Consider the following 54,693-nt stretch of genomic DNA (forward strand, 5'->3'; position numbering starts at 1 on the left):
CTGGAGCTGCCCGGGCTCCGCGTCGAGGTGGCGGATTTCGACCGCGGCTCCTCGCAGTTCGACCTCACCGTCGACCTGCGCGAACACGCGGACGGGCTGACCGGCGTGCTCACCTACGCCACCGACCTCTTCGACGAGCCGACGGCGCGTACCCTGATCCGCCGCTGGCAGCGCATCCTGACCGCGGTCACCGCCGCGCCTGATACTCGCATCGGCGATATCGACCTGCTCGACGCGGCCGAGCGCGCCGAACTGGCCGAGGTCAGCGGCCCCGAAACCGTCGGGACGACAACGCTGCCCGCCATCCTCACCGGCACCGCCGCCCGCTTCCCGGACCGCCCGGCGGTGATCGCCGACGGCGCCACGCTCACCTACCGCGAGCTGGCCGAGCGCGGCACCCGGCTGGCCCGGCAGCTGCGCGGCGCCGGCACCGGCTCGGTGGTGGCGCTCGGCCTCCCGCGCGGCGCCGCGCTGCTCACCGGGGTGTGGGCGGCCGCGCTGGCGGGCGCCGCCTTCCTGCCGGTGGATCCCAGGCACCCGGCCGAGCGGATCGCGCACATGCTCACCGACTCCGGCGCCCGCACCGGCATCACCCTGGCCGCGTACCGGGATCAGCTGCCCGACACCGTCGACTGGCTGGTCCTGGACGATCTCGGCGAGCGCCCCGAGGCCGCGCTGCCCGCCGTGCACCCCGACGACGCCGCCTGGCTCATCTACACCTCCGGCTCCACCGGCACCCCCAAGGGCGTCGCGGTCGGGCACCGCGGCCTCGCCGACCTGGTCGCGGCCCAGCGCGAGCTGCTCACCCTGGACGAGACCTCGCGGGTTCTGCAGGTGGCCTCGCCGAGCTTCGACGCCTCGATCTTCGAGGCGCTCATGGCCTTCGGCCACGGCGGCGCCGCGGTGGTGTCGCCGCCGGAGGTGTTCGGCGGCGCCGCGCTGGCCGAGCTGATCGCCGCCGAGGAGGTGAGCCATATGGTGATCACGCCGTCGGCCCTGGCCACGCTCGACCCGGCCGCCGTGCCGGGGGTGCGGGTGCTCGCCGTCGCCGGTGAGGCCGTCGGCCCGGAGCTGGTGGCGCGCTGGGCGACCGGGCGCGACCTGGTGAACCTGTACGGCCCGACCGAGAGCACCATCTGGGCGACGGCCTCCGCGCTGCTCGCCACGGGCGAGCCGGTGACCATCGGCGCCCCGATCCGCGGCGCCGCGGTGCTGGTGCTGGACGACCGGCTGCGGCCGGTGCCGGTCGGCGTCGCGGGCGAGCTGTACCTGGCGGGCCCGGCGCTGGCCCGCGGCTACCACGGCCGCCCCGGCCTCACCGCCGCCCGCTTCGTGGCGCACCCCTTCGCGCCGGGGCAGCGCGCGTACCGCACCGGCGACCTGGTGCGCTGGGCCGGGGCAGGCACCGAGCTGCGGCTGGAGTACCTCGGCCGCACCGACTTCCAGGTCAAGGTGCGCGGCCAGCGCATCGAGCTGGGCGAGATCGACGCCGTGCTGGGCCGCCTCGACGGGGTGCGCCAGGCGGTGACGCTCGGCGTGCCCGGCCCCGGCGGCACCGCGCTCGCCGCCTACCTGGTGCGCTCCCCCGGCGCCGAGCTCGACCCGGCACGGGTGCGCGCCGCCGCGGCGGAGACGCTGCCCGGCTACATGGTGCCCGCGGCCTTCGTCGTGCTGGACGAGCTGCCGCTCACCACCGTCGGCAAGCTGGACCGGAACGCGCTGCCCGCGCCGGAGTTCACCGTCGAGCGCGCCGGCTACCGGGAGCCGTCGACGCCGACCGAGAAGATCCTGGCCGAGGTCTTCACCGAGCTGCTCGGGCTGGACCGGGCCGGGGCCGACGACTCCTTCTTCGCGCTCGGCGGCGACAGCATCCTCGCCATCCAGCTGGTCTCCCTGGCCAAGCAGCACGGCGTCACCTGCACGCCGCTGCAGGTCTTCGAGCACCGCACGGTGGCCGCGCTGGCCGCCGCCGCGGACGCGAGCGGCCCGGCGGTGGTGCTCGAGGAGCTGCCCGGCGGCGGGGTCGGCGAGTTCCCGCTGCCGCCGATCGGCCACTACATGCTCGAACGCGGCGGCGACCACCGCCGCTTCGCGCAGACGGCCGTGCTGGACCTGCCCGCCGGCATCGACCGGGCCGGCATCGTGGCCACGCTCGCCGCGGCCATCGACCGGCACGACATGCTGCGCGCCCGGCTGGTCACGCACGGCGAGCCGCGGGTGCTGGTCGCCGAGCCCGGCTCGGTGCCGGTGGACGCCCTGCTGCACCGGGTGCGGTACGCCACCACCGACCCCGTCGAGCTGCGCGAGCACGCCGCGAGCGAGCTGGACGCGGCGCTGGACCGCCTCGACCCGGCCGGCGGCACCGTGCTGCAGTTCGTCTGGCTGGACCCGGAGTCCGGCCCCGGCCGGTTGCTGGTCGTCGCGCACCACCTGGTGATCGACGGCGTCTCCTGGCGCATCCTGATCCCGGACCTGATCGGCGCCTGGGCGCAGGTCTCGGCGGGCGCCACCCCGGTGCTCGCCGCGACCGGCACCTCGATGCGGCGCTGGGCCACCGCGCTCACCGAGGAGGCGCACAGCGCACACCGCACCGCCGAGCTGGCGCACTGGCAGGCGGTCACCGCCACCCCGGACCCGCCACTCGCCAGCCGCCCGCTCGACCCGGCCGTCGACACCACCCGCACCCTGCGGCTGCTCGACCGCGCGGCCTCCGCCGAGGTCACCGCCGCGCTGCTGACCACGCTGCCCGGCATCTTCGGCGGCGGCGTGGAGGACGCGCTGCTCGCCACCCTGGCGCTCGCCCTGCTGCGGCTGCGCGGCGGGGACGACCCGGTGCTGCTCCGGCTGGAGGGGCACGGCAGGCAGGAGGAGGTGATCCCCGGCGCCGACCTCTCCCGCACCATCGGCTGGTTCACCAGCCTCTACCCGGCCCGGCTCGACCTCGCCGGCATCGACCTCGCCGACGCGCTCGCCGGCGGCCCCGCCATGGGCGCCGCCATCCGCGCCACCGCGGAGCAGCTGCGCGAAATCCCGGACAAGGGAATCGGTTTCGGGCTGCTGCGCTACCTGAACCCCGACACCGCCGCCCAGCTCCCGGCCGGGCTGCCCGGCCAGGTCAGCGTGAACTACCTGGGCCGCTACGCCGCCGCCGACATCCCCGCCGGGCTGGACGGGCTCGGCTGGCTGCCCACCGACGCGCTCGGCGAGCTGCCCGCCGCCGAGCACCCCGACGTGCCGCTGCAGTCGGTGATCGACATCAATGCCCTGGTCGTGCGCGACCGGCTGCAGATCACCGTCGGCTACCCCGGCGAGCTGCTGGACGAGCCCTTCGTCGCCCGGCTGGCCGAGCTCTGGCTGGAGACCCTGGCCGCGGCCACCCGCTTCGCCGGCTCCGACGCCGCCCGCGCCTTCACCGCGACCGAGCCGGCCCCGGCCGCCGGTTCCGGGCTCGGCCTGGACGTGGTGCTCCCCATCCGGACCGACGGCGCGGAGCCCGCGCTCTTCTGCGTGCACCCCTCCTCCGGCATGGCCTGGAGCTACCTCGGCCTGGCCGACCTGCTGGCGCCGGGCCGCCCGATCTACGGGCTGCAGGCGCCGGACCTGAGCGGGCGCGAGCCGTCGGTGCGCTCGATCCCCGAGTTCGCCGAGCGCTACGCCCGCGAGATCCGCGCGCTGCAACCCGATGGGCCCTACCACCTGACCGGCTGGTCCTTCGGCGGGCTCATCGCGCACGCCACCGCGGTCGAGCTGCGGCGGCAGGGCGCCGAGGTGGGCGTGGTCGCGCTGCTCGACGCCGACACCGCCGATATCGACGGCGACGCCATCGAGCCGCTCACCGCGGGGTCGTTCGTGAACGCCTTCGGCGCGGTCTTCGGCATCGACGACGTCCCGGCCGACGCCACCGCGCAGCAGGCCGCCGACCGCATCCGGGACCGGCTCGGCGTCGCCCTGATCGATGCCGCGACCCTGGAGCGGATGGCGGGCTCCTACAACGCCTCCGCCCGCACCAGGACCGGTTACCGGCGCCCGGTCTACGACGGCGACATCGTCTACGTCGCCGCCACCGTGGACAGCTCGGAGATCTTCGGCGCCGAGAACTGGCGGCCCTACGTCACCGGCGCCATCACCAACCACGACGTCGCGGTCACCCACGACGAACTCACCGCACCGCACGCGCTGCCGCTCGTGGCGCGCGTGCTCGATCACCACCTGGGAGGCCAGCGATGACCCACGGCGTCGTCGTCACCGGAATCGAGAAGTCGTTCGGTTCCGTGCAAGCACTGCGCGGCATCGACTTCCATGCCGAGCCCGGCGAGGTGCTCGGCATCCTCGGGCCGAACGGCGCGGGCAAGACCACCACCGTGAACATCCTCTCCACGCTGGTCTCCCCTGACCGCGGCCGGGCGCTGGTCGCCGGGCACGACGTGGTCGCCGACCCGGCCGCGGTGCGCCGCTCGATCATGCTCACCGGCCAGTACGCCGCGCTCGACGACATGCTCAGCGGGCACCAGAACCTGGTCATGTTCGGGCGGCTCATGGGGCTGCGCAAGCGCGAGGCGCGGCTGCGCGCGGACGAGCTGATCGGCGAGTTCGGGCTGGAGCGCGCCGCCGGGCGACCGGTCGGCACCTACTCCGGCGGCATGCGCAGGCGCATCGACATCGCCTGCGGGCTGGTGGTGCGGCCGGAGGTGGTGTTCCTGGACGAGCCGACCACCGGGCTCGACCCGCGCAGCAGGCAGGGGGTGTGGGACCTGGTCTCCGGCTTCAAGAAGGCCGGGATCACCACCCTGCTCACCACCCAGTACCTGGAGGAGGCGGATGCGCTCAGCGACCGCATCATCGTCATCGACCAGGGCCGGGTGATCGCCGAGGGCACCGCCGACGAGCTCAAGTCGCGCACCGGCGGCAGCTACTGCGAGATCGTCCCGCTCAGCACCGCGCACCTGCCCGCGGTCGCCCGCGCGCTCGGCTCGCTGCTGCCCGAGGACCGGCACCCCGGGCCGGACGCCGACCGGATCGCCATCCCGGCCCCGGACGGCGCCAAGACGCTGGCCGAGGCGTTGCGCCGGCTGGACGGCGCCGGGGTCGAGCTGGTCGACATCGCGCTCCGCCGCCCCTCGCTCGACGATGTCTTCCTGCAGCTCACCGGCCACCTCGCCACCTCCATCGAGGTGACCGCGTGACCGCCTGGCTGGCCACCGCGGGCGCGGCGCCGCGGCGGGCGCAGCAGTGGTGGGTGCTGACCGCCCGGCTGGTCACCCCGGCGCTGCGCTCCGGCGAGGTGATCACCTCGGTGCTGGCCCCGGTCACCTTCACCGCCAGCTTCTACATCCCGCTGAAGACCATCATGACCTTCGCCGGCACCGGTTTCAGCAGCTACGCGCAGTACATGATGCCGCTGGTGATCCTGCAGGCGGCGGCGTTCACCGCGGTCTCGGCGGCCTTCCGGGCCGCCACCGACGCCGTCTCCGGGCTGAACCGGCGCTGGGGCTCGATGCCGGTCGGGCCGCTGGTGCCCGCCGCGGCGCGCATGTCCGGCAATGTGTTCCGGCTGGTGGTCGCGCTGCTCACCGCGCTGGTCTGCGGGCACGTGATCGGGTTCCGGTTCTACAACACCCCGGCCGACACCGCGGGCTTCCTGCTGTTCTCGCTGCTCATCGGGGTGGCGCTGTGCCTGGGCGCGGATGTCATCGGCACCGCGTCGCGCAGCCCGGAGGCGACCGCGCAGGCGCTGGTGCTGCCCCCGCTCATCTTCGGCATGCTCTCCACCGGGCTGGCCCCGGCCGAGCAGTTCCCCGGCTGGGTGCAGCCCTTCGTGCGCAACCAGCCGGTCTCGCAGTGGGCGGCCGGGCTGCGCGCGCTCGCCGGTGATTCGCTGCCGAACGCGGGCACCGTCTCCTGGTCGCTGCTGGCGCCGCCGCTGGCCTGGGCGCTCGGCATCGTCGCGCTCTGTATCCCCCTTTCCGTCCGGCTGAGCCGCAGGAGGGCCTGATGATGATCCCCGCCGCGACCCGCACCCCCGTCGCCGAGACCTCCCCGCGCGCCTTCGCCGCGCACACCCTGATCCAGACCCAGCGGCTGCTCGTGCGCTGGGTGCGCAACCCGGTGACGCTGCTGGAGACGCTGATCGTGCCGTGCCTGCTGCTGGTCATGCTGGACACCGTGATCGGCGGGCAGATCCGCCGCTTCACCGGCAGCGAGGCGCTCTTCGGCTCGGTGCCGCTGGTGGCCGTGGTCGGCGCGCTCTCCGGCGCGGTGGCAGGCGGCATCCTGCTCGGGCGGGAGCGCGACGCCGGGCTGCTCGCCCGGTTCTGGGTGCTCCCGGTGCACCGCGGCTCCGGGCTCGCCTCGCGCATCCTGGCCGAGGGCTGCCGTATCGTCGTCGGCACGCTGGCCATCGTGGCGGTCGGCTACCTGCTCGGCTTCCGGTTCCAGCAGGGGGTACTGCCGTCGCTGGCCTTCTTCGGCGTGCCGGTGCTGTTCGGGCTCGCCTTCGCCACCCTGGTGACCGCGGTCGCGGTCTTCACCGCGAAATCCACGCTGGTGGAGGGGATCACCATCGTCACCTCGCTGATGATGTTCTTCAGCACCGGCTTCGTCCCGCTCGCCGCCTACCCGCAGTGGATCCAGCCGGTGGTGCGCAACCAGCCGCTCTCCGCCGCGGTGGACACCATGCGCGCGCTCGCCGAGGGCGGTGCGCTGGCCCGCCCGCTCACCCTCACCGTCGCCTGGTCGCTCGGCGCCATCGTGGTCTTCTCGATTCCGGCGGCGATCGGCTATCGGCGGGCCAGCAGGCGCTGAGCCCGGGAAGCCCCACCCCGACCTGCTTTTTCTATGGAATTGCGGGAGCTCGATCCTTGACCCCACCCCGCCGGGCCCCTACCATCCCCCTGACGGCTCGTCCCGCTCCGCTCATGGCAATTCACCTCTCGCCCCTTGATTCGCAAGGTTTAGTGGACAGCGGCCACGGCTAGTTCGTATGGGGCTTCCTGGTTCACCCGATCGAAACCGCTCGACCTCTCGCTGCTGCACTCCTGATCGATGACGGCATCGCGCATGTCAGATCGTTCGCCGAAAGGACTGAGGGCCTGTGCACTACATGAATTCGAGCTCGGCCGCCTTGTCACCCGGGGGCAGGGGGTGACCGGCGCGATGGAAATCCTCGAACTGACCGACGACTTCTACCAGGATCCGCATGCGACCTACCGGGCACTGCGTGCGCGCGGTCCCCTGCACCGAATTCGATCGAACGGGGTACTCGGCTGGTTGGTCGTCGATCACGAGGTAGCCAAACAGGCTTTGACGGAGCCGACCATCAGTAAACGCGTCGGCTCGCCCGAGGGCCAGGCCGTGCTGGCGAAAAACGGTGCGGCCGAGCTGTTCAACACCGCCATCAGCGACAATATGCTGTTCGCCGATCCGCCCCAGCACACCCGGCTGCGCCGGCTCGTGGCCAAGGCCTTCTCCGGTCCCGCCATCCGCGATCTCCAGCCGAGAATCACCGCGATCGCCGACACCCTGCTCGACGACATCGGCGCGCGAACGACCGTCGACCTCATGGACAGCTACGCATTCCAGCTGCCGACCGCGGTGATCTGTGAAGTGCTCGGAGTCCCCGACTCCGACAAGGAGGAGTTCCGCGCCTGGACCGCCGTCGTCGTCAGCGACTCGGCCACGATCGAGGAGCGCACCGCCGCCGGGATCAGCTATTTGACCTACCTGTCGAAGTTGATCGCCGAACGCACCGCCGACCCCCGCGACGACATACTCTCCCAGCTGATCATCGCGAAAGACCACGACGACCGCCTGGACGAGCACGAACTCATCGCCATGCTGCTCCTGCTGTTGATAGCCGGGCACGAGACCACCGTCAATCTCATCGGCAATTCGGTACTGGAGCTACTGCGCGATCCGGCAACGGCCGAGCGGTTGCGCACCCACCCCGACGCGATACCCGCCTACCTCGAGGAGATCCTGCGCTGCCACGGGTCACTGCACGTGGCGACGGCTCGCTACACCACCGCCCCGATCACCCTGGGCGGTACGGATATCGACGCGGGCGAATTCATCCTGATCTCGCTCGCCGCCGCCAACCGCGACCCGGCGCGGTTCACCGACCCCGATCGGATCGACCTCGAAAGGCCCGAAAGCCGGCACATCGCCTTCGGACACGGCATCCATCACTGTCTCGGCGCCACCCTGGCCCGGGTGGAGGCCACCACCGCGATCTCGCGGTTGCTCGCCCGATTCCCGGAGATATCGCTCGACGGGGAATTCAGCGACCTGACGTGGCGGAAAAGCCTGCTGATCCATGGCTTGACCAGCCTGCCGGTCCGGCCGGGCGCACCCACCGAATCCCACCCCGCATCCAACGACGACGCGGACCGCCGCGCTTTGCTGGTCTGAGCGGCCGTCACGGCAGCCTGCACCCGGTGTGCGCGGTGATCGTCATCGATGTCGCGTCGGCGTACACCGAGATTCCCGGCCCGCTCTCCCGCGCGCAATCGAAGGTGACGCTGTAGTTCGGCGGTGTGCCGGTGCCGGGTCGCATGTCGTCGGCGCCGACGGCGGCGGCGAGGTCGCGGGCCTGCTGCTGGAAACCGAACCAGCGGTCGGCCGGGATCGTGCCCTCGGCGATGAAGTGCGCCAGCCCGATGTTCACGCCGCCGGTCGGGCCGTATACCCCGGTGCAGCCGCCCTCGACGCGCGGCCGCTCCGGATCGCGGCGCCACTCGAGCCCGCCCGCCGCGGCGGCGATCCGCTCGACGGCGTCGAGCAGCGCCCGCTCGGACTCGCCGGCCCGCGGTAGCGCCGCGACCTCGGCGGCTGCCGCCTCGTACTCGGCCGGGTCCGGCGGGTCCGGCGGGTAGCCGAGCAGGGTGGCGCAGCCGCTCACCGCGCAGGCCGCGGCGAGCAGGGCGACGAGACGAACCGACATGTTTCCTCCCCGGAACAGTTCACCCGGGTTTTCGCCGATCCGCGCGGCGGCGTTTCGCTCAGCCGACCGGGCCCGGCCGCGGCTCGATCCGGCCCGCCGCGCCGACCGCGAGCGAGATACCGTGCCGGACGCCGGAGTTCGGGTCGTCGACGTCGAGCAGGTAGAACCAGTCCATCTGCGCCTGCCCGGCGTCCACGTGCAGCACGCCGTAGCCGTGCGAGTCCAGCTCCAGGTAGCGCAGGTGGCGGTTCACCTCGCGCACCGCGCCGGCCGCGGCGGCGGTGGGCAGCCCGGCGATATCGCCGGGGCTCTGCGAGGTCACCGACGGCACAACGAACTCGGCGCCCGCCACCGGCCCGGCCGGGTAGGCGGCGGCGTCCAGCGGGAGGTCGGCGGCCCACGAGCTGTGGATGTCGCCGGTGAGGAAGAGCACCCCGCCCACCCCGGCGTCGTGCACCGCGCGGAAGAGCCGTGTCCGGTCGGCGGTGTAGCCGTCCCACTGGTCGGCATTGACCGGGATACCGCCCGCCGGGATGCCGACCACCCGGGCCAGCCCCGCGGTGACCGCGGGGTCGAGCGGCGGGAAGAGCACCGGCGCGATCATGACCGGGTTCCCGACCAGCTTCCACCGGACCGGCGCCGACTCCAGCCCGCCGATCAGCCAGTCCAGCTGCTCCCGGCCGGTGATGCTGCGCTCCGGCGCGTCGATATCGCGCCAGCCCACGCCGGGGCGCGCCTGCCGGTCGCGGTAGCTGCGCAGATCCAGCATGGACAACTCGGCGAGCGCGCCGAAGCGCAGCCGCCGATACAGCCTGCCGTCGGCGCTGTCGCGCACCGGCATCCACTCCCGGTACGCCTGCCGCGCCGCCGCGCGCCGGGCCGCCCAGTCGCCCTCGGTGCCGGGGTCGTGGTTCTCCGCGCCGCCGGACCAGGCGTCGTTGGCGGTCTCGTGGTCGTCCCAGGTGGCGATGAACGGCACCGCCCCGTGCAGCAGCGCCAGATCCGGGTCGGTCTTGTACTGCCCGTGCCGGATCCGGTAGTCGGCGAGTGTGACGATCTCGTGCTCCGGGGCGTGCGCGCGCACCGCGCCGCCGCGGCCGCCGAACTCGCCGCGCTCGTACTCGTACAGGTAGTCGCCGAGGTGCAGCACGGCGTCGAGGTCGCCGCGGGCCGCGAGGTGCCGGTAGGCACCGAAGTACCCGGCCTCCCAGTTCGAGCAGGAGACCACGCCGAAGCGGAGCCGCTCGGGGTTGTCGGTGTCGGCCGGTGCGGTCCTGGTGCGGCCGATCGCTGAGGTGACGCCCAGCGCGGTGAACCGATAGCGGTAGTCGGTGCCCGAGGCGAGCCCGCCCGCGTCGACCTTGACGGTGTGGTCGGAAGCCGCTGTGGCCGTCGCGGTTCCGGCAGCGACCACAGTGGCGAAGGAGTCGTCGCGCGCCACCTCCCAGCGCACGGCGACGTCCGGGCCGCGGGTCGAGCCGGGGGTCGCGTCCGGGGCGGGCGTCACCCGGGTCCAGAGGATCACCCCGGTCGGCAGCGGATCACCCGAGGCGACGCCGTGCCCGAATACCGGGCTCGCCGCACCGGCGCGCGCGGCCCCCGCGAAGACGGCCGCCGCCGCGACCGCACCACCCTTCATCACGGTCCGGCGGCCGACCGGCGGCCCCGCGCTCAGTGCTCCCACGGCTCGCCATCCTGGACGCTCCGGCGCGGAAAAGCCACCCGCGTCCGCCGGTGTTCACCGAGGCTTCGATCGAAGACCGCGGCCTGGCGGCGCAGCGCGGCATCGATCCGGGCCAGGTCGCCGGTGGCGAGCAGGTCGAGCAGCGCGCCGCGCAGCACCGCGAGCGCGAGCGTCACCTCGGGGGCGTCCCGGTCGCCGTCCGGCAGGCAGCCCGCCAGCAACTCCAGCCGGTCCTCGACGGTCCCGCGCGCCGGAACCACGAGGGGTTCGGTTCCACCCTGGTCGACGCCGCGCCGCACCGCAGCTGGGGGCGCGACCTCGTCGGCCAGAATTGGGCGCTCGACCTGGGGTAGCGCCGCCGGATCGCGGGGCGGCCGAGCCGCGGATCTGCTACCTTCCGAGGGTTCGCCGGGGCGGGTCGTCGCGCGCCGGCCCCTGTCCCGGGAGTCCGTCATGTCGTTCCTGAACAAGCTGCTGAACACCGGCCACACCGTGACCAGGCTGATGGACCTGGTGGACCGGGCGCCGCAGTGGCGGTCGCAGCTGCTGTCGAAGAAGAACGAGTTCACCAGCGGCGCCTTCCGGGACGCGGTGATGGGGATGTGCGCGCTGGTCGCCGCCGCCGACGGCACCATCACCCCCGAGGAGCGAGCGCAGGTCGCCGGGCTCATCACGGCCGACCCGGTGCTGGACAACTTCCCGGCCGAGCAGCTGCGCACCCTCTTCGACGGCAACTGCGACCGCCTGGTGCAGGACCCCGCCTTCGGCCGGGCGCACGTGCTGCAGCAGATCACCAAGGTGGCGGGCAAACCGGAGCAGGCGCGCGCCGTGGTGCAGATCGGCATCATGATCGCGAACGCGGACGGCACCCTCGCCCCCGCCGAGGTGCACGCCGTGCGCGACGCCTGCGCCGCGCTCGGCATCCCGCCCATGCTCGAGCTGCCGGGCTGAGGTCCATCCCGGACTCACCGCAAACCGCGGACACACCCACCGCGAATCTTCGGTATGGCACGCTCGAGCGGTCCGCGCTCGGACCCGTGCGTCCCGACGATCGACGGAGGAATCCATGAACGCTCGCCTTCGCGCCGCAGGCACCGCCGTGGCCGCCGCCCTCGCGCTCGGCCTCGCCGCGGCCCCCGCGCACGCCGCCCCCACCCCGACCGTGGTGCTGGTGCACGGCGCCTTCGCCGACTCCTCCGGCTGGTCCGACGTGGCCGACCGGCTCACCGCCGACGGCATCGAAGTCCGCACCTTCGACACCCCGCTGCGCGGCATCGCCAACGACTCCGCGCAGCTCACCGAGTTCCTGGCCGGAATCGACGGCCCGATCGTGCTGGTCGGCCACTCCTACGGCGGCGCCGTCATCACCAATACCCACGACCCGGACGTCACCGCCAATGTCTTCGTCGCCGCCTACGCGCCGCGGCGCGACCAGCTGCTGGCCGAGCTGGTGAACCCCATCGCGCACCCGGGCAGCCTGCTGCTGCCGCCCGCGCTGCTGGTGAAGCCGGTGGCCGACCCGGCGGGGCCGGCCGGGGTGAACCTGGACGCCTTCGTGACCCAGCCGTTCTTCCGCGAGGTCTTCTGCCAGGACGTCGCGCCGGCCGAGGCCGCCGAGATGTACGCCAACCAGCGCACCCTCGCCGCCACCGCGAACCTGGAGCGGACCGGCGACCCGTCCTGGGCGGGCACCCCGAGCTGGTACCTGGTCTCCACCGAGGACCGGGTGATCCCGCCCGCGCTGCAGCGGGAGACCGCGCAGGAGGTGGCGCCGGGCCGGACCAGGGAGGTCGCCGCCTCGCACGCCTCCTACGTGTCGCAGCCGGACGCCGTCGCGGACATCGTCCGCGAGGCCGCGCTCACCACCGGCTGACCGCCGGGAACCCGGTCGTGCCGCTGCGGCACGGCCGAGACCACCCCTTGTGATACCGCTCGGACTCACACCTCGGTGCACGCTGGTAGCGTGGACGGCCGCGCCGTCCGGCGCGACGAGAGGATGACGAGTTCGTGGATGCCGTTTCGGCACCGTGGTCCGAGCCGGGGCTGCCCCGGCGCCGGATCGAGGGGCTGCCGGTCCCGTGGATCACCCCGGTTTGGTGGGGCGCCGCCGACTGGAAGTGCGTCGACACCGACCGCCTGCGGCGCTGCCAGGCCGAGTGGCTCTGCCAGGTCTGCGGCGACCCGCTGCCGGAGCGGGCCTGGGTGATCGTGGAGGCGGGCGACTGGGTGCTCGGCGACGCCGCCATGCACGAGACCTGCCTGCGCATCGCCCGCCGCTGGTGCCCGCACCTGGACGGCCTCGGCTGCCCGCTCGCCGAGGTCGGCCGCGCGGACATCTTGGCCGGGGGCAGGCGGTTGAGCGAGATCGCCGAGTACGGCGCCGAGGAGCTCCGCTGGACCCTGGCGCCCTGAGCGTTCAGTCCACCGGCACCGGAACGAAGTGCTCGACCACCGGGAACGGGTCGTAGAAGTGGTGCAGCAGCGCCTTCCACTCGGCGTACTCCGGCGACCCGCGGAACCCCTCGGTGTGCTGCTCGATCGAATCCCACCGCACCAGCAGCAGATACGTATTCGGCGTCTCCGCCGAGCGGGACAGCGTGAGCCCGCGGAAGCCGGGGCTGCCCGCGATCAGCGGGCGGGCGCGGGCGAAGGCCGCCTCGAATTCGGCTTCGCGGCCGGGCCGGACGGGGAGCAGGGCGTGTTCGGTGATCACCGGCCCACCGTGCCACGGCTCCCGCTTCCCGGCATCGTCGTCGTTCCGCTCCTCGTCGGCGCCGGCCTGCTCGGCCACTTCGGGTTGCCGCGCGCGCGGACGGTGATCACGGGCTCGCACGTCGAGGTGTGAGTCAATCCTCGAAGAGGGTGGAGCCCCAGTATTCGTCGGCGCCGAGCCCGGGCGGGCAGGCGTAGACGGCCGAGCCGACGTGCTGGATGTACTCGTTCAGCGCGTCCCGGCGGGCCAGGTTCTCCTGCATGGGCACGAACTGGGTCAGCGGGTCGCGGCAGTAGGCCAGGAAGAACAGCCCCGCGTCGAGGTGGCCGAAGCCGTCCGAGCCGTCGGTGAAGTTGTAGCCGCGGCGCAGGATCTGGATGCCGCCCAGCTCCTCGGCCGAGGCCAGCCGCACGTGGGCGTCGCGGTCGATGAACGGGCCGTCCGGGCCCGCCGACTGCAGATCCAGCTCGTCGAACTCGTCCGAGTAGCCGAGCGGGGCACCCGCGCCCTTGGTGCGGCCGATCACCCGCTCCTGCTCGTGCAGGCTCGTGCGGTCCCACGGCTCGATGAGCATGCGGATCCGGCGGGCCACCAGGTAGGAACCACCGGCCAGCCACGGCTGATCGTCGTCCGGGCCGACCCAGACGAAACGGTCGACCGCCGCGGTGTCCTCGGCCTTGATATTGCGGGTCCCGTCCTTGAACCCGAGCAGGTTGCGCGGGGTGGCCTGGGCGGTGGAGGTGGTCGAGGTGCGGCCGAATCCCAGCTGCGACCAGCGCACGCTCACCGCACCGAACCCCGCCCTGGCCAGGTTGCGCACCGCGTGCACCGCCACCTGCGGGTCGTCCGAGCAGGCCTGAATGGCGATATCGCCGCCGCTGCGCGCGGGGTCGAGCGCGTCGCCGGTGAACTTCGGCAGCGGGGCCAGCGCCGCCGGTTTCCGCGCCGCCAGCCCGAAGCGGTCGAACAGTGCCGGGCCGAACCCGATCGTCAGGGTCAGCCGCGACGCCGGGAGATCCAGCGCCTCACCGGTATCGGTGGGCGGGGCGTACTCCCCCGCCCCGACAGCGCCGTCGGGGAATGCCTCCCGGCCCGCGGTCATCCGCTCCGCCATCGCGGTCCAGGTCCGCAGCAGCTCCACCAGCTCCGCGCGGGTCTCGGTGTGCACGTCGAACGCGGCGAAATGCAGCCGATCCTGCACCGGGGTGACGATCCCGGCCTGGTGCGCGCCGCGGAACGGCACGGTGTCCGGGGTGGCGTCGGTGGCCGCCGAGCCCCGCCCGACCAGCACCCCCGCCCCGGCCGCGGCCACGCCGATCCCGGCGCCGCCGATCAGACCGCGCCGGGAGATCCCGCGCCGCTCACTGCCCGGCGACAACGCCTTGCACCTGACTGACCTCGGCCGAGAGCGCGTCGATCCGCCGCGACAGCTCGTTCCGGGCCTGCTCGGACACGGCTTCGTAACTCACGAAACCGTCCCCGGCCCGGTACTTCGCCAGTTCGGCGTCCAGCTCCGCGAACCGGCGATCCAGCCGCGCACCCAGCTCGGCATCACGCTCGTCGAGCACCGGCCGCACACTCGCCACCGCCGCCTGCGAGCCGTCCACATTCGCCTGGAAATCCCAGAGGTCGGTGTGCGAGAAGATGTCCTCCTCGCCGGTGATCTTCGTCCGCGCCACCTCGTCGAGCAGCCCCTGTGCGCCACCGGCCACCTGGATCGCGTCCACCGTGAAATCGGCCGCCGTCACCCCGGCGACCAATTCCTCGATATCGGCCAGCAATTGATCGGCGATCTTGTTCGTATCGGGCTGCAACCCCTGCGCCCACAGATCCTTCTCCAACCGGTGGAACCCGGTCCAGGTATCGCCCGCCGCCAGATCGGCCTCGCGCAGATCGATCCGCGGGTCCAGATCGTCCGGGAAGCTCTCCGCCACCGGCTCGATCCGCTCGTAATAGGTGCGGGTCACCGGATACTGCTTCTTCGCCGCCTCGATATCGCCCGCCTTCACCGCGGCGACGAAGGTCTCGGTGGTCTCCTGCAGGGCGGTCGCCTGGCTGGTCAGGTACCGCTTGTACCCCGCGGCGGCCTCGGCGAGCCGCCCCGACCCGTCGCGCTGCTGCGCGTCCCCGGTCACGGTGAAGTCGTGCCGGATGCCGTCGCCGACCATGCCCGGCTTGCACGCCGTCTGATACGTGCCCGGATCCGGCACCGCCACGATCAACTGCCTGGTCAGCCCCGGGCCGATATTCTCGATCTCGCCGATCACCCGGTCGCCGGTGCCGTACACGTAGAACTCGGAGATCTTGCTGCCGTTGTTGGTGATCCGGAAGCTCACCGTGCCGGTGCCCGCCGAATCACGCGCGACATCGCAGGTCGAATCGTCGGCGGTCACGGCGATCTCGCCGTCCGCCGATTCCGACTTGCCGGTGCAGGCGGTGAGCAGCAGCGGCACCGCCGCCGCGGCGGCGACGGTGATCAGGGAGAGTCGCACGGGACGGGACCTTTCGCTCACGACGCGGGCGTCGTCTCTGTCGAGGATCGCGGGCGCGCCGATTCGACCGGCGCGAGCGGTTTCAGGAACAGCCACAGCACCGTGACCAGGTACGCCAGCCAGGCGATGACCTGCAGCCAGGTGGGGTCGGCGCGGAAATTGACGAGCCCGGCCGCGACGGTGCCATACCAGCTCGACATGTCGAACCAGGACGAGATGTCGAAGGCGCGGTGCGACAGCCCGGGCAACCAGCCCGCCGTCTGCAGCGCGCGCACGCCGTAGGCGAGGATTCCGGCGGCGACCACGATGAGCAGCACGCCGGTATAGCGGAAGAACCGGGCCAGGTCGATGCGGACCGCGCCGAGGTAGAGCACGACGGTGAGCGCGGCGGCGGCCAGGATGCCGAGCAGCAGCCCGAGCAGCGGCCACTGGCTGCCCGCGGAGTTCTCCGCGTACCCCACCATGAGCAGCGCCGTCTCCACCCCCTCGCGGCCGACCGCGAGGAATGCCAGGCTCACCACCGCCAGCGGGCCGACGGCGAGCGCGCGGGTCATCCCCGCGCGCAGCTCGCCGGAGAGCGAGCGCGCGGCGGTGCGCATCCACAGCACCATCCAGGTCACGATCACCACCGCGACCAGCGAGGCCAGCCCGGCGATGAGCTCGGCGGCGACCCCGGTGACGGTCGAGGTCCCGTAGTGGATACCGGCGAAGACCGCCGCCACCATGAGCACCGCGGTGCCGACCCCGAGCGCGACCCACTTGAGCGCCTCGCGCCGCTCCGACTTCACCAGGAACGCCACCAGGATCATGACCACGATCCCGGTCTCCAGCCCCTCGCGCAGCCCGATCAGCCCGCTGCCGAACAACTGGGCGGCCACGGACGGCGCACCGGCCGCCAGAACACCTTCCACCACCGCTCCCGAGATGAACTGAGCCTTACCAAAGTCGATAGGGCGCGCTCAGTGTTGCACATTCGCGGATGCGGAAGTGTTGCTACCTGAAATGTCCGAATTCAGGAAGGGCAATCTCCCGGCAAATTGGGGTTTATGCGGCTTTTGTCAGAGCCCGCCGAGCCGGGTCAGCACCTCGAAGGCGGCATCGTCGGCGCGCCAGAGTGCGTCGATCTCGGCGCGCGCGGCCGGGGCGGTGGCGGGGTCCTGCAGCGCGAGGCCGTTGCCGAAGATGAGGACGTTGGCGCCCGCGTCGGCGGCGCGCAGCAGCGCGCCGCTGCCGACGCCGGCGCCGAGCACCCGGTCCAGCCCCTCGCCGAGGAAGTAGAAGCGCCAGAGCGGCCCCAGGTCGCCGCCGTAGACCTCGCGGGTACCGTCCACGATGAGCGCGCCGTTGCGGGCGATGGCGTCCACGATCAGGAAGTGGTCACCGGCGTTCGCCGGGGTGGCCCCGGTGGCGGCGACGGCGTACGCGAGATCCACCGCGAGGTGCGCGTTGTACCCGGCCATGGCGACCCGGGCGGCAGAGAGCTCGCACTGCCTGCTGAGCGCGAAGTAGTGCGCCCACTGCGGGTCGGCGGGGGCGCCGGTGAACTCGGCGTGCAGGTTGTCCAGGAAGCGGGAGAGCAGGTCGAGGCTGATCCGGTGCGCCCAGTCCGGGTCGGCGAAGGCGGCCGGGTCGCGCTGCAGCGGCAGCACCGCCGCCTGCTCGACGGCGTCCAGGCCGAGGGCGAAGACGCCGCGCCGATCCCCGTGCCGCACCAGCACCTCGGTGATCCGATGGTGCCGCTCGATCGCCGTCTCCAGCCGCTCCAGCGGGGAGCCCGCCAGCGTCGCGGTATCCGACCAGGCCACCAGGTCGGCGTACTCGCTCGCGCCGGGCGCCGTGCCGCACACCGCCTCCGGCGCGGCGGTGGCCACCGGCGCGGCGACGAGCGGCACGCAGAGTGCGGACAGGACGAGCAGGAGAATCCGGCCGATCATGGCCCCGACGCTACCGCCTCACTTGATCTCCAGCCGCCCGAGTGCCGAGCCGGCGAAGGCCGCGCGGGCGCGATCCCACTCCGGATCGCCCGGGTGGAGGGCGCTGCGGAGGAAGGCGGTGGTGAGGGTCTGGATGGCCCGCACCCGGGCCGGGTGGGGGTCGGTGGTCTCGGCGGCGTCGTAGCCGGGGATGCCGCCGAGCGAGTGCTCGGCGCCGCGCAGGGTGAGGAGGGCGCTGGCGCCGGGGCTCAGGTGGTAGGGGTCGGTGAGCCAGCCGGGGCCGCGGGTGGTGAGCGGGCTGGCGTCGGCGTCGCCGGCGACGACGAAAGCCGGCTTGGTCAGGTGCGTGAAATCGGGGTTCAGCCACGGGAACTTCGCCGCCGCGGCGGGGTTCAGGTCGGCGCCGCCGCGGCCCGCGGTGGCGAGCAGGACACCGGCGCGGACCCGCTCGTCGGCGAGGTCGGCACCGGCGCCGGTGGCGGGGTCGAGGACGCGCAGCCCGAGCAGCACGCCCGCGGTCTGCCCGCCGAAGGAGTGGCCCGCGGCGGCGATGCGCGCCGGGTCGAGCCGGCCGGAGAGGCCGGGGACGGCGGCGGCGATGGAATCCAGCCCGTCGAGGATGCGCAGCATGTCCTCGACCCGGTAGCGCCAGAGCAGCGGGTCGTCCGGGATCGGGCCGAGGGTGCGGGAATCGCGGAACGTGGGTTGCAGCACCGCGAAACCCGCGGCCGCCCAGTGGTCGGCGAGCGGCCCGTAGGCCCGCCCGGACGACCCGAACCCGTGCGCGAACAGGATGATCGGCAGCGCCGCGCCGGCCACCGGCGCCGATACCCGGACCCGCAGCGCCGCGCCGCGCCCCGGCACGGCCAGCAGCACCGGATCCACCGACACCACCGGCGCCGCCTCCACACTCACCGTCATGACCTCTCCCGGTTCCGGCTACAATTCCTAGAACGACTGTACAAGGAATCGGAGCGGGAGGCAGCATGGCCGGGCGGCCGATCGACCACCGGCGGCGCGCGGAGCTGCTCGACGCGGCGGTGAACCACGCCGCCGCCAGCGGCTTCGCCGAGCTCTCGCTGCGCCCCATGGCGGCCGCGCTCGGCGTCTCCCCCACCACGCTGGTGCACCACTTCGGCAGCAGGGAGCGGCTGCTCGCCGCGGTCCTGGGGCGGCTGCGCGAGCGGGTCGCGCTCGACCCGGAGCCGTACCCGGATCTCGGCGCCGCGGCCCGCGCCATCTGGGCGCACAGCTCGAACCCGGAGCGGCACGGCATCTTCCGGCTCTTCTACGCCGTGTACGGCAGCGCGGTCCAGGCCCCGGACGCCTACGCGGAGTTCCTCGCGCAGGCGGGCACCGAGCTCACGGCGGCGCTCCGCGCGGCCCAGGGCTCGGAGATCGACCCCGACCTGGCGGCCCGGCGCGCGACGCTGGTCATCGCGACCCTGCGCGGCCTGCTCCTCGACCTGCTCGGCGGCGGCGACCCGGCCCGGATCCACGCCGCGGCCGCGGATTTCACCGCCGGGCTGTGAGCGCTACGATCCGCCGGTGGCGATAACCCGGGAAGACCTCGTCGGCTACATCGAGCGCGACCTCGATGCCGATCTCGCGCGCTGGTTCGGCGATCGGCCGCGCGCGACCATCGACGAGTCGGAGGTGCGGCCGGTCGAGCCGTTCCTGGCCAAGCTCGCACCGAGCGACGCGGCGGCGCTCGCCGCCTACGACCGCCGGGTGCGGGCGGGCACGCTGCCGGACATCCTGGATATCGCCGACTGGTCCTACGGCTTCGGCTTCGCGGCCAACGACTGCGGGCTGCTCGACAGCGACTACAGCACCGAGGTGGCCGACGAGGACGTCTACACCGTCGGCGCGGACGGCGGCGGCAACCTCTACACCGTGCTCACCAACGGCCAGGTGGCGGTGTGGTTCCACGAGGAGGAGGTGCTGGAGGGCGGCACCCGCTTCGACGACCTGGACACCTTCGTCTGGTCGCTGGTGCGCTACCACGCGGTGCGCGCGGGCGTACTCGACCCGGCCGCGGTGACCGCCGATTTCCACGCGCTCGGGCAGGACGGCGCGGTGGCGCCGCAGGTCGGGCTGCTGGCCTCGATGCGGCCGCGCGCGGGCGCCGGGTCGAGCTGACGGCCGCGCCCGTACGGACTACTGTCCAGCTTCGAGTCCAGCCGACGAGAAGGAGCGGGAATGACGGTCGAGAGCACGAAGCGGGGCCGGGTCACCGTCATCACGCTGCGCCGCGAGGCCAAGCGCAATGCCATCGACGCGAGCATCACCGCGGGAATCGACCGCGCGCTCAACGAGTTCGAGGACGACCCCGAGCAGTGGTGCGCCGTCCTCACCGGCGGCCCGCGCTTCTTCTCGGCAGGCGCCGACCTGGCCGCGGGCCCGGGTGAGCCGACCCCGCGCGGTGGCATCGCGGGCATCATCACCAGGGAGCGGAGCAAGCCGCTGATCGCGGCGGTGGAGGGCTTCGCGCTCGGCGGCGGGCTGGAGCTGGTGCTCTGCTGCGACCTGGTGGTGGCCGCCACCGACGCCAGGTTCGGGCTGCCGGAGCCGCGGCGCGGCCTCATGCCGGACTTCGGCGGCGCCTTCCGGATCACCAGGGCGCTGCCGCCCAATGTCGCCAGGGAGCTCCTGCTCACCGGCGACGATATCGACGCCGCCCGCGCCGAGCGGCTCGGCTTCGTCAACCGGCTCACCGAGCCGGGCGCGGCGCTGACCGGCGCCCTGGAGCTGGCCGAGCGGGTCTGCGTCAATGCGCCGCTCGCCGTGCGCGGCGCTCTCCGCATCGCCAATACCGCCGTCGCGGGCGACGAATCCGCGCTCTGGGAGCTCTCGCACGGCACGCACGCGGAGCTGCTGCGCTCGGCCGATCTGGGCGAGGGGCTCGCCGCCTTCTTCGAGAAGCGGGAACCGCGCTGGACCGGCCGCTGACCCCTACCGCCGCGGCCGGGTGAAGAAGCGGGCCGCGTCGGCGACGGTCTCCTCGATCGGCCGCGGCCGCCAGCCGAGTTCGCGCTCGGCCTTGCCGTGGTCGAGCGGGGTCATGGTGTGCATGAGCCGCATGCTGACCCTGGTCACCCGGACATCCTTCCGCGCCACCCGGGCGGTGAACTCGCCGAGCAGCCCGGCCACCGGCAGCACCGCGCGCGGGATGCCGTAGCGGGCGGGCGGGGCGCCGGTGGTGCGCGCGGCGAGGTCGTGCAGCTCGCGGGTGCCGCGCCAGCCCGCCGAGACGATGTAGCGCTCCCCCGGCCTGCCGTGCTCGGCCGCCAGGATCAGCGCCTCGGCGGCGTCCCGGATATCGACCACCTCGGCGCCGGCGCCGCGCACATACAGCGGCAGCTTCCCGCGCGCGGCCATGGCCACGAAGCTCCCGTGCGGGGTGGGCTGGTAGTCGCCGGGGCCGTAGGTGTTGGCGACGCACATCGCGACCGCGGGCAGCCCGCGCTCCCCGGCGTACTCGAGCACCAGTTCCTCGGCCAGTACCCGGGACCGCACGTAGTCCCCGCCGCGGCGCTGCCAGTTGTGCGGCCCGGCGTCCTCGGCGACCGGCGCGGCGCCGATGGGCAGCGTGGCGACCGACGAGGTGAAGACGAAGCGCCGCAGCCCCGCCCCGGCCGCGACCTCCAGCACGGTGCGCAGGGACTCGACATTGGTGCGATACAGCGGCGCGGGGTCGCGGAGCCAGGGTCGGGCGTCCACCACGCAGTAGTAGACGACGGCGCAGCCCGCCATGGCCGCGCGTAGCGACTCGGGATCGTCGATATCGCCGTGCACGATCTCGGCATCGACGCCCGCCAGCGCGCGCAGCGAACTGGTCGGGCGCACCAGCGCCCTGACCCGCTCGCCGCGCTCGGCCAGCGCCCTGGTGACCTGGGAGCCGAGGAATCCACTCGCGCCGACGACGAGGCTGCTACCGCTCATAACCCCGAAAGTAGACGACTGTCCAGACAGGCGTCAATGGTCAGCGGAAGAGCCGGGGCACCGCCGCTTCCAGCTGATCGGCTACCTCGGGGTAGGAGGCGCCGCCGATCCCGGCGCGCATGATGCCGCCGGTGTAGAGCAGCTCCAGCAGGAAGACGAGCTGGGCGTCGCCGTCGCTGCCCACCGCGGCGGCGATGAGCCGGTGGATGTGCCTGCCGATCTCGGTGCGCAGCAGCTCGACATCGGGGTCGGAGCTGTGCAGCGCGGCGGAGACGGCGTGCCCGAAGGCGGGTTCGTCGGCGGCGACCAGGGCCAGGTAACGCAGCACCCCGGCCACCCGGACCAGCACGTCCGGCGAGTCGGCGCCGCCGGGGGCGCCCGCGGTGAGCCGCCGCCAGTACACCTCGGCGATGAGGTGCTCGCGGGAGGAGAAGTAGGTGTAGGCGGTCGCCCGCGCCACCCCGGCCTCGGCGGCCACCATGGGCAGCGTGAGGTCGGGGTAGCGCACGGTGCGCAGCGTCTCGATGGCGGCGCTCGCCAGCCGCTGCACGGTCTCGACCCGCTTGCCGGAGAGGCGGCGGCGGGCCGATTCGGCAGGGGCGGGGTCGGACATGATCTCGAACGGTACTACAGCGCCCGGCCCCCGCCGCTCGGCATCACACCCCCACCCGGCGCAGGATCGCCGCCGCGGTCTCCGCGGGCGCCTCCTCGGGGAGCCAGTGGCCGCGGCCGTCCAGCACCACGAGGTCGAGCCCGCCGGGGACGTGGTCGCGGCACCGGTCGATGCCGGTGCGCGCGACGGCCATGTCCTCGGTGCCCCAGACCAGGGTGGCGGGCACGGTCACCGGCGGCACCGCCGCCCAGTCGGCGCCGATGGCGCGGTACCAGTGCAGCGCGGATTTCATCGCGTCGGGTTGCAGCAGCCGGGCGATGTGCCGGTCGGCGACCGATACCGGCACCGCCGTGCCGAAACCGAGCCGCAGCCCGGCGGCGCCGTCGGCGGCGAGCACCTCCTCGGAGCCGGGCGCGACGAGGTACTCCAGGTAGCTCGACTTCTCCCGCTGCACCGGGTCGTCCGCGATGGCCGCCGCGAAGGCCGCCGGGTGCGGCACCGAGAGCGCGGTGACCGAGGTGACCCGCTCCGGGTGGTACGCGGCGACCGCCCAGGCGACGACGGCGCCCCAGTCGTGCCCGGCCAGGTGCACGGCCGGAAGGTCAAGGGCATCGCAGAGCGCGACCACGTCGGCGACCAGTTCGCGCAGCCGGTACGCCTCGACACCCGCCGGGCGCGCGCCGGGCGAGTAGCCGCGCTGGTTCGGCGCCCAGCTGCGCACCCCGCGCTCGGCGAGCGCGTCCCCGACGGCATCCCAGGAGGCCGAGCTCTGCGGGAACCCGTGCAGCAGCAGCACCGCCCGATCGCCGCCGGCGGCGCGCGCGTCGACCTCGAACTCCAGCCCGCGCAGCCGCAGCCGCTCCGTCGTCACCATGCGCGCAGGATAGCCCCGAACATGGACATCAGTATGGACAACTGTCCACAAGATTGCGGAACTTGTTCTATTTTGAGGGGGTCGCCGAGATCGGGAGATGAGAGTGATGGCCGAACCAGTGCTGGTCGGAGCGGTGCGCACCGCGATCGGACGCGCCTATAAAGGCACCCTGACGGAGACGCCGCCGGAGGCGCTCGCGGGGGCGGTGCTGCCCGAGGTGGTGCGCCGCGCCGGGCTGGACCCGGCCGCGGTGGACGACGTCATCCTGGGCGAATCGCACTACGGCGGCGGCGATCTGGCCCGCTACGCCGCGGTCGCCGCCGGGCTCACGACCGCGCCCGGCCAGTCGGTGAACCGGCACTGCGCGGGCAGCCTCACCGCCATCGCCAATGGCGCCGCGCACATCGGCACCGGCATGGAGCGGGTGATCATCGCCGGCGGGGTGCAGTCGCTGTCGCTGAATCCGGCCATGCGGGTGCGGATTCCGGGCACGGCCGAGTTCCGGGAAGGCTGGCTGCCGCCCTCGCACCCGGAGACCCCGGACGCCCCCGCCCTCGACATGTCGATCACCGTCGGCTGGAACACCGCCCGCAGGGCGGGGATCTCCCGGGCCGAGATGGATGCCTGGGCGGCGCGCTCGCACCACCGGGCGGTCGCCGCCATCGACGACGGCCGGTTCGCCGAGGAGATCGTGGCGCTGAAGGTCGAGCGCCCGGACGGCTCGGTGGTCGATTTCGCGGTGGACGAGCACCCGCGCCGCGACACCACCGTGGAGAAACTCGCCCAGCTCAAGGTGCTGCACCCCGAGATCGAGGGCTTCTCCATCACCGCAGGCAACAGCAGCGGGATCAACGACGCCGCGGCGGCCGTCGCGCTCACCGCCCGCGAGTACGCCGAGGCGGAGAGCCTGACCGTGCTGGCCCGGGTCCGGGCCTGGGCGAACGCGGCGGTGCCCCCGGCCGATACCGGGTTCGGGGCGGTGGCGGTGATCGGCAAGGTGCTGGACCGGGCCGGGCTGAAGCCGTCGGATGTGGCGCTGTGGGAGATCAACGAGGCCTTCGCCTCGGTGCCGATCGCGGCGGTCCGCGAGCACGGGCTGGACGAGGAGCTGGTGAATTTCTCCGGCAGCGGGTGCAGCCTCGGCCACCCCATCGCGGCCTCCGGTGCCCGGATGATCACCACGCTGATCTACGAGCTGCGCCGCCGCGGCGGCGGGATCGGCGTGGCGGCCATGTGCGCGGGCGGCGGCCAGGGCGGCGCCGTCGTCATCGAGGTCTGAGCCGGTGCCGGATATCCCGATCATCGACGTCGTCCGCGCCATCGAGCGCGAGCTCACCGCTCCCGGGGCGCCCTTCGAGACCACCGAGGTCGAGGTCGCCGGGCACCCGGTGCGGACCTATCGGCACGGGGCGGGCGATCTCGCCGCGATTCTCGCCGATATCGAGCGCCGGTTCGCCGCGAACACCCTCACCGCCGGCGCCGAGACCCACACCTACGCCGACGTTTTCGACCGCGCCCGCCGCCTGGCCGGGGTGCTGCACCGGGCGCACGGGATCGGCGCGGGTGACCGGGTCGGGATCGCCATGGCCAACCAGCCCGCCTACCTGGTCGCGCTCTTCGCCGCGGCCCGGCTCGGGGCCGTCGCGGTGCTCTACAACGCCAGGGGCAGCACCGCCGAGCTGGCGGCGGCGCTCGCCGACGTGCCGAGCGCGGTGATCGTCGCCGACCGGCCGCGGCTCACGCTGCTGCGCGGTATCGCCCCGGACACCGCGCTGCTCGGCACCGACGACCTCGACGCGCTCCTTGACGCCGCCGACCCCGGGCCCGCGCACGAGGTACCGCCGGACGCGGAGTGCCTGATCCTCTTCACCTCGGGCACCTCCGGCCGGGCCAAGGGCGTGCGGCTCACGCACCGCAATATCGGCAATGTGGTGCTGAACATGCGCTTCGTCACCGAGTGCAACCTGCGCATAGCGGCGCACCGCTACGGGATTCCGCTCGACGACCTGCGCGGGCTGGTGCCGCCGGTCTCGGCGCTGCTGATCTTCCCCCTCTTCCACGTCTCCGGGCTGGCCGGGCTCTTCTCGGTGCTCAATACCGGCGGCCACGTCGCCACCATGACGCGCTGGGACGCCGAGACCGCGGCCGCGCTCATCGCGGAGCACCGCATCACCCTGATGTCCGGGCCACCCATGACCGTGGACGAGCTGCTCAAAGTGGCGGGCGCGCAGGAGAAGCTGGCCTCGCTGGTGAACCTCACCCCCGGCGGCCAGGCCACCCCGCCCAACCTCACCGCCCGCATCGCCGCCACCCTGCCGGTGGCCCAGCGCAGCGCGGGTTGGGGCATGACCGAGACCGCGGGCAGCGTCTGCACCGCGGGCGGCGCGCTGCTCGGCGAGTTCCCGGACACCGCGGGACCCATGAGCCCGACGATGGAGGTCAGGGTCACCGACGCGAACGGCGCCGAGGTGCCCGCGGGCACCGTCGGGGAGCTGGAGCTACGCGGCGGGCTGGTGATGGCCGGGTACGTCGGCGCCGCGCCGCAGCACGGCTGGCTGGCCACCGGCGACCTCGGCTACCTGGACGAGCACGGCCTGGTGTACCTGGTGGACCGGAGCAAGGACATCGTCATCTCGGCCGGGGAGAACATCGCCTGCACCGAGGTGGAGGCGGCGCTCATGGCGGGCGACGCCTTCACCGAGGTCGCCGCCTTCGGCATCCCGGACGAGCGGCGCGGCGAGCGGGTGGTCGTCGCGGTCACCCTGGAGCCGGGGTACGAGCTCGACGCCGAGCAGGTGCGCGAGCTGGCCCGGCGCACGCTGCCGGAGTACAAGGTCCCGTCCGAGGTGCTCTTCGACCAGAGCCCGCTGCCGCGCAACGCCACCGGGAAGCTGCTCAAGCGCGAACTCCGGCGCCGCTACGCGGCACGCTAGATCCCGGCCGCGGCCCTGGTCAGTACCGCTCCGGCGGCGACGAGTTCGGCGGTGGTCAGCGCGCGCAGCGGGTGCGCGCCAAGGACCAGCGCGACCTCGCCGTGCGCGCCGAACACCGGGGCGGTAAGGCTCACCACCGGCCGGGTCTCCCGCTCCGGATCGTCGTCGGAGAGAAGTCCGACGCTGCCGAATTCGGCGAGCAGCGCCTCCATGATCCGCCGCACCCGTGGTGGCAGCCCGCCCTCGTCCAGCTCGCCCACCAGGTGCGCGGCCTGGGCGAGCGCCGGGGTGGTCCAGTCGATGTCGAAGCCGCGGGCGCGGGTGCGGGCCAGCACCCGCTCCAGCCGCTCGGTCACCGCAGCGTCGGCGCCGCAGCGGTCGATCCAGGCGCGGCGCTCCGGCTCCGGCGCCCAGGCGGCGAAGGCGGCACCGAAGGGCGGCGCGTAGGGGATGCGGTCGCCCGGCTGCCCGGCCGGGTGGCCCGCGTCGCCGCCCGCGAAGGCGGTGATGACCAGCGCGTCGTCCACCCGCTCGACCACCGATCCCGGGTACCCCAGCTCCGCCGCGACCGCGGCCGCCGCCGTGCGTGCCGCCACCGCCAGCGGCCGCGCGGCCTGCGCGCGCGCCGCCACCACGGCCAGCGCGGGTCCGACGCCGAAGGTCTTGTCCACCGGATCCCTGGTCGCCCAGCCGCGGTCGCAGAGCGTCGTGAGGATGGCGTGCGCGGTGGCCTGGGTGAGCTCCAGTTCGCGCACCACGTCGGAGAAGCGCAGCCGCCGCTCCCCCGCGCGCACCAGCAGTTCCACGATGTCCAGCGCACGGGCCGTCGGCGCCGATCCCCGCATGTCTTGACCCCTCCTCGGCCACCGGCCTACGCTCGTATCGATAATTCGAAAGTCCTTCTCGAATATTCGAGAGTAGCAGCTAGCTGGAGGTGACGCCGATGCGGGCTGTGGTTCTGCGCGACGGCGCGTTGTCCGTCCGGGAGACGGCGGAGCCGGTGCCGGGGCGCGGCGAGCTGCTGCTCTCCGTGCTGAGCACAGCGATCTGCGCCTCCGACGTGCACTTCATGGACCATCCGGAGGCGGGCACCGACGATCGCACCGGCCGTTCGCGCTACGACGCGGAGGCCGATGTGGTGCTCGGGCACGAGTTCGTCGGCGCGGTGATCGGGCACGGGCCCGGCTGCTCCGGCGAGTTCCCGGTGGGCACGCGGGTCACCTCGATCCCGATCCGGGTGCAGGACGACGCGATCCGGATCATCGGGCAGCACCCGGAGGCGCCGGGCAGCTTCGCCGAGCGGGTGGTGGTGGCGGAGTCGATCGCGCGGGCGGTGCCGGACACCGTCGCGCCGGATGCCGCCGCGCTCACCGACGCCTTCGCGGTCGGCGAGTTCTACGTCCGCACCGCGAATCCCGGCCCCGGCGAGATTCCGATCGTGATCGGTGCGGGCGCCATCGGGCTCTCCGCGGTGGCCGCGCTCGCCGCGCGCGGGATCGCGCCGATCATCGTCTCGGACTTCGACCCCGCGCGGCGCGCGCTGGCCCGGGATGCCTTCGGCGCGCACATTCTGGTGGACCCGGCCGAGAACTCGCCGTTCGAGGTCTGGCGCTCGGTGCGCGCCGAGCACAATGCCTGGGGCGTGCCGGTGGTCTTCGAGTGCGCGGGGGCGCCGGGGCTGGTGCAGCGGCTGGTCGACGAGGCCGATATGGGCACCAGGATCGCCTGCGCGGGCGGCTGGTACACCGGCGACACCCTGGACATCACCGCCGCCACCCGCACCGGCGTCACCGTGCAGTTCGGCGGCGGCCCGATGCCGGGCGACTGGTACGGCACGCTGGACGCCATCGTCGCGGGCACCCTCGACCCGCTGCCCAGCGTCGGCGCGGTCATCGGCCTGGACGAGGTGCCCGCCGCGCTCGACCGGGTCCGCCGCTCCGAGGGCCCGGCCCGGATCATCGTGCACCCGAACGGAGACCCCCGATGAGCGACGACCGCCTCGACATCACCGACCTGCTGGTGCGCTACGCCTCCGGCATCGACCGCCGCGACTGGCCGCTCTTCCGCACCGTCTTCACCCCGGACTGCGAGCTGGACTACGGCGAGATCGGCCGCTGGCACGGCGTCGACGAGGTCACCGACTTCATGGAGCGCGCGCACGCCGCCGCCGGGCACACGCTGCACCGGTTGAGCAATATCGCAATCGCTGTCGACGGCGATCGCGCCACCGCCCGCACCTACGTGGACAGCCTGGTCCTGACGTCGGACGGCGCCTCGGGCGTGCAGGCCACCGGCTACTACGACGACGACCTGCTCCGCACCGAGGCCGGCTGGCGCGTGCACCGCCGCCGCTTCACCGCCGTCCGCATGGTGGCGCCCTGAGCGCCTGCGGCTTCAGAGCCGGAAGCGCCCGGCGAAGCTGCGCAGCGGCAGGTCGGCGCTGGTGATGATGCCGGGACGCGCCGCGACCACCGAGCGGATGGCGTTCAGCGCGGGCAACCCGGTGACCGTCATCCCGATCTTGGCGAAGGAGGCCGGGTCGGAGAGGTCGACGCCGGGCCTGGGGAAGATCATGTGCTTGCTGTAGATGCTCGGATCGCCGGTGACCTGCGTGATGTAGCAGCCCTTGATATCCCACGAGGGGTCGGTGTGCGGGGTCATCTGCCACTCCAGGTGCGATTCCACCCGCGGCACCCCGTCCACCAGCCCCTGGTATTTGATGTAGCTCCCGCCGAGCGACCCCTTGGGCAGCCGGTACCAGCCCAGGTCGACGTCCTTGGTACAGACGCCGAGTTCGTAGGAGAAGGTCACCTCGTCGAGTTCCAGGTCGAAGGCGTCGGCCATGAGGTACACCGAGTCGGCGAAGACGGCGGTGTACTTGTACAGCGAGTCCGGAATGGCCGGGTCGTCGGCGGGCAGGCCGTACCCCACCGCCTTCCAGGTGTCGACCGAGTGGTGGCAGGAGACGTCGACCGATTCGGTGACCGTCACGTTCTCGATCTCGGCGACGTCGGCGCTGTGCACGATCCCGAGAATCTGGCACAGCCCCGGATTCATCCCGGTGCCGTAGAACGTGGAATTACCGCGCTCGCAGGCAGCCTGAATGAGTTCGCTGACCTTCCGGCCGGACGGGTGCGGATGATTCTTGTCGCGGTGGAAACCGGTGATCCAGTCGGCCGTCGTCACCACGTCGATTCCGGCTTCGAGCACCCGGACGTAGAGCTCCTCGTCCGGGAAGACGCCGTGGAAGGTGAGCACATCGGGCTTCGCGGCGATGATCTCCTCGACCGTGCCGGTGGCGACCACGCCGATCGGGCCGATGCCGACGATCTCGCCCGCGTCCCGGCCCACCTTCTCCGGCGAATAGCAGTGCAGCCCGATCAATTCCAGGTCGGGGTGCTCGCGAATGCGCCCGATCAGCTCGGTGCCGAGATTGCCGGTGGCGACCTGGAATACCCGGACCTTGTCGGTGGTGCTCATGGCTGGCCTTTCGAAAGAGATTCGGCGGGGTAGAACTGCTGCGCCCACGCGCGCAGCGCGGTGAAGCCGGAGTACTCCTTGCGCGAGAGCGCGGGCGGGTCGGAGTAGCGCTGGTGCGCCCAGATGTGCACGTCGGCGGCGAACTGCTCGATCACGTAGTCGGCCATGGTCTTTCCGTAGCGGCCGAGCTCCGCGCGGTCGTCGCCGGGTTTGCGGCCGATCCACACGGTGAAGCGGACGTCGGAGGTGGCGTCGTCGACCGGGGTGACCGCGGGCATGGTGCGGTTGTCCACCATGCCCCAGCTCTTGGTGATCGAGCAGCCGAGCCCGGCATTGATGGACTCGACCCCGCTGTTCGCCTCGCCGACGCGCGCCTCCGGGTCGAAATCGATGGTGAAGTCGACGTAGGAGACCGGGCCGGAGAAATCGTGCCGGGTGAACTCCGGCACGAACGGCGTCTTGTGCACGAATTTGAAGTGCGCGAAATCGACGCCGTTCTCCATGATGTACTGCGGGTGCAGCTCCAGCCCCTGCCGGAACAGGGTGGCGCCGGGCACCGGCGGGTAGTAATCCGCGGCGCTCTTGCCGTCGCCGAACGCGGTGAAGATATCCGGGACGTCGAAGAACGGTGCGCGGCCGTCGCGGTCGAACCACATCCAGACCGCCTCGTTGCGCTCCACCGCCGGGTAGCTGCGAATGCGGCGCCCCCGGTTCGGGTGGCTCTCGTACGGGATGCAGACATTGCGCCCCTCGCGGCTCCACTCCCAGCCGTGGAACGGGCACACCAGGTTCTCCCCCTCGACGTGCCCGCCGTACCCCAGGTGCGCGCCGAGGTGCTCGCAGTAGGCGTCGAAGACCGCGATCCGCCCGGCGGCCGAGCGCCAGGCCACCAGCTCGCGGCCGAAGTACTTCATGGTGTGCACCGCGCCGGCCGCGAGCTCCGCGGACCAGGCGACCTGGAACCAGCCCGTCGGCTCCATCGACAGGGGTGGCTTCGCCATCTCGGTCCTCCACGTGCTCGGTGGCTGTCGGTGACCTGATCGTAGAACCCTCTTCGATATTATTCAAGAGGGTTCTACGAAACTAGATTCCGCAGGTCACAGCGGGTAATCTCGGATTCATGACGGAAGCGGCGACGGCGGGGCGGCGAGCCAACCGGCGCGGCTTGCGCTCCAGGGAGAGCATGCTGGAGGCGGCGATCAGGTCGCTGGCGACCGGCGATCCGGCCGCGGTCTCCGGCAATCGGATCGCCCGCGACATCGGCGCCACCTGGAGTGTGGTCAAGTACCAGTTCGGCGGGATCGACGGGCTCTGGGCCGCGGTGCTGCGGCACACCGCCGATCAGCGCGGCGACCTCCCGGCCGGGCTGGAACCCGGCGGCACGCTGCACGACCGGGTGGCCGCCATGGTCGACGCGCTCTACACCGGGCTGCGCCGCCCGGAATCGCTGGCCATCGAGACGCTGCGCGCCGCGCTCCCCCGCGACCACGCCGAGCTGGAGCGCGACTACCCGCTCACCGCCGCCGAGCTGGCCTCCTGGCGGCCGAACTGGGAGCGCGCCTGCCAGAACGCCTTCGCCGACCTCGGGCTCGACCCGGTCCGGGTGCGCCGGGTGGCCGCGCTCCTCCCGGCCGCCATGCGCGGCATCACCTCGGAGCGCACGCTCGGCACCTACGGCGACCTGGACGATGCCATGGCGGCGCTGATCGGCGGGATCGTGGCCTATCTGGAGCGCTGAGGCGGGGTCAGGCGGGCTCGGTCAGCAGCTGCCGGAAGCGGCTGCCGTGGAAGATGAGCGGCTCCGCGCCGTCCTCGGTGGCGATCCGCTCGATCCGCACCAGCGCCACCTCGTGGTCGCCGGCCGGGACGACGGTCTCCAGCGTGCCCTCGATCCAGGCCGCCGAACCCTCCACGAAGACCGCGCCGGCCTCGCCGCGGCGCACCGCGACGCCCTGGAAGCGGTCACCGGCGCGGGTGCCGAGGGTGCGGGCGGCCGCGCGCTGCCCGGTGCCGAGCAGGCTGAGCCCGAGCTTGCCGGAGCGCCGCAGCACCGGCCAGGTGGCCGAGCCGAGCTGCACGCAGAACGACACCAGCGGCGGGTCGAGCGAGACCGGGACGAAGCTGCTGACCGCCAATCCCACCGGCACGCCGTCGATCTCGGCGCAGACCGCGACCACACCGCTCGGAAAGGCCCCGAAGGCGCGGCGCAATCCGGCGGCGTCGGCCGGGGCACGGAACTGCTGCTGCATGGTCTCGAATCTAACATCTGATATATCAGAAGCCAACCCTGCTCTTGAAATGGACAGCTGTCTGACCTACCGTCCAAACAGGACCGAGGACCGCGCGGGGGCCGTACCGGACGCCCGGTCGGTCCCGTTTCGAGAGCGCGAGCGATAATCAGCGCGGAATTTTCTCGCGCAGGAAGGGCGGGCCGTGCCGGACAGCCTCCACGAAGCGGTGCCGCCGCGCACCCCGGTCATCGTCGGCGTCGGCCAGGCCTCGGAGCGGCTCGGCGCCGAGGGGTACCGCGCGCTCTCCGCCGCCGACCTGGCCGCCGCGGCGGTCCGCGCCGCGCTCGCCGACGCCACCGTGCCCGCGGCGAGCATCGACACCATCGCCGCGGTGCGCGCCTTCGACGTGGCCAGCCCGTACGCGGTGGCCGCGCTCGGCGCCCCGGACAATGTGCCGCGCGCCGTCGCCGCCCGGGTCGGCGCCGACCCGGCCCGCGCCATCCTCGGCCCGACCGGCGGGCAGAGCCCGCAGCAGCTGCTCACCGAGGTGTGCCGGGAGATCGCGGCGGGCCGCGGCGAGACCGCGCTGGTCTTCGGCGCGGAGACCATCTCCACCGTGCGGCACCTGGCCGGGCTCCCCCGCGATCAGCACCCCGACCACGCCGAGCGGCACCCGGGCAGCCTGGAGGACCGCGGCTACCGCATCACCGGGCTCACCCCGGCCTACGCCGCCCAGCACGGCCTGGTGGAGCCGACCGTCGCCTACTCGGCAATGGAGAATGCCAGGCGCACCCGGCTCGGCGCCTCCCGCGCCGAGTACGCCCGCGCCATCGGCGAGCTCTTCGCCCCTTTCACCGCGGTGGCCGCGGCCAATCCGCACGCCGCCGCCCCGACCGAGCGGGACGCCGCCGAGCTGGTCACGGTGGATGCCCGCAACCGCGCCATCACCGACGTCTACACCCGCTTCGTGGTGGCGCGCGACCAGGTGAACCAGGCCGCGGCGGTGCTGGTCACCACCGCGGAGCACGCGGACCGGCTCGGCATTCCGGCGGAGCGGCGGGTCTACCTGCACGGCTGGGCGGACCTCTCCGAGCGCGGCCTGCTGGAGCGCCCGGAGCTGGACCGCAGCCCGGCCGCGGCGGCGGCGGTGCGGCACGCGCTGGCCACCGCCGGGATCGGCCTGGACGACGTGGCCGTGCTCGACCTCTACAGCTGCTTCCCCATCGCGGTCTTCAACCTCTGCGACGGGCTCGGCCTGGCCCCGGACGACCCGCGCGGCCTCACCGTCACCGGCGGGCTGCCCTTCTTCGGCGGCGCGGGCAACAACTACAGCGCGCACGCCATCGCCGAGGTCGTCACCCGGCTGCGCCGCACGCCGGGCGGGTACGGCCTGGTCGCCGCGAACGGCGGCATCCTCAGCAAGCACTCGGTCGGCGTCTACTCCACCACCCCGGCCCCCTTCCCGGACGGGTCGGCGGCGGGGCTCCAGGCCGAGCTGGACGCCGCGCCCGCCGTGCCGGTCGCGTACCGCGCCGACGGCTGGGGCACCGTCGAATCCTGGACGGTGAGCTACGGCCGGGACGGCAGCCCGCGCGGTATCGTGCTCGGCCGCCTGGACGACGGCCGCCGCTTCCTCGCCAATACCGCCGACGCCGCCGCCACCGCGCTGCTGACCGATGCCGAGCACCCCGCCGGGCAGCGGGTCTTCGTGCGCGCCACCGATGCGGGCAACCGCGTCACCCTGACCCGCCCGGAGCCGAAACCGCCCGCGCCGCCGCGTGCTTCGCCGCACCTCACGGTCACCACCGCCGGGCGGGTGCTGGAGATCGCGCTGAACCGCCCCGACCTGGACGCCGAGGTGCTCCGCGACCTCGAGCACGCCCTCGACGGTTACCAGCGCGACCCCGGGCTGTGGGCCGCCATCGTGACCGGCGGCGCGAACTTCTCGCTCGGTGTCGACCCCGCCGCCGCGGGCTCGCCGCTGCTCCTGCTGCTGCAATCGCACCGGCTGTGGACCGGCCGCCCGGAGCGGCACGGCGCCAAACCGGTGATCGCCGCCGTCACCGGACGCGCCGACGGCGCCGGGCTCGCGCTGGCGCTCGGCTGCGACCTGGTGGTGGCCGACGAGGCGGCGAGCTTCGCCGTGCCCGACCCCGCGGTGGGGCTGCCGCCCGCGCTCGGGCTGCTGGAGGCGCTGCCGCGGCTGGCGGGGCCCGCGCTCGCCCGCGACCTGATCCTCACCGGCCGCCGCCTCACCGCCCCGGAGGCGATGGCCGCCGGGCTGATCGCGCGCACCGCCCCGCACGGCAAGGCGCTGGACGCCGCCCGCGAGGTGGCCGCCGATATCGTCGCCCGCTCCCCCGTCGCGCTGCGCGCCGCGCTCACCTACCTGCGCGACGCCGCCGCGGCGCCCGGCGAACCGGACCGGCACGCCGCCGCGCTCGCCGATGTGGTTCTCGCCGCGCACGACCCCTCCGAGGGCTTCGCGGCGTACCGCCAAGGGCGGCAGCCGAACTGGCGTCTCGAATGAGCCCGACACTCCGGCGTGACCGGAATCGGGCGGGAACACCGATCGACGGTCTACGGTTCGGATCGACTCCGGAATGAAAGGAACCAATCACGTGGCGGAGGTTTCCACCAGTCCGGCGGACCGGCTCGGGTTCGAAGCGGGCCAGGTCGTCCTGGAGATCGGGTACGACGACGACGTCGACGACGATCTGCGCCAGGCGATCGAGTCCCGGATCGGGCAGGAGCTGGTCGACGAGGACTACGAGGACGCCGCCGACGGCGTCGTGCTCTGGTACCGGGACGACGACGGTGACCTCACCGACATCCTGGTCGATGCCAACGGCTCCCTCGGCAGCGGCGGCACGCTGTGGCTGCTCACCCCCAAGACGGGGCGGGAGGGCTACGTCGAGCCCAGCGATATCGCCGACGCGGCGCGTACGGCCGGGCTGGCTCAGACCAGCTCCGCGACGGTCGCGCCGGACTGGTCGGGAGCCAAACTGGTCGCCCCGAAGCGCTAGGCCCGGTCTCGGAGTCCAGCCGGATTCCTCCGTGGCCCGGCTGGGACTCCGAGGCCCTAGCTCGCCTCGATCGGCTGCGGGTGCGGGTCCGAGCCGCCGAGGTGCTCCGCGAGGTGCGCGGTGAGCTCGGCGGCATCGGCCCCGGAGCCGTCGATGTAGGTGGAGCGCCTGCGCCGCAGCACCGGCAGCCCGGTGACGTAGAGCCCGGGCCAGTCCACCACGCCGCCGTGGTGCCGCAGCCGCCCGCGCGGGTCGAAGGCGGGCACCTCCAGCCAGGAGTGGTCCGGCTTGATGCCGGTCGCCCACACCACCGAGCGGATCTCGCCGCGGGTCAGGTCGAGCAGCAGCGGCGAGTCCGGCACCCGGGTCGGCTCGGGGCGCTCGCCGGTGCCGCCGGCGTGCGCGTCGATGCTGTCCAGCAGGCGGTTCAGCTTGAGGTCGGCCAGCGTCACCACATTGCGCAGCGAGCCGGAGAACTGCGCCTTCCCGTCCCGGATCCCGGCCAGCTTGCCGACCAGCCGGATGCCCTGCTCCTGCAGCGCGTTGAAGTCGACCGTGCGGCCGCCGCCGACCAGCTGGAAGGAGGCCAGGTTGCGGGCGCGCACGAGGTCGTCGATCCGGTCGAAGCGCTCGTCGAGCAGCCCGATCCGGTCCAGCCACCACAGGATGTCGCGGTCCCGGTAGCGCCGCGGCACCCGGACGTGCTCGCCGGTGGCGAGCGTCACCGGGCGGCCGGAGCGGTGGATCTCCTCGGCGATCTGCACGCCGCTGGCGGCGCCGCCGACTACGAGCACCCCGCCCTCGGGCAGCTGCGCCGGATTCCGGTAGTCCAGTGCGGCAAGCGATTCGATGCCGTCCGGCAGCGCGGCGGCGAGCGCGGGCAGCGGGGCGGTCGTGGCGCCGGCGGCGAGCACCACGCTGCGCGCCGACCAGTCACCCCGGTCGGTGGCGACGGTGAAGCCGGCGTCGGTGGCGCGCACCGCGGTCACCGTGGTCTCGGTGCGCACCGGGGCGGCCGAGGCCGCGGCGTAGCCGGTCACGAACTCCGCTACCTCGGTGGCGCTCAGGTAGCCGTCGGGGTCGTCGCCGTCGTAGGCGTGGCCGGGCAGCCGGGTCATCCAGTTGGGCGTAAGCAGACGCAGCGAATCCCAGCGCTGGGTGCGCCAGGAGTGCGCCACCCGGCCGCGCTCGAGGACCACGTGGTCGATCGAGCGGGCGGCCAGGTGGCGGCTGATCGCCAGGCCGTTGTGGCCTGCCCCGACCACCACGGTGGTCGTGGCGGGCATCAGGACGCGTTGACCTTGACCTCGACATTGGTCGGGTTGGTCAGCGCGTCGTAGACCGCGGAGCGCTTCTGCGACTGCGCGACCAGCGCCTCGATATCGGCCGGGGAGGCGTCGGCGTCGATGTTGTAGTCGACGGTGATGTTGGAGAAGCCATTGCGCACCTCGGGGTCGGCGCCGAGGATGCCGTGCAGGTCGAAGTCGGCGCGCACGGTGGCGACCACCGAGTTCAGCTTGATCTGGCGCTGCTGCGCGACCGAGGCGATGCCCGCGGTCAGGCAGGAGCCCAGCGCCACCAGCACGTACTCGGCCGGGGTGATGCCGTTGTCCTCGGCCGCGAACTGCGGCGGGTGGTCGGCGTCGAAGGTGAACTTCTTGGTGTGCGCCTGCTCGCCGCCGAGGCCGTAGAAGGTCTCCACCTCGGTCCGGCTGTGCGTGCCGCGCACCCAGCTCACCGTCGAGCGCCACTCGAACTCGGCGATCTCCGGGCTGTCGGCCAGCGCGGCGCGGGCGCCGAGCAGGTGCTCGACATTGACGCCGTTGTCGACGGCGGGGGCGGTTCCGGTCATGGGCGATACCTCCTGAATCGTGCGGACTAGCGGACGGTCTTGCGGGCGGTGATCTGGCCGGTGTCGAAGCCGAGCAGGTGCAGCCCGCCGTGGAAGCGGGCGTGCTCGATCTTCAGGCAGCGGTCCATCACGACGGTCAGGCCGCGGGCCTCCGCGTCCCTGGCGGCGTCCTCGTTCCAGATGCCGAGCTGCACCCAGAGCACCGGCGCCGGGGTCAGCGCGGCGACCTCGTCGACCACCGACGGGATATCGCTCGCCTTGCGGAAGACGCAGACCACATCCGGGGTCTCCGGCAGGTCGGCGAGCGAGCCGTGGATCTCGTGGCCGAGCACGCTGCGCCCGGCCGCGTTGGGGTTGATGAAGTACACCGTGTAGTCGGTGGACTGCACCAGGTAGGTGCCGACGAAGTAGCTGGCCCGCGCCGGATTCGTGGAGAAGCCGACCACCGCGATGGTCTTGGCCCGGCGCAGGATCTTCAGCCGCTCCTTGGCCGAGGGCCCCAGCCAGGTGCGCTCGCTGTGCAGCTGCTTCGCTCGGGGCGAATCCGCGGGCAGCGAGAGCGTCAGCCCGTTGACGGTGTGGGTTTCGACGACATCGCTCATGCCGCCACCTCCTTCGACGCGGCATGCAATGCCTGGTCCAGGTCGTGCAGGATGTCGTCCACATCCTCCAGCCCGACGCTGATCCGCACCAGCCCCGGCGCCACCCCGGCCTCGACCAGCTGCTGCTCGGTGAGCTGCGCGTGCGTGGTCGAGGCGGGGTGGATGACCAGCGTCTTGGTGTCGCCGATATTGGCCAGATGGCTTGCCAGGTCCAGCGATTCGATGAAGGTGCGGCCCGCCTCGCGGCCCCCCTTGACGCCGAAGCCGAAGACGCTGCCCGGCCCGAGCGGCAGGTACTTGGCGGCGCGCTCGTGGTGCGGGTGCGCGGGCAGCCCGGCCCAGTTCACGAAGTCGACGCGCGGATCGGCCGCCAGCCACTCGGCCACCGCGCGGGCATTGTCCACGTGGTTCTGCATGCGCAGCGGCAGCGTCTCCACGCCGAGCGCGAGCTGCCAGGCGGCCTGCGGGGCCAGCGACGGCCCGATATCGCGCAGCTGCTCGGCGCGCAGCCGGGTCAGGAAGGCGTACTCGCCGAAGTTGCCGTTCCAGGTGAGCCCGCCGTAGTGCGGCACCACCTCGTCGAAGAGCGGGAAGCGCGGGTTGTGCCAGTCGAACCGGCCGGACTCCACCACCACGCCGCCGAGCGTGGTGCCGTGCCCGCCGAGGAACTTGGTGGCCGAGTGGATCACGATATCGGCGCCCCACTCCAGCGGCCGGTTCAGGTACGGCGTCGCGATGGTCGAGTCGACGATGAGCGGCACCCCGGCGGCGTGCGCGACGTCGGCCAGCCCCTCGATATCGGCGATGCCGCCGGAGGGGTTCGCCACCGTCTCCACGAAGATCAGCTTGGTGCGCTCGGTGACGGCGGCGGCATAGGCCGCGGGGTCGTCCGAGGCGACGAAGGTGGTCTCGACGCCGAAGCGGCGCAGCGTGTTGTCCAGCTGGGTGAGCGTGCCGCCGTAGAGCTGCGCGCCCGCCACGATGTGGTCGCCCGCGCCCGCCAGCGCGGCGAAGGTGATGAACTCCGCGCCCAGCCCGCTCGCGGTGGCGACGGCGCCGAGCCCGCCCTCCAGGCTGGCGATCCGCTCCTCGAAGCTGGCGACCGTCGGGTTCGCCAGCCGGGAGTAGACATTGCCGTACTTCTGCAGGGCGAACCGGGCGGCCGCGTCGGCGGTGTCGTCGAAGACGAAGGCCGCCGACTGGTAGATCGGCAGCGCCCGCGAACCGCTCACCGCGTCCGGGATGTTCCCCGCGTGAATCGCCCTGGTCCGGAACCCGTATTCACGATCAGCCATGCGCCGCGACCCTACAGCAGCCGACGGCCCCGGCGGCGCTCTTCTCAGCCAAGCCGCACCTCCACCGGCACCGCGTTGCGCAGGGTGTGCCCGACCGGCGAGCTGGCCTGCACCTTGGCGTGCAGCTCGGCGATCTGCTCCGGGGTGGCGTCGGAATCGATGGTCACCGTCGCGGTGATCGACTCGAACCCCGCGTGCCCCTCGGCCAGGCCGAGGAAGACGTGCAGATCCAGATCGCCCCTGAGGTCGACCTTCAGGTCCTTGAGCTCGATCCCGGCCACCGTGGCATTGGCCGCGTACCCGACCGCCAGGCAGTTGCCGAGCGCCCCGAGCAGCTGCTCCACCGGGTTCGCCGCGGTGTCACCACCGCCGAGCGCGGCGGGCTCGTCCGACGGCGCGGGCGCGAACTGCCGCACCCTCGACTCCGAGGCGAACGCGCCCTTCCAGGCCACGTGCGCGGCCCACGTGGTCTGCGCCTTCTCCGGGTTCTCCTGGATCGCCCGCACGAGACCGCCCACGGCCTCGATATCGACATCGTTGAGGACGGTATTCGCGGTCATCATCCACTCCCTCGGTAGCCAGGCCGTTGCGGCACTTCGCAGTGTCCCGAGGTCGGGGCGGGGTTTGAACCCATTGACGCAGACTGAGCGAAACCTTGACCGGACCGGGTCGCGTGGTGCAGCCCGTGCGCGGGCGGGGTTCGGGGGATCAGAGCAAGCGGCGGGTCACGACGTCGGCCAGCACCGCGTCGGCCGGCGCCCGCACTCCATCGGGGTCCGGCGTCGTGCCCGCGGCGAGCAGGTGGCCGCCGCCGACCAGCGCGAGCGCCAGCGCCCTCGGATCGGCATCGACCGCGATCCGCCCCCTCTCGCACTGTCTTCGCGCCACCCGCGCCGATCGCGGAGGCCCTCGCCGCGGCGTTCCTGGCGGCGGTGCCGGACTCGCCGTTCGTCCCGCCCTCCGGCCCCTCGGCGCACGAGGTCTACCGGGCGGGGTTCGCGAAGGTCGCCGCGGACATCCGGGCCGCGGCCGGGTTCGCGGAGCCGGAGCAGTGGCGCTTCGACCGGGAGCGGAACTACACCCGCGCCCAGTGGCGATCGGCGACGAAGGCTTCACCCTGCGCACCAGCACGCTCGGCACCGCCGCGACGCGAAGCCGACCTACTCCCCCGACAGATCCGCCGACAGGTCCCGCACCTCGACCCCCTCCGGCACCTGGAACTCCTCGATCGGCTCCGGCCGGTCGTCGAACTCCAGCCGCAGCGCGCGGCAGATGGTGGCGTGCATGTCGTACATGGCGGTGATGTAGGTGAGTTGCAGGATCTCCGGGTCGCTCAGATGCTCCTTCAGCACCTCGAAGACGCCGTCCGGCACCCGCCCGCCGTCCAGCACCAGTCCGTCGGTGTAGGCCAGCACCGCGCGCTCCAGGTCGGAGAAGGCGGTGCTCACCTGCCAGTGCGGGATCGCGGCGATCTTCTCCTCCGGCATGCCGAGCGAGCGCATCTGCTTGCAGTGCTGGGAGAAGACGAACTGGCTGCCCCTGGCGAAGCCGGCCCGGCTCTGGCCCAGCTCGCGCAGCAGCGGGTCGAGCTGGGCGTTGCGGTAGAGCGCGAAGCCGCGCACGGCGTGCCGGAAGACATCCGGCGACTGGGCGAAGACGGTCCACCAGTCGCCGGGGGTGGCGTGGATGGTGCCGTGGTCGACGGCCGGATCCCGGTCCGGGCCGAACAGGCGGTCGTAGAAGAACAGGATCTTCTCGTCGGTGACTTCGGCGCGGGGCACCTCACGCAAGCGGGGCACGGCGATTCCTCTCGGGTGGAACGGGGGTCAGGACGGGGTCGGGGTGCGGCGGTCGGCGGCGGTGCGCGGCTCGTGCGCGACGTCGTCGGCGGTGAAGGTCCGGGTCCAGCAGGCGAATTCGAGCAGCACGCCGTCCGGGTCCTGGAAGTAGAAGGAGCGCACGAAGGTGCCGGGGTGCACGTCGCGGGAGACGCCGCGGGCGCTGTCGTCGTGGTTCAGGATCCGGCTGACCTTCACGCCCTCGTCGGCCAGGCGCCGGAAGTACGCGTCGAACTGCTCCGGCGGCACCGCGAAGGCCACGTGGTTCATCGAGCCGACCGCGCTGGCCAGCTCGCCCTCGTCCGGCAGCCCCTTCGGCGCGGCGAGGCCCGGTGCGGCGTCCGGTGAGTCGGCCAGCCAGAAGAAGGCGAGGGTATTGCCGCCCCCGCAGTCGAAGAAGAAGTGCTGCCCCAGGTCGCCGGGGAGCTCGATGGTCTTGATCAGCGGCATGCCGAGCACGCCGGAGTAGAAATCGATGGTGCGCCGCATATCCGCGCAGACCAGGGCGAGGTGGTTGATCCCCCGTAGCTCGTACTTGGCGTTCCCCATGGTGATCCTTCCCAGCTGACTTGACAGTCATGTCATCTATGGGGAAAGTGTGGGTGTGCCCAAGACGTCTGTCAATACCGCCGAGACGCTGACCCCCCGTGGCCGCCGGACCAGGGACGCGCTGCTCGCCGCTGCCCGCACCGTGTTCGAGACGGTCGGCTTCCCGGAGTGCCGGGTCGAGCTGATCGTGCAGGAGGCCGATGTCTCCTACGGCACGTTCTACCGCTATTTCGAGTCCAAGGAGCACGTTTTCAAGGAACTGAGCACCCAGCTCTTCGAGGACGTGCACCGCCGCGAGCCCGCCGATCCCGGCCTCTCCCCCGCCGAGCGGCTGGTCGCCTCGAACCGCTCCTACTACCAGGCGTATCGGCGCAACGCGAAGATGATGGCGATCGTCGAGCAGGTCGCCACCTTCAACGACGACTTCCGCGAACTGCGGCACGAGCACCGCAAGCAGCTCATCGACCGCACCGCGCGGGCCATCGCGCGCTGGCAGCAGGAGGGGCTGGCCGACCGGGGGCTCGATCCGGTGCTCGCGGCCCGCGCCATGGCCGCCATGGTCGACCACACCCTCTACCTCTGGCTCATCCAGGGCGACGCCGCCGACGAGGCCGCGCTGCTCGACACCCTCGACCGGATGTGCCTCGGCGCGCTCGGCCTCGCACCGGAGGCCGGGAAGTGACCGGCGCGCTGGACGGCATCCGGGTGCTGGAGCTCGGCACGCTCATCGCCGGGCCGTACTGCGGCAGGCTGCTCGGCGACATGGGCGCCGACGTGGTCAAGATCGAGGCGCCGGACCGCCCCGACCCGCTGCGCGACTGGGGCCAGGCCTCCGGCGGCCACCAGTACTTCTGGTCGGTGCACGCCCGCAACAAGCGCTGCGTGAGCCTCGATCTGCGCACCCCGGCCGGGCGCGAGGTCTTCCTGGAGCTCGTCGCGACCGCCGACGTGGTGGTGGAGAGCTTCCGCCCCGGCACCCTGGAGCGCTGGGGGCTGGGCTGGGACGTGCTGAGCGCGCTGACGCCGGGGCTGGTGCTGGCCCGGGTCTCCGGCTACGGCCAGACCGGGCCCTACGCCGCGCGGCCGGGGTACGCCTCGGTCGCCGAGGGCATCAGCGGGCTGCGCTACCTGAACGGCTTCCCGGGCCAGGCGCCGCCGCGGCTGGCGCTCTCGCTCGGCGACACGCTGGCCGGCATGTTCGCCTTCCAGGGCGTGCTCGCCGCGCTCTTCGCCCGCACCCGCAGCGGGCGCGGGCAGGTCGTGGACGCGGCGCTCACCGAGGCGGCGCTGGCCATCCAGGAGTCGACGGTGCCGGATTACCACAAGACCGGCCACGTGCGGCAGCCGTCGGGCACCCGGCTGGACCGGGTCGCGCCCTCGAACCTCTACCGCAGCGCGGACGGCCTCTGGGTGATCATCGCTGCCAACCAGGACACCCTCTTCGCCCGGCTGGCCGGCGCCATGGGCCGCCCCGAGCTCGCCACCGACCCGCGCTACGCCACGCACACCGCGCGCGGCGCCAACCAGGACGACCTCGACGAGCTGATCGGGGCCTGGGCCGGAACGTTCCCGGCCGCCGAGCTGATCGCGCTGCTCACCGAGCACCAGGTGGTCACCGGGCCGGTGAACACCGTCGCCGAGGTCATGGTGGACCCGCAGTTCACCGCGCGCGGGCTCTTCGTCGACCACGTGGACCCCTCGGTGCACCCGGGCGACCCCGGCTACGACCCGGAGCCGGTCAAGGGCGTCGGGGTGATCCCCAAGCTCAGCGCGACCGCGGGCGGGGTGCGCTGGGGCGGCGCCAGCAGGCCGGGCACGCACACCGACGAGGTGCTCACCGAGGTGCTCGGCTACGACCCGGCCCGGCTCGCCGCGCTGCGCGACCGGGGCACGATCGCGTGACCCCCGAGGTCGAGATCCGCGAGGTCGGCCCGCGCGACGGCCTGCAGATCGAACACCCCATCCCGACCGCCGCCAAGCTGGAGCTGCTGACCGCGCTCGCCGCGACCGGGGTGCGCCGGATCGAGGCCACCTCCTTCGTCTCGCCGCGCGCCGTCCCCGCGCTGGCCGATGCCGAGGCGGTCGCCGCCGAGCTGGTCCGCTGGCCGCACATCGCCTTCTCCGCGCTGGTCGCCGGGGTGGGCGGGGTGCGCCGCGCGCTGGCCGCCGGGGTCACCGAGCTGGAGTACGTGGTCTCCGCCTCCGACGGGCACAGCCGGGCCAATGTGGGCCGCAGCGTGCAGGATTCGATCGCGCTGATCGCGCCGATCGCCGAGCTGGTGCACGCGGCGGGAGGCCACCTGGAGGTGATCGTGGCGATCGCCTTCGACTGCCCGTTCGACGGCCGCACCCCGCCCGCGCGGGTCGCCGAGATCGCAGGGCGTGCCGCCGATTCCGGCGCGGACTCGCTCTCGATCGCGGATACCGTCGGCACCGCGACCCCGGTGCGCACCACCGACGTCCTCACCCGGGTCCGCGCCGCCGTTCCCGAGCTCGAACTCGGCATCCACCTGCACGACACCCGCGGCCAGGGGCTCGCCAATGCCTGGGCCGCCTACACACTCGGCATCCGCCGCTTCGACGCCTCGGTGGGCGGGCTCGGCGGCTGCCCCTTCGCCCCCGGCGCCAGCGGCAATATCGCCACCGAGGAGCTGGCCTACCTGTTCGAGGACGGCGGCATTGCCACCGGCATCGATATCGCCGCGGTGCTCGACGCCGCCCGGCTGGCCGGGCGGTTGCTCGGCAGGCCGCTCAGCAGCGCCCTGCTCGCGGCGGGCGGGCCGCTGGTGCCCGCCCCCGAACCACCCCGAGACGGAGTCACCCCATGAACGACCTGGCCGATCGCTTCTTCGCCGCGGTGCGCGCGGGCGATACCGCGGCACTCACCGCGCTGTACGACCCGGACGCCAGGATCTGGCACAACGACGACGGCCGCGAGCAGACCGTCGAGGAGAACCTGCGCGTCCTGCGCTGGCTCGCCCGCACCGTAAACGACCTGCGCTACGAGGAGATCCGGCGGCATCCGCTCGCCGACGGCTTCGCCCAGCAGCACGTGCTGCGGGCCACGCTGCCCGGGCACGGGCCGCTGGAGGTGCCCGCGAGCCTCTTCGTCCGGATCGCGGACGGCCGGATCACCCGCATCGACGAGTACGCCGACTCCGCCGCCACCGCGGTGCTGCGCGCGGCCGGGCCGCGATGAGCGCCGAGCTGCGTTCCCGCATGCGGGAATTCGTCGACGGCGCGGTGATCCCGGCCGAGCCGGTGCTGATCGCGGGCGGCGAGCGGGCCGCGGCCGCGCTGGCCGAGCTGCGCGCGGCGGCCAAGGCGCGCGGGCTGTGGGCGCTCGGGCACCCGGCCGAGGTGGGCGGCGGCGGGGTGCCGTTCCTGGACTTCGTCTACCTGAACGAGATCATCGGCCGCTCGGAGTTCGGGCAGCTCGCGGTGGGGTCGGTCTCCATGCAGGACACGCTCATGCTGCACCGGCACGGCACGGAGGAACAGCAGGCGCGCTGGATTCCGCCGATGGTCGCCGGGGAGGTGCTGCCCTCGGTGGCGCTCACCGAACCCGGGGTCGCCGGCTCCGACCCGACGCTCATCGAGACCCGCGCCGAGCTCGACGGCGACACCTGGGTCGTCAACGGCCACAAGTGGTTCACCACCGGCGCGGCCGAGGCCGGGTACTGCACGGTCTTCGCCCGCACCGAGCCGGAGGAGACCCCGCCGCACGGCCGGATCAGCGCCATCATCGTCCCCGCCGGGACCCCCGGCTTCGAGGTGCTGCGCGCCATCCCGACCATGGGCCACGACCCCAGCGACCACTACGAGGTACGGCTCACCGACGTCCGGGTGCCCGCCGCCAACCTGCTCGGCGCGCGCGGCCGCGGCTTCGCCGTCGCCCAGGACCGGCTCGGCCCGGGGCGGATCTTCCACTGCATGCGCTGGCTCGGCCAGGCGCAGCGCGCCTACGAGCTGCTCTGCGAGCGCGCCAACACCCGCTACGCGCACGGCTCGCTGCTGGCCGACAAGGGCGAGGTGCACCGGTACGTCGCCGAGTCGGCCGCGCAGATCCACGCGGCCCGGCTCATGACGCTGGACGCCGCGCGGGCCATGGACGCCGGCGAGGACGCCCGCGTGCGCATCGGGCTCGTCAAGTTCTGGGGCGCGCGCATGCTGCACGACGTGGTCGACCGGGCGATCCAGGTGCACGGCGCGCTCGGCCTCACCGCCGACACCCCGCTGGAGCGGATGTACCGGCAGGCCCGGTACGCCCGGGTCTACGACGGGCCGGACGAGGTGCATCGCATGTCCACCGCGCGGCGGCTGCTGCGCTCGCCGGAGGCGGCGCCGTGGCGGTGACGCTGCGCGCGGGGGTGTCCGCGCTGCTCGGGACGGAGGTGGGCGAGCCGCGGCAGCTCACCGGCGGCGCCAGCCGGGAGACCTGGGCGTTTCCCGGCGAGTACCCCGCGGTGCTGCGCCGCGACCCGCCCGGGCACGGTGACGCCGCACGGATGCGCGCCGAGGTGGCGTGTCTGCGCGCGGCCGCGGCGGCCGGGGTGCCGGTGCCCGCCGTGCTCGCCGCCGGGGACACCGCGCCCGGCATCGAGGCGCCCTTCATCCTCACCGAGCACGTCGCCGGTGAGGCACTGCCGCGGAAGGTGCTGCGGGACCCCGAGTTCGCCGCCGTGCGCACCGGTTTGGCCACCGAGCTGGGCCGGGTGCTCGGCGCCGTGCACGGCACGCCGGTCGACACGCTCGGCATGCTGGCCGACACCGATCCGCTCGACGCCATCGAAGCGGTCCACCGGGATCTCCGCGACCCGCGCCCCGCGGTGGAGGCCGGGCTGCGCTGGCTGCGCGAACACCGTCCGGCCGACCGGCCCCGCGCCCTGGTGCACGGCGACTTCCGCCTCGGCAACCTGCTCGTGGACGGCACCGGCGTGCGCGCCGTCCTGGACTGGGAGCTCGCGCACCTCGGCAACCCCATCGAGGACCTCGGCTGGCTCTGCGTGCGCGCCTGGCGCTTCGGCGCCGCGCCGCCGGTCGCCGGGGTCGGCACCCGCGAACAGCTGCTCGACGGCTACGCCGCGGTCACCGGGTACCGCCCCACCGCGCCGGAGCTGCACTGGTGGGAGGTGTACGGGACGCTGCGCTGGCTGGTGCTGAGCCGCTTCCAGGCCGAGCGGCACTTCAGCGGCGCCGAGCCGTCGCTGGAGCTGGCCGCCGTCGGGCGCCGGGTCTGCGAGTCGGAGTACGACCTGCTCGCGGTCATCGGCCTGCTCGCCGACGTCCCGGCTCCCGACCCGGTGCCGTACTCGGCGCCGATCCACGGCAGACCCACCCTCCCGGAACTCCTCGAGCTGGTAGCGGGCACGCTCGGTGACGACATCACGGCAGGCACCGACCGCGAGCGCTACCTCCTGCGCATCTGCGTCTCCCTGCTGCGCACCGCCGGCCGCGAACTCGCCACCGGCGACACCGTCCCGATTCCGGAAGCCGAACTCGCCGAACAGCTCCGCTCGGGTGCGGTCGACTACCGCGACGACGCGGTCCGCCGAGCCATGACGGCCGCCGTGCTCGCCCGGCTCCGCGTCTCGAACCCGCGCCACGCGCGCTAGCCGGGTTCGGCGACCGCACCCGCGCGCACTAGGCCGTGTTGCGAAGTGATCCCTGCAGGCCGCAGCGGGTGGCCTGGAAACGGTTGACCGGCTGGGTGTCCCGGTGAGGTGATGTGGCGAGGTCTCCGGTAGTGGTGTTGAGCGACCAAGCAAAACATGCACCGACCGGAGACCTCGTGGCCAGCGTAACGGCCGCGGGACGAGCGGATCTCTCCGATGCCCAATGGGCACGACTGGAACCGCTACTGCCCCGCGCGAAGAAGGCGGGCCGCCCGCCACAATGGAACAGACGCCAGCTCATCGACGGAATCCGCTGGCGGACCCGGGTCGGTTCACCCTGGCGCGACGTCCCTACCTGCTACGGGTCCTGGCAGGCGGTCTACGGGTTGTTCCGGCGCTGGCAACACAACGGAGCCTGGGTGCTGATCTGGAAGATGCTGCAGGTCTACGCCGACGCCGCCGGATCGATCGACTGGCAGGTCAGTGTGGATTCCACGATCGTGCGCGCCCACCAGCACGCCGCCGGCGCCCGCCCCGGCACGACCGGTGAGCCCGCCGATCACGGGCTGGGCCGCTCACGAGGCGGGTGGACCACGAAACTCCATTTGGCCTGCGAACAAGGACTCAAACCCTTGGCGATCCTGCTCACCGCGGGACAAGCCGGTGACAGCCCGCACCTGCCGCTCGTTCTCGACGCCATCTCGGTGCCACGCCGCGGGCCGGGCCGGGTGCGGCGGCGGCCGGATCGGGTGCTGGCCGACAAGGCCTACTCCTCCCGCGCGAACCGGACCTGGCTACGCCGTCACGGCATCGCGGCCACGATCCCGAGCCCGGCCGACCAGCTCCGACACCGCCGCAACCGCGGCCGCGCCGGTGGCCGGCCACCGGCATGCGACCCGGTCGTCTATCGCGACCGCAACGCTGTCGAACGCGGTATCAACCAGCTCAAACAACACCGAGCCGTCGCGACCCGCTACGACAAACTCGCAGTCCGCTACCTCGCCAGCATCCACATCGCTGCCATCAACCACTGGCTGCGCGACCAATGACAGCGACTTCGCAACACTGCCTAGATCCGAGCGGGCGAGAACCACTCGCGCAGATCGCGCTTCAGCACCTTCCCGGTGACATTCCGCGGCAGCTCCGCCACGAACTCCACCCGCCGCGGCACCTGGAACCCGCCCAGGTGCTCCCGGCACGCCGCCACGATCTCCGCGGCGGTGGCGACGGCCCCCGCGCGCAGCACGACGACGGCGCACACCAGCTCACCCCAGGTGTCGTCGGGCACGCCGATGACCGCCGCCTCGGCGACGGCGGGGTGCCGGTACAGCGCCTCCTCGACGCTCAGCGAGGCCACGTTCTCCCCGCCGCTGATGATCAGATCCTTCATCCGATCCACCACGTAGACGAACCCCTCCGCGTCCCGGCGCACCAGATCGCCGGTGTGGAACCACCCGTCGGTGAAGGCGGCGGCGGTGGCCTCGGGATCGCGCCAGTACCCGGCCATGACCTGGTCCCCGCGCACCACCAGCTCGCCGACCGCGCCGACCGGCACCTCCCGCAGCTCCGGGTCGACGATCCGGATATCGGCCAGCGGCATGGGCTTCCCCGCGGCCGCGAGCAGCCCGGGCTCGCCGTCGGCGGCGCGGCGGTGCTCGGCCTCGTCGAAGTGCAGCACATTGCCCGCCAGTTCGGTCATGCCCATGCCCTGGAAGAAGTCGCAGCCGAGGCGGTCGAGCCCGGCGCGCAGCACCGGCGCGGGGATGGCGGAGGAGCCGTAGCCGATGGCGCGCAGCGAGCTCAGGTCGTGCTCGGCCAGCGCGGGTTCCTGGAGCAGGAAGTTGATCATCGTGGGCGCGAGCCCGGTGTGGGTCACCTGCCAGTGCGGGACCAGCCGCAGGAAGGTCGCGGTGTCGTAGCCGCGCAGGAACCCGACGGTGCTGCCGACCAGGTGGTTGATCATGGTCACGTACCCGCCGACGTGGCACAGCGGGAAGCAGAACAGGAAGACGGTGTCCGCTCGCACCGGCCACCGCATCGCCGAGGAGGTGATGGCGGCGAGCAGGTTGCGATGCGTGAGCACGGCGCCCTTGGGCTTGCCGGTGGTGCCGCTGGTGTACACCAGCCAGGCGGGGTCGTCCGGCTCCGGCCGCACCGCGGGGGGTTCGGCCGGGGCGGGTGCGGTGAAGTCGTCCCAGCCGAGCACTCCCGGCTCGGACTCGCCGCCGATCACGAGCACCGTGCGCACGGCCGGAACGCGGTCCCGCACCGCGGGCAGCAGCTCCGCCGACACCACCAGCACGCTCGCCTCGGCGTGCTCGACGAGCTGGGCGACCTGATCGGGGTGCAGCCGGAAGTTGAGGACGGTCAGCGCCATTCCGGCCATCGGGACGCCGTAGTAGCAGTCGAGGTACTCCAGGCAGTTGCCGGCCAGGATCGCCACCCGGTCCCCCGGCGCGGCCACCCCGAGCAGCGCGTTCGCCAGCCGGCGGCAGCGATCCCGGAGCCCGGCGTAGCTCACCGTCTCGTCCTCGAAGCGCAGCGCGATCCGCTCGGGGTGCTTGCGCGCGCCGTACTCGACGATATCGCTCAGGATCATGCCGCGTTCTCCTCGATACACTCTGACGTGACAGTCATGTCAACTAACGGAGTGTGGCCCGGGGCTTCGCGCAAGTCAACACCGCGATGTCAGCTTCGGAGGTTGCGCTCCAGCACCGCGGCGAGCAGGTTCAGCGCCTCGATCACCCGTTCCCGGTCGGCGCCGAGCCCGGCGAGCAGCTCGGCCTCCACCGCGAGCTGGCACGGAAAGAGCGCGTCGACCGCGCTGCTGCCGGAGTCGGTGCAGGTCACGAGCGCGGCCCTGCGGTCGGCGGGGCTGGCGCGGCGCTCGATGAAGCGGCGCCGCTCCAGCTTGGCCAGCGTCTTGCTGATGGCGGCGGGCGAGCAGCTCATGCTCTCGGCCAGCCGGCGCGCGATCACCGGCTCCGCGGTGTGCCGCAGCTTGATCAGCACGTCCAGCTCGGGCGCGGTGAGCGGAGCGCCGTCGTAGAGCGGCTCGGTAGCGGCCGCGAGCAGCCGCTGGATGCGCTTGAGCGGCCCGACCACGGCCATGGGCGAGGTGTCCAGGTCGGGCCGGGCTTCGGCCCAGAGCGCCTGGACCCCGGCGGTGGTGTGCGGCAGCGTCATGCGACCCCTGATTGTTAACCGGTAAACGAATTGTTACCGTTTAGCCCATGGTAGTCACCGCGAAGACCACACCCGACGCCGGACGCGCCGGTACACGCCGCACCGCCGCGATCATCGTGCTGCTCGGCGCGCTCACCGCGGTGGGGCCGTTCGCCATCGACATGTACGTCCCCGGCTTCCCGGAGATGGGCCGCGCGCTCGGCGCGAGCGATTCGGCGGTGCAGCTCTCCATGACGGCGTTCCTGGCCGGGCTGGTGGTGGGGCAGCTGCTCATCGGCCCGCTCAGCGACAAGCTGGGCAGGCGCGGGCCGCTGCTGGCCGGGGTGGCGCTCTTCGCGGTGCTCTCGCTGCTCTGCGCGCTGGCGCCGGGCATCGCGGCGCTGAACGTCGCCCGCTTCCTGCAGGGCGTCGCGGGCGCGGCGGGGATGGTGCTGGCCCGCGCGGTGCTCACCGACCTATTCCACGGGCCCCGGCTGCCGCGGTACTTCTCACTGCTCGGCATGGTGCTCGGGGTGGCGCCGGTGGCGGCGCCGGTGCTCGGCACCGCGGTGCTCGCGGCGGGCAGCTGGCGCACGGTGTTCGTGGTGCTCGCGACCTTCGGCGCGGTGCTGCTGGTGGCGGTGCTGGCGCTGCTGCCGGAGTCGCTGCCCGCCGAGCGGCGGCACGCGGGCGGGGTCGGCGGCACCTTCGCGGCCATGGCCGGGCTGCTGCGGCACCGGGCCTTCCTCGGCTGCGCGCTGACGCTCGGCTTCGCGGCCGCCGCGCTCTTCGCCTACATCGCCGGGTCGAGCTTCGTCTTCCAGGACGTATACGGCAGCTCGGCCGCCTTCTACAGCCTGGTGTTCGCGGTGAACGCCGGCGGCATGCTGCTGGCCGGCGCGGTCTTCGGCGCGCTGGCGGGCCGGGTGCCGGTTCGAGCGCTGCTCGGCTGCTCGATCGCGCTCGGCGCGGCCGCGGCGCTGGCGCATGTGCTGCTGGTGGCGACGGTGGGCGGGAGCCCGGCGATCACCTGGGGGTGCCTGTTCTTCGTGGCCGCGGGGATCGGCGGCGTGTTCCCGGCGAGCATGAGCCTGGGGCAGGCGCTGGGCAGGCACGCCTCGGGAGCCGCCTCGGCGGTGCTCGGCGGCACCCAGTTCCTGTTCGGCGCCGTCGCCTCGCCGGTGGCGGGGGCGTTCGGCGGGCACAGCCCGCTGCCCATGGCGGTGGTCATGCTGGTGGTGCTGGTGTGCGCCGGGGTGGCGTACCTGACGCTGGTGCGGCCGGGCTCAGCCGAGTAGCCGGGTATTCAGCTCGGCGAGGTAGTCGCGGCCGTAGCGGCCGTTCTCCAGCGTCTCGACGAGCACCGGTGGCAGGTCGGGGGTGACCTGGGCCGAGCGGGCGGCGGCGGCCAGCGCGATGGTCGCCACGGTGTCGACATCGCCGGTGAAGGCGATGCAGTCGCGCAGCAGCTCGCTCAGGGAGTTGTTGCGCGCCAGCGCGGTGAGCGCGGCGGCGACGCTCGCCCGCCCCTTGCTGCCGACCTTGCCGCGGTACGGCCTGCCCCAGTCGCCGGGGACGTGGCCCGCGATCCAGGTGCCGACGCGCGGCAGCGGGCCGAGGTCGCGGTGGGTGTAGTGCACGGCGAGCGCGGCGGCCTGGGCGGCGGCGATGCCGTCGGGGGTGTCGTGCGTGACGGCGGCCTGCACGCGGGCGTGGTGCAGCACGTCGGCGACGGTCGGCAGCAGCCCGATGGGGGCGGCGCGCATGGCGGCGCCGCTCTTGTCGCTGTCCGGGCGGATGCGGTTCCGGAAGTCCGCGCCGTCTTCCACGGTCAGCAGGAAATCGTGGAACCGCCCGGCGTACCCCTCGCGTGGATCCCGCCGGAAGGCGGTGACGAACCGGTCGGCCAGGTTCGCGGGCGTCCACGGATCACCGGAGACCAGGAGCTCGGCGATGGCGAGCGTCATCTGGGTGTCGTCGGTGTAGGCACCGGGACGGATGCCGAGGTGCGTGGGGTGCCGCGCGTAGCCGCGCAGCGTGTTGTGCGCGGTGACGAACTCCGGCGGGGCGTACTCGAACCCCGCACCGTACGCATCCCCCACCGCCAGCTCGATCAGCACCGGATCATGGTGGCAGACAGGCGGTTATCCGTCGATCGGTTCCCCGGGGACGTGCAGGGCGAGCAGCGCGGTGTCGTCGGTGACGCCGGAGCCGAGCGTCTCCAGCAGCCCGACGAGATCGGCGACCAGCGCCGTGGCGCCGACCGGGGCGCGCGCCGCGGCGAACTCCAGCAGCGCCTCCTCGCCGAAGAGGCCGGTGCCGGTGCGGGCCTCGATCAGCCCGTCGGTGTAGAGCAGCAGGGTGTCGCCGGGGCGCAGCTCGGCCCGCGCGGTGCCGACCTCGGCGTCCGGGAGCAACCCGACGAGCTGGCCGCCGGGGGTGCGCAGGAACTCGGCGGTGCCGTCGGCCCGCAGCAGCAGCGCGGGCGGGTGGCCGCCCGCCGCCAGCGTGACCTCCGCGTGGCCGTCGCGGTGGGTGACGCTGCCGTAGAGCACCGTGCAGAACCGGGGATCGCCGGGCCGGTACGCGTCGAGCAGCACCCGGTTCAGCTTGGTCAGCACCGATCCGGGGTCCGGGTCGTAGACCGCCGCGGCGCGCAGCGCGTACCGGACCCGCGAGGTCATGGTGGCGGCCAGCGCGCCCTTGCCGCAGACATCGCCGAGGAAGAAGCCCCAGCGCCCCTCGGCGAGCGGGAAGAGATCGTAGAAATCGCCGCCGACCTCGTCGAGCGAGGCGATGTGGTAGTGCGCGGCCACGTCCAGCCCCGGCACCGGCTCCAGCGCCGACGGCAGCAGCGTGCGCTGCAGGATGGCGTTCAGCCGCTGCAGCCGCTCGCGCTCCTCCTCGGCGGCGCGCCGGGCGCGCAGCAGCTCGGCCTCGTACGCGCGCCGCGTGCTGGCGTCGAAGAGCGTGGTGCGGACGAGCAGCGGCGCGCCGTCCGCCCCGGACTTGAGCACCGAGGTCGCCAGGACCGGCAGCCGGGTGCCGTCCGCGGCGACCAGCTCCAGCGCGATCCCGTTGACCTCGCCCTGCATCCGGAGCAGTGGCGCGACGTGCGTCTCGTGGTAGAGCCGCCCGCCCACCGTGAGCAGGTCGCCGAACGCGCGCCTGCCGACCAGCTCGGCGCCGGTGTAACCGAGCCAGCTCAGCAGGGTGCGGTTGACCTTGGCGATCTGGCCGTCGAGCAGGGTGGAGAGGTAGCCGCAGGGCGCGTTCTCGTAGAGATCCTCGGCGCTGTCCTCCAGCAGCGCGGAGAATTCGCCCGCGCCGTCGTGCCCGTCCCGGCCGACCGCGTCGGCGGCGCGGGTCATCGGTGCTCGGTCACGGCTGCCATCCGCGCACCCGGTCAGGCCGGCGCCGGACACCGGTGGCGGATTCAGTCCCGCCGCTCTTCCGGATTGTCCGGGTCCTCGTTCGGCGGAACGGAGTAGCCGGTCACCTCGACCTCCGGGTTGTCCGGGGCTTGCTGCTCGGCGGGATCGGCGTCCAGGGGGGTGTTCTCCGGTGTGGTCACCGCGGCGTGCTACCCCCGATTCCGTTTCGTACTCCTCGGTACGGCACGCAGTGTCACATCACACAGCGCGCCCGCCCGGATCTCGGCGGTCAGGTAGGTGTGCTCGGGCTGCCGCCTGCGGTCGGTGGGCGAGCCGGGGTTGAGCAGCCGCAGGCCGGTGCCGGTGGTGCTGTCCCAGGGAATGTGGCTGTGCCCGAAGATCAGCACATCGGTGTCGGGGAAGGCGCGGGCGCACCGGTTCTCGCGGCCCGCGGCGGCGCCGGTCTCGTGCACCACGGCCAACCGGACGCCGTCGAGCTCGGCGCGCGCGACCTCCGGCAGCCGGGCGCGCAGCTCGGCGCCGTCGTTGTTGCCGTACACGGCGATCAGCCGGGCGCTGCGGGCGGCGAGTTCGTCCAGCAGCGCGGCCTCCACCCAGTCGCCCGCGTGCACCACCACATCGGCGGCCTCGACCGCGCGCCAGAGCACCGCGGGCAGGTCGCGGGCGCGCTTGGGGACGTGCGTGTCGGCCATGGCGAGCAGGCGCATCAGGACACCGTAGCGCCGGGGTCGCGCAACCCGTCGACGCCGAGCAGCAGATCGTCCAGGTGGCGGCGCAGCGGAACCCCGACCTGGAAGCCGGCGGTGGCGGCGGCGCAGAGCCTCCGCGCCAGCTCGGTGACCGGGAGCCCGGTCTCGGCGGCCCGCCACTCCAGGATCCCGGCCGCCCGGCCCGCGTCGATCCGGTAGATCAGCATGAGCATGCCCGCCGCCTGCTCCAGCACGCCGCGCCCGCGGGCGTACTCGGGCAGCGCCTCGTCGACGGCGGCGCGCTGCTCGGCGGCGAGGATCTCGGTGAGGTCGACGGTGTAGCCCTCGGCGCCGAGCAGGGCGCCCGCGGCGTCGCGGACGGCAGCGCCGACCACGACGACGGTGCGATCGCCCTCGGGCAACCGCAGCCGCAGGCAGAACCGGCCGCCGCCGCGCAGCGCGGCGGCCAGCGCGGGCCGGTCGTCGGGGTGCACGCTCTCGGGGCTCGGACAGCCGCCGGAGCGGTGGCCGAAGCGCAGGGCACGGGGGGCTTCGGGACGTGTCATGCGGCGGCTCGCCTGCGGCTCACCGCCGCCATCGGGGTGTTGGTCATCGTGTTTTCACTATCGGGCAGGGCACCGACATGTTGCGGTGTCGATGACCACAGCGCTCAGCGCGCGGAGCGGTAGAGCCGCCGCACCACATCCTCGATCTCCGGCTCCTCGATGGTCAGGTCGCGCACCTCGGCGCGCGCGGAGACCGCCGCGAGCAGCTGCGCGGCGGTGGTCAGCTCGGCGTCGAAGGCCAGCCGCTGGCGCATTCCGCCCGCC

At 73.2% G+C, this 54,693-nt stretch carries 58 protein-coding genes (2 of these 58 running past the window's edge); 26 read left to right on the forward strand and 32 right to left on the reverse strand.

Annotated features, from left to right (window positions below; translation table 11 throughout):
- The 5 genes from AB0H71_RS21450 to AB0H71_RS21470 all read left to right on the forward strand — a co-directional run.
- Positions 1-4,227, forward strand: partial view of an amino acid adenylation domain-containing protein gene (locus AB0H71_RS21450; RefSeq protein WP_357023571.1) — the final stretch only. Its footprint begins 8,679 nt before the window's first position; 4,227 of the gene's 12,906 nt are visible here — the last part of the coding sequence; the start codon falls outside the window, past its left edge; it ends in the stop codon at positions 4,225-4,227.
- Positions 4,224-5,183, forward strand: a complete 960-nt coding sequence (locus tag AB0H71_RS21455) for an ATP-binding cassette domain-containing protein (protein ID WP_357023573.1) — start codon at positions 4,224-4,226, stop codon at positions 5,181-5,183. The genes AB0H71_RS21450 and AB0H71_RS21455 overlap by 4 nt, the downstream gene beginning before the upstream one ends.
- Positions 5,180-5,992, forward strand: coding sequence for an ABC transporter permease (locus AB0H71_RS21460; protein ID WP_357023576.1), 813 nt, complete (start codon positions 5,180-5,182; stop codon positions 5,990-5,992). Before AB0H71_RS21455 ends, AB0H71_RS21460 begins: the two co-directional genes overlap by 4 nt.
- Positions 5,993-5,994: 2 nt before the next feature.
- Positions 5,995-6,801, forward strand: coding sequence for an ABC transporter permease (locus AB0H71_RS21465; RefSeq protein WP_357024508.1), 807 nt, complete (start codon positions 5,995-5,997; stop codon positions 6,799-6,801).
- 339 nt (positions 6,802-7,140) lie between these two features.
- On the forward strand, positions 7,141-8,406 hold the full coding sequence (locus AB0H71_RS21470) for a cytochrome P450 (RefSeq protein WP_357023579.1): 1,266 nt from the start codon (positions 7,141-7,143) through the stop codon (positions 8,404-8,406).
- Positions 8,407-8,413: 7 nt separating this feature from the next.
- Here the strand turns inward: AB0H71_RS21470 and AB0H71_RS21475 are convergent, their stop codons facing one another.
- Genes AB0H71_RS21475 through AB0H71_RS21485 form a run of 3 tightly spaced genes read right to left on the reverse strand, consistent with a single transcriptional unit; the run spans position 8,414 to position 11,077 of the window.
- The gene (locus AB0H71_RS21475) at positions 8,414-8,938 is read right to left on the reverse strand and encodes an LppA family lipoprotein (RefSeq protein ID WP_357023582.1); all 525 of its coding nucleotides are present in this window, start codon (positions 8,936-8,938) and stop codon (positions 8,414-8,416) included.
- A gap of 58 nt (positions 8,939-8,996) precedes the next feature.
- Positions 8,997-10,577, reverse strand: coding sequence for an alkaline phosphatase D family protein (locus AB0H71_RS21480; RefSeq protein WP_357024511.1), 1,581 nt, complete (start codon positions 10,575-10,577; stop codon positions 8,997-8,999).
- A gap of 32 nt (positions 10,578-10,609) precedes the next feature.
- Positions 10,610-11,077, reverse strand: coding sequence for a hypothetical protein (locus tag AB0H71_RS21485; RefSeq protein WP_357023585.1), 468 nt, complete (start codon positions 11,075-11,077; stop codon positions 10,610-10,612).
- On the opposite strand from AB0H71_RS21485, the gene AB0H71_RS21490 reads away from it, so the two are divergent.
- The 3 genes from AB0H71_RS21490 (at position 11,076) to AB0H71_RS21500 (ending at position 13,034) form a co-directional block, all read left to right on the forward strand.
- The gene (locus AB0H71_RS21490; protein WP_357023587.1) at positions 11,076-11,573 is read left to right on the forward strand and encodes a tellurite resistance TerB family protein; all 498 of its coding nucleotides are present in this window, start codon (positions 11,076-11,078) and stop codon (positions 11,571-11,573) included. The genes AB0H71_RS21485 and AB0H71_RS21490 overlap by 2 nt on opposite strands.
- A gap of 115 nt (positions 11,574-11,688) precedes the next feature.
- Entirely contained in the window at positions 11,689-12,495 is an 807-nt protein-coding gene (locus AB0H71_RS21495; RefSeq protein ID WP_357023590.1) for an alpha/beta hydrolase, read from the forward strand.
- Positions 12,496-12,629: 134 nt separating this feature from the next.
- Positions 12,630-13,034, forward strand: a complete 405-nt coding sequence (locus AB0H71_RS21500; protein ID WP_357023593.1) for a hypothetical protein — start codon at positions 12,630-12,632, stop codon at positions 13,032-13,034.
- 4 nt (positions 13,035-13,038) lie between these two features.
- Here the strand turns inward: AB0H71_RS21500 and AB0H71_RS21505 are convergent, their stop codons facing one another.
- The 6 genes from AB0H71_RS21505 to AB0H71_RS21530 form a co-directional block, all read right to left on the reverse strand.
- The gene (locus AB0H71_RS21505; protein WP_357024514.1) at positions 13,039-13,335 is read right to left on the reverse strand and encodes an antibiotic biosynthesis monooxygenase; all 297 of its coding nucleotides are present in this window, start codon (positions 13,333-13,335) and stop codon (positions 13,039-13,041) included.
- Between the two features lie 133 nt (positions 13,336-13,468).
- Positions 13,469-14,713 (reverse strand): iron uptake transporter deferrochelatase/peroxidase subunit, encoded by a 1,245-nt coding sequence (efeB, locus tag AB0H71_RS21510; RefSeq protein WP_357023596.1) that lies wholly within the window; start codon positions 14,711-14,713, stop codon positions 13,469-13,471.
- Positions 14,697-15,827, reverse strand: a complete 1,131-nt coding sequence (gene efeO / locus AB0H71_RS21515) for an iron uptake system protein EfeO (RefSeq protein WP_357023598.1) — start codon at positions 15,825-15,827, stop codon at positions 14,697-14,699. Before efeO ends, efeB begins: the two co-directional genes overlap by 17 nt.
- 17 nt (positions 15,828-15,844) lie before the next feature.
- Positions 15,845-16,741, reverse strand: coding sequence for an iron uptake transporter permease EfeU (efeU, locus tag AB0H71_RS21520; protein ID WP_357023601.1), 897 nt, complete (start codon positions 16,739-16,741; stop codon positions 15,845-15,847).
- Between the two features lie 144 nt (positions 16,742-16,885).
- Positions 16,886-17,761, reverse strand: coding sequence for a DUF5995 family protein (locus AB0H71_RS21525; protein WP_357023604.1), 876 nt, complete (start codon positions 17,759-17,761; stop codon positions 16,886-16,888).
- An 18-nt stretch (positions 17,762-17,779) separates the two neighbouring features.
- The gene (locus tag AB0H71_RS21530; RefSeq protein WP_357023607.1) at positions 17,780-18,682 is read right to left on the reverse strand and encodes a chlorophyllase; all 903 of its coding nucleotides are present in this window, start codon (positions 18,680-18,682) and stop codon (positions 17,780-17,782) included.
- Positions 18,683-18,747: 65 nt separating this feature from the next.
- On the opposite strand from AB0H71_RS21530, the gene AB0H71_RS21535 reads away from it, so the two are divergent.
- Genes AB0H71_RS21535 through AB0H71_RS21545 form a run of 3 tightly spaced genes read left to right on the forward strand, consistent with a single transcriptional unit; the run spans position 18,748 to position 20,713 of the window.
- Positions 18,748-19,293: a TetR/AcrR family transcriptional regulator gene (locus AB0H71_RS21535; protein WP_357023609.1), complete on the forward strand. Its 546-nt coding sequence runs from the start codon at positions 18,748-18,750 to the stop codon at positions 19,291-19,293.
- A 16-nt stretch (positions 19,294-19,309) separates the two neighbouring features.
- On the forward strand, positions 19,310-19,903 hold the full coding sequence (locus tag AB0H71_RS21540; protein WP_357023611.1) for a hypothetical protein: 594 nt from the start codon (positions 19,310-19,312) through the stop codon (positions 19,901-19,903).
- 60 nt (positions 19,904-19,963) lie between these two features.
- On the forward strand, positions 19,964-20,713 hold the full coding sequence (locus AB0H71_RS21545) for an enoyl-CoA hydratase-related protein (protein WP_357023614.1): 750 nt from the start codon (positions 19,964-19,966) through the stop codon (positions 20,711-20,713).
- 3 nt (positions 20,714-20,716) lie between these two features.
- Here the strand turns inward: AB0H71_RS21545 and AB0H71_RS21550 are convergent, their stop codons facing one another.
- Genes AB0H71_RS21550 through AB0H71_RS21560 form a run of 3 tightly spaced genes read right to left on the reverse strand, consistent with a single transcriptional unit; the run spans position 20,717 to position 23,193 of the window.
- Positions 20,717-21,706: an NAD-dependent epimerase/dehydratase family protein gene (locus tag AB0H71_RS21550; RefSeq protein WP_357023617.1), complete on the reverse strand. Its 990-nt coding sequence runs from the start codon at positions 21,704-21,706 to the stop codon at positions 20,717-20,719.
- A gap of 40 nt (positions 21,707-21,746) precedes the next feature.
- Positions 21,747-22,319: a TetR/AcrR family transcriptional regulator gene (locus tag AB0H71_RS21555; RefSeq protein ID WP_357023620.1), complete on the reverse strand. Its 573-nt coding sequence runs from the start codon at positions 22,317-22,319 to the stop codon at positions 21,747-21,749.
- Between the two features lie 43 nt (positions 22,320-22,362).
- Complete coding sequence (locus AB0H71_RS21560) at positions 22,363-23,193, reverse strand: alpha/beta hydrolase (RefSeq protein ID WP_357023623.1); 831 nt, start codon at positions 23,191-23,193, stop codon at positions 22,363-22,365.
- Between the two features lie 106 nt (positions 23,194-23,299).
- On the opposite strand from AB0H71_RS21560, the gene AB0H71_RS21565 reads away from it, so the two are divergent.
- On the forward strand, positions 23,300-24,472 hold the full coding sequence (locus tag AB0H71_RS21565) for a thiolase family protein (RefSeq protein ID WP_357023625.1): 1,173 nt from the start codon (positions 23,300-23,302) through the stop codon (positions 24,470-24,472).
- A 4-nt stretch (positions 24,473-24,476) separates the two neighbouring features.
- Positions 24,477-26,126: a class I adenylate-forming enzyme family protein gene (locus tag AB0H71_RS21570; RefSeq protein ID WP_357023628.1), complete on the forward strand. Its 1,650-nt coding sequence runs from the start codon at positions 24,477-24,479 to the stop codon at positions 26,124-26,126.
- Here the strand turns inward: AB0H71_RS21570 and AB0H71_RS21575 are convergent.
- Positions 26,123-26,971, reverse strand: coding sequence for a helix-turn-helix domain-containing protein (locus AB0H71_RS21575; RefSeq protein ID WP_357023630.1), 849 nt, complete (start codon positions 26,969-26,971; stop codon positions 26,123-26,125). The genes AB0H71_RS21570 and AB0H71_RS21575 overlap by 4 nt on opposite strands.
- Before the next feature lie 98 nt (positions 26,972-27,069).
- On the opposite strand from AB0H71_RS21575, the gene AB0H71_RS21580 reads away from it, so the two are divergent.
- Entirely contained in the window at positions 27,070-28,113 is a 1,044-nt protein-coding gene (locus AB0H71_RS21580) for a zinc-binding dehydrogenase (protein WP_357023633.1), read from the forward strand.
- Complete coding sequence (locus AB0H71_RS21585; protein ID WP_357023636.1) at positions 28,110-28,508, forward strand: nuclear transport factor 2 family protein; 399 nt, start codon at positions 28,110-28,112, stop codon at positions 28,506-28,508. The genes AB0H71_RS21580 and AB0H71_RS21585 overlap by 4 nt, the downstream gene beginning before the upstream one ends.
- A 12-nt stretch (positions 28,509-28,520) precedes the next feature.
- Here AB0H71_RS21585 and AB0H71_RS21590 read toward each other — a convergent pair whose 3' ends face one another.
- Together AB0H71_RS21590 and AB0H71_RS21595 are read right to left on the reverse strand one after the other, a co-directional pair.
- On the reverse strand, positions 28,521-29,606 hold the full coding sequence (locus AB0H71_RS21590; RefSeq protein ID WP_357023639.1) for a dihydrodipicolinate reductase: 1,086 nt from the start codon (positions 29,604-29,606) through the stop codon (positions 28,521-28,523).
- Entirely contained in the window at positions 29,603-30,607 is a 1,005-nt protein-coding gene (locus AB0H71_RS21595) for a Rieske 2Fe-2S domain-containing protein (protein ID WP_357023641.1), read from the reverse strand. The genes AB0H71_RS21590 and AB0H71_RS21595 overlap by 4 nt, the downstream gene beginning before the upstream one ends.
- Before the next feature lie 119 nt (positions 30,608-30,726).
- Between AB0H71_RS21595 and AB0H71_RS21600 the strand changes: the two genes are divergently transcribed.
- Entirely contained in the window at positions 30,727-31,344 is a 618-nt protein-coding gene (locus AB0H71_RS21600) for a TetR/AcrR family transcriptional regulator (RefSeq protein WP_357023643.1), read from the forward strand.
- A gap of 7 nt (positions 31,345-31,351) precedes the next feature.
- Here AB0H71_RS21600 and AB0H71_RS21605 read toward each other — a convergent pair whose 3' ends face one another.
- Positions 31,352-31,855: a flavin reductase family protein gene (locus tag AB0H71_RS21605; RefSeq protein ID WP_357023646.1), complete on the reverse strand. Its 504-nt coding sequence runs from the start codon at positions 31,853-31,855 to the stop codon at positions 31,352-31,354.
- 184 nt (positions 31,856-32,039) lie between these two features.
- Here AB0H71_RS21605 and AB0H71_RS21610 point away from each other — a divergent pair, with 184 nt between their 5' ends.
- Complete coding sequence (locus tag AB0H71_RS21610) at positions 32,040-34,367, forward strand: acetyl-CoA acetyltransferase (protein WP_357023648.1); 2,328 nt, start codon at positions 32,040-32,042, stop codon at positions 34,365-34,367.
- A 91-nt stretch (positions 34,368-34,458) separates the two neighbouring features.
- Positions 34,459-34,863 (forward strand): DUF3052 domain-containing protein, encoded by a 405-nt coding sequence (locus tag AB0H71_RS21615; protein WP_357023651.1) that lies wholly within the window; start codon positions 34,459-34,461, stop codon positions 34,861-34,863.
- Between the two features lie 56 nt (positions 34,864-34,919).
- Here AB0H71_RS21615 and AB0H71_RS21620 read toward each other — a convergent pair whose 3' ends face one another.
- The 8 genes from AB0H71_RS21620 to AB0H71_RS21655 form a co-directional block, all read right to left on the reverse strand.
- A complete protein-coding gene (locus tag AB0H71_RS21620) occupies positions 34,920-36,149 on the reverse strand; it encodes an NAD(P)-binding domain-containing protein (protein ID WP_357023654.1) in 1,230 nt (409 codons plus the stop codon).
- Entirely contained in the window at positions 36,149-36,715 is a 567-nt protein-coding gene (locus tag AB0H71_RS21625) for an OsmC family protein (protein ID WP_357023657.1), read from the reverse strand. The genes AB0H71_RS21620 and AB0H71_RS21625 overlap by 1 nt, the downstream gene beginning before the upstream one ends.
- A gap of 26 nt (positions 36,716-36,741) precedes the next feature.
- Positions 36,742-37,317 (reverse strand): CoA-binding protein, encoded by a 576-nt coding sequence (locus tag AB0H71_RS21630; protein ID WP_357023659.1) that lies wholly within the window; start codon positions 37,315-37,317, stop codon positions 36,742-36,744.
- A complete protein-coding gene (locus AB0H71_RS21635) occupies positions 37,314-38,612 on the reverse strand; it encodes an O-acetylhomoserine aminocarboxypropyltransferase/cysteine synthase family protein (protein ID WP_357023662.1) in 1,299 nt (432 codons plus the stop codon). Before AB0H71_RS21635 ends, AB0H71_RS21630 begins: the two co-directional genes overlap by 4 nt.
- Positions 38,613-38,656: 44 nt before the next feature.
- Entirely contained in the window at positions 38,657-39,172 is a 516-nt protein-coding gene (locus tag AB0H71_RS21640) for an OsmC family protein (RefSeq protein WP_357023664.1), read from the reverse strand.
- A 148-nt stretch (positions 39,173-39,320) separates the two neighbouring features.
- Positions 39,321-39,500 carry a hypothetical protein gene (locus AB0H71_RS21645; RefSeq protein WP_357023667.1) on the reverse strand — a complete coding sequence of 60 codons (180 nt, stop codon included), beginning with the start codon at positions 39,498-39,500 and terminating at the stop codon, positions 39,321-39,323.
- Positions 39,501-39,772: 272 nt separating this feature from the next.
- Positions 39,773-40,411 carry a carboxymuconolactone decarboxylase family protein gene (locus tag AB0H71_RS21650; RefSeq protein WP_357023669.1) on the reverse strand — a complete coding sequence of 213 codons (639 nt, stop codon included), beginning with the start codon at positions 40,409-40,411 and terminating at the stop codon, positions 39,773-39,775.
- A gap of 27 nt (positions 40,412-40,438) precedes the next feature.
- Positions 40,439-40,999: a VOC family protein gene (locus tag AB0H71_RS21655; RefSeq protein WP_357023671.1), complete on the reverse strand. Its 561-nt coding sequence runs from the start codon at positions 40,997-40,999 to the stop codon at positions 40,439-40,441.
- 55 nt (positions 41,000-41,054) lie between these two features.
- Between AB0H71_RS21655 and AB0H71_RS21660 the strand changes: the two genes are divergently transcribed.
- From AB0H71_RS21660 to AB0H71_RS21690, 7 genes are all read left to right on the forward strand, one after another.
- Positions 41,055-41,681: a TetR/AcrR family transcriptional regulator gene (locus tag AB0H71_RS21660; RefSeq protein ID WP_357023673.1), complete on the forward strand. Its 627-nt coding sequence runs from the start codon at positions 41,055-41,057 to the stop codon at positions 41,679-41,681.
- A complete protein-coding gene (locus AB0H71_RS21665; RefSeq protein ID WP_357023676.1) occupies positions 41,678-42,901 on the forward strand; it encodes a CaiB/BaiF CoA-transferase family protein in 1,224 nt (407 codons plus the stop codon). Before AB0H71_RS21660 ends, AB0H71_RS21665 begins: the two co-directional genes overlap by 4 nt.
- Positions 42,898-43,827: a hydroxymethylglutaryl-CoA lyase gene (locus AB0H71_RS21670; RefSeq protein ID WP_357023679.1), complete on the forward strand. Its 930-nt coding sequence runs from the start codon at positions 42,898-42,900 to the stop codon at positions 43,825-43,827. The genes AB0H71_RS21665 and AB0H71_RS21670 overlap by 4 nt, the downstream gene beginning before the upstream one ends.
- Positions 43,824-44,198, forward strand: coding sequence for a nuclear transport factor 2 family protein (locus AB0H71_RS21675; RefSeq protein ID WP_357023682.1), 375 nt, complete (start codon positions 43,824-43,826; stop codon positions 44,196-44,198). The genes AB0H71_RS21670 and AB0H71_RS21675 overlap by 4 nt, the downstream gene beginning before the upstream one ends.
- Positions 44,195-45,355 carry an acyl-CoA dehydrogenase family protein gene (locus AB0H71_RS21680; protein WP_357023685.1) on the forward strand — a complete coding sequence of 387 codons (1,161 nt, stop codon included), beginning with the start codon at positions 44,195-44,197 and terminating at the stop codon, positions 45,353-45,355. Before AB0H71_RS21675 ends, AB0H71_RS21680 begins: the two co-directional genes overlap by 4 nt.
- The gene (locus AB0H71_RS21685; protein WP_357023688.1) at positions 45,346-46,614 is read left to right on the forward strand and encodes a phosphotransferase; all 1,269 of its coding nucleotides are present in this window, start codon (positions 45,346-45,348) and stop codon (positions 46,612-46,614) included. Before AB0H71_RS21680 ends, AB0H71_RS21685 begins: the two co-directional genes overlap by 10 nt.
- A gap of 176 nt (positions 46,615-46,790) precedes the next feature.
- Positions 46,791-47,663: an IS5 family transposase gene (locus tag AB0H71_RS21690; RefSeq protein WP_357023691.1), complete on the forward strand. Its 873-nt coding sequence runs from the start codon at positions 46,791-46,793 to the stop codon at positions 47,661-47,663.
- Between the two features lie 20 nt (positions 47,664-47,683).
- On the opposite strand, the gene AB0H71_RS21695 is transcribed toward AB0H71_RS21690, so the two are convergent.
- Positions 47,684-49,213: a long-chain-fatty-acid--CoA ligase gene (locus AB0H71_RS21695; protein WP_357023694.1), complete on the reverse strand. Its 1,530-nt coding sequence runs from the start codon at positions 49,211-49,213 to the stop codon at positions 47,684-47,686.
- 89 nt (positions 49,214-49,302) lie between these two features.
- Positions 49,303-49,800, reverse strand: a complete 498-nt coding sequence (locus AB0H71_RS21700) for a MarR family transcriptional regulator (RefSeq protein ID WP_357023697.1) — start codon at positions 49,798-49,800, stop codon at positions 49,303-49,305.
- A 47-nt stretch (positions 49,801-49,847) separates the two neighbouring features.
- On the opposite strand from AB0H71_RS21700, the gene AB0H71_RS21705 reads away from it, so the two are divergent.
- Positions 49,848-51,077, forward strand: a complete 1,230-nt coding sequence (locus AB0H71_RS21705) for a multidrug effflux MFS transporter (protein ID WP_357023701.1) — start codon at positions 49,848-49,850, stop codon at positions 51,075-51,077.
- Here AB0H71_RS21705 and AB0H71_RS21710 read toward each other — a convergent pair.
- From AB0H71_RS21710 to AB0H71_RS21735, 6 genes are all read right to left on the reverse strand, one after another.
- Positions 51,066-51,899 carry an ADP-ribosylglycohydrolase family protein gene (locus AB0H71_RS21710; RefSeq protein ID WP_357023704.1) on the reverse strand — a complete coding sequence of 278 codons (834 nt, stop codon included), beginning with the start codon at positions 51,897-51,899 and terminating at the stop codon, positions 51,066-51,068. The two genes, AB0H71_RS21705 and AB0H71_RS21710, sit on opposite strands and share 12 nt — an antisense overlap.
- A gap of 24 nt (positions 51,900-51,923) precedes the next feature.
- Complete coding sequence (locus tag AB0H71_RS21715) at positions 51,924-53,150, reverse strand: SpoIIE family protein phosphatase (RefSeq protein ID WP_357023707.1); 1,227 nt, start codon at positions 53,148-53,150, stop codon at positions 51,924-51,926.
- Between the two features lie 65 nt (positions 53,151-53,215).
- A complete protein-coding gene (locus AB0H71_RS21720) occupies positions 53,216-53,353 on the reverse strand; it encodes a hypothetical protein (RefSeq protein WP_357023709.1) in 138 nt (45 codons plus the stop codon).
- A 9-nt stretch (positions 53,354-53,362) separates the two neighbouring features.
- On the reverse strand, positions 53,363-53,881 hold the full coding sequence (locus AB0H71_RS21725) for a metallophosphoesterase (RefSeq protein WP_357023712.1): 519 nt from the start codon (positions 53,879-53,881) through the stop codon (positions 53,363-53,365).
- Positions 53,881-54,429 carry an ANTAR domain-containing protein gene (locus AB0H71_RS21730; RefSeq protein ID WP_357023715.1) on the reverse strand — a complete coding sequence of 183 codons (549 nt, stop codon included), beginning with the start codon at positions 54,427-54,429 and terminating at the stop codon, positions 53,881-53,883. The genes AB0H71_RS21725 and AB0H71_RS21730 overlap by 1 nt, the downstream gene beginning before the upstream one ends.
- Positions 54,430-54,533: 104 nt before the next feature.
- Positions 54,534-54,693 carry the 3' portion of an ATP-binding cassette domain-containing protein gene (locus AB0H71_RS21735; protein ID WP_357023717.1) on the reverse strand. It continues 803 nt past the right edge of the window, so only the last 160 of its 963 coding nucleotides appear in the window; its start codon lies off the right edge, out of view; it ends in the stop codon at positions 54,534-54,536.

The sequence above is a fragment of the Nocardia sp. NPDC050697 genome (genome assembly GCF_040654395.1).
Classification (GTDB): domain Bacteria; phylum Actinomycetota; class Actinomycetes; order Mycobacteriales; family Mycobacteriaceae; genus Nocardia.

What these genes read in the sequence shown, in the direction of transcription:
- AB0H71_RS21580 (WP_357023633.1), top strand. Translation starts at nt 27,070, where the DNA reads ATGCGGGCTGTGGTTCTGCGCGACGGCGCGTTGTCCGTCCGGGAGACG.
- AB0H71_RS21575 (WP_357023630.1), bottom strand. Translation starts at nt 26,971, where the DNA reads ATGCGGGGATCGGCGCCGACGGCCCGTGCGCTGGACATCGTGGAACTG.
- AB0H71_RS21600 (WP_357023643.1), top strand. Translation starts at nt 30,727, where the DNA reads ATGACGGAAGCGGCGACGGCGGGGCGGCGAGCCAACCGGCGCGGCTTG.
- AB0H71_RS21485 (WP_357023585.1), bottom strand. Translation starts at nt 11,077, where the DNA reads ATGACGGACTCCCGGGACAGGGGCCGGCGCGCGACGACCCGCCCCGGC.
- AB0H71_RS21455 (WP_357023573.1), top strand. Translation starts at nt 4,224, where the DNA reads ATGACCCACGGCGTCGTCGTCACCGGAATCGAGAAGTCGTTCGGTTCC.
- AB0H71_RS21495 (WP_357023590.1), top strand. Translation starts at nt 11,689, where the DNA reads ATGAACGCTCGCCTTCGCGCCGCAGGCACCGCCGTGGCCGCCGCCCTC.
- AB0H71_RS21525 (WP_357023604.1), bottom strand. Translation starts at nt 17,761, where the DNA reads ATGATCGGCCGGATTCTCCTGCTCGTCCTGTCCGCACTCTGCGTGCCG.
- AB0H71_RS21625 (WP_357023657.1), bottom strand. Translation starts at nt 36,715, where the DNA reads ATGACCGGAACCGCCCCCGCCGTCGACAACGGCGTCAATGTCGAGCAC.
- AB0H71_RS21675 (WP_357023682.1), top strand. Translation starts at nt 43,824, where the DNA reads ATGAACGACCTGGCCGATCGCTTCTTCGCCGCGGTGCGCGCGGGCGAT.
- AB0H71_RS21585 (WP_357023636.1), top strand. Translation starts at nt 28,110, where the DNA reads ATGAGCGACGACCGCCTCGACATCACCGACCTGCTGGTGCGCTACGCC.
- AB0H71_RS21715 (WP_357023707.1), bottom strand. Translation starts at nt 53,150, where the DNA reads ATGACCCGCGCCGCCGACGCGGTCGGCCGGGACGGGCACGACGGCGCG.
- AB0H71_RS21620 (WP_357023654.1), bottom strand. Translation starts at nt 36,149, where the DNA reads ATGCCCGCCACGACCACCGTGGTGGTCGGGGCAGGCCACAACGGCCTG.
- AB0H71_RS21555 (WP_357023620.1), bottom strand. Translation starts at nt 22,319, where the DNA reads ATGTCCGACCCCGCCCCTGCCGAATCGGCCCGCCGCCGCCTCTCCGGC.
- AB0H71_RS21595 (WP_357023641.1), bottom strand. Translation starts at nt 30,607, where the DNA reads ATGGCGAAGCCACCCCTGTCGATGGAGCCGACGGGCTGGTTCCAGGTC.
- AB0H71_RS21730 (WP_357023715.1), bottom strand. Translation starts at nt 54,429, where the DNA reads ATGACACGTCCCGAAGCCCCCCGTGCCCTGCGCTTCGGCCACCGCTCC.
- AB0H71_RS21640 (WP_357023664.1), bottom strand. Translation starts at nt 39,172, where the DNA reads ATGACCGCGAATACCGTCCTCAACGATGTCGATATCGAGGCCGTGGGC.
- AB0H71_RS21545 (WP_357023614.1), top strand. Translation starts at nt 19,964, where the DNA reads ATGACGGTCGAGAGCACGAAGCGGGGCCGGGTCACCGTCATCACGCTG.
- AB0H71_RS21700 (WP_357023697.1), bottom strand. Translation starts at nt 49,800, where the DNA reads ATGACGCTGCCGCACACCACCGCCGGGGTCCAGGCGCTCTGGGCCGAA.
- AB0H71_RS21560 (WP_357023623.1), bottom strand. Translation starts at nt 23,193, where the DNA reads ATGGTGACGACGGAGCGGCTGCGGCTGCGCGGGCTGGAGTTCGAGGTC.
- AB0H71_RS21530 (WP_357023607.1), bottom strand. Translation starts at nt 18,682, where the DNA reads ATGACGGTGAGTGTGGAGGCGGCGCCGGTGGTGTCGGTGGATCCGGTG.
- AB0H71_RS21705 (WP_357023701.1), top strand. Translation starts at nt 49,848, where the DNA reads ATGGTAGTCACCGCGAAGACCACACCCGACGCCGGACGCGCCGGTACA.
- AB0H71_RS21655 (WP_357023671.1), bottom strand. Translation starts at nt 40,999, where the DNA reads ATGGGGAACGCCAAGTACGAGCTACGGGGGATCAACCACCTCGCCCTG.
- AB0H71_RS21680 (WP_357023685.1), top strand. Translation starts at nt 44,195, where the DNA reads ATGAGCGCCGAGCTGCGTTCCCGCATGCGGGAATTCGTCGACGGCGCG.
- AB0H71_RS21480 (WP_357024511.1), bottom strand. Translation starts at nt 10,577, where the DNA reads ATGAAGGGTGGTGCGGTCGCGGCGGCGGCCGTCTTCGCGGGGGCCGCG.
- AB0H71_RS21490 (WP_357023587.1), top strand. Translation starts at nt 11,076, where the DNA reads ATGTCGTTCCTGAACAAGCTGCTGAACACCGGCCACACCGTGACCAGG.
- AB0H71_RS21550 (WP_357023617.1), bottom strand. Translation starts at nt 21,706, where the DNA reads ATGAGCGGTAGCAGCCTCGTCGTCGGCGCGAGTGGATTCCTCGGCTCC.
- AB0H71_RS21695 (WP_357023694.1), bottom strand. Translation starts at nt 49,213, where the DNA reads ATGATCCTGAGCGATATCGTCGAGTACGGCGCGCGCAAGCACCCCGAG.
- AB0H71_RS21475 (WP_357023582.1), bottom strand. Translation starts at nt 8,938, where the DNA reads ATGTCGGTTCGTCTCGTCGCCCTGCTCGCCGCGGCCTGCGCGGTGAGC.
- AB0H71_RS21590 (WP_357023639.1), bottom strand. Translation starts at nt 29,606, where the DNA reads ATGAGCACCACCGACAAGGTCCGGGTATTCCAGGTCGCCACCGGCAAT.
- AB0H71_RS21630 (WP_357023659.1), bottom strand. Translation starts at nt 37,317, where the DNA reads ATGAGCGATGTCGTCGAAACCCACACCGTCAACGGGCTGACGCTCTCG.
- AB0H71_RS21605 (WP_357023646.1), bottom strand. Translation starts at nt 31,855, where the DNA reads ATGCAGCAGCAGTTCCGTGCCCCGGCCGACGCCGCCGGATTGCGCCGC.
- AB0H71_RS21725 (WP_357023712.1), bottom strand. Translation starts at nt 53,881, where the DNA reads ATGCGCCTGCTCGCCATGGCCGACACGCACGTCCCCAAGCGCGCCCGC.
- AB0H71_RS21465 (WP_357024508.1), top strand. Translation starts at nt 5,995, where the DNA reads ATGATCCCCGCCGCGACCCGCACCCCCGTCGCCGAGACCTCCCCGCGC.
- AB0H71_RS21565 (WP_357023625.1), top strand. Translation starts at nt 23,300, where the DNA reads ATGGCCGAACCAGTGCTGGTCGGAGCGGTGCGCACCGCGATCGGACGC.
- AB0H71_RS21635 (WP_357023662.1), bottom strand. Translation starts at nt 38,612, where the DNA reads ATGGCTGATCGTGAATACGGGTTCCGGACCAGGGCGATTCACGCGGGG.
- AB0H71_RS21535 (WP_357023609.1), top strand. Translation starts at nt 18,748, where the DNA reads ATGGCCGGGCGGCCGATCGACCACCGGCGGCGCGCGGAGCTGCTCGAC.